Origin of the sequence: Microbacterium gallinarum, from assembly GCF_014837165.1 — a bacterium.
Taxonomy (GTDB): Bacteria; Actinomycetota; Actinomycetes; order Actinomycetales; family Microbacteriaceae; genus Microbacterium; species Microbacterium gallinarum.
Genome location: NZ_JACSPM010000001.1, coordinates 932,989 through 987,351, shown reverse-complemented (window position 1 = coordinate 987,351; position 54,363 = coordinate 932,989). Strand labels below are relative to the sequence as shown.

General features: G+C 71.5%; 59 protein-coding genes and 1 riboswitch (2 of these 60 cut by a window edge). Of the genes, 39 read left to right on the top strand and 20 right to left on the bottom strand.

Going from position 1 to position 54,363, the window contains the following annotated elements:
- Together H9622_RS04515 and H9622_RS04510 are read left to right on the top strand one after the other, a co-directional pair.
- Positions 1-210, top strand: the 3' portion of a protein-coding gene (locus H9622_RS04515) for a YciI family protein (protein WP_191764642.1). Its footprint begins 177 nt before the window's first position; only the last 210 of its 387 coding nucleotides appear in the window; its start codon lies beyond the left edge, outside the window; the stop codon is at positions 208-210.
- Between the two features lie 8 nt (positions 211-218).
- On the top strand, positions 219-1,451 hold the full coding sequence (locus tag H9622_RS04510; protein WP_318247025.1) for an RNA polymerase sigma factor: 1,233 nt from the start codon (positions 219-221) through the stop codon (positions 1,449-1,451).
- 20 nt (positions 1,452-1,471) lie between these two features.
- Here the strand turns inward: H9622_RS04510 and H9622_RS04505 are convergent, their stop codons facing one another.
- The 4 genes from H9622_RS04505 to H9622_RS04490 all read right to left on the bottom strand — a co-directional run bounded on the left by H9622_RS04505 (position 1,472) and on the right by H9622_RS04490 (position 4,270).
- Entirely contained in the window at positions 1,472-2,056 is a 585-nt protein-coding gene (locus tag H9622_RS04505) for a GNAT family N-acetyltransferase (protein ID WP_191764637.1), read from the bottom strand.
- A 72-nt stretch (positions 2,057-2,128) separates the two neighbouring features.
- Positions 2,129-2,686 carry a small multidrug efflux protein gene (locus H9622_RS04500; RefSeq protein ID WP_191764635.1) on the bottom strand — a complete coding sequence of 186 codons (558 nt, stop codon included), beginning with the start codon at positions 2,684-2,686 and terminating at the stop codon, positions 2,129-2,131.
- Positions 2,687-2,789: 103 nt separating this feature from the next.
- Positions 2,790-3,542, bottom strand: coding sequence for a helix-turn-helix domain-containing protein (locus tag H9622_RS04495; RefSeq protein WP_191764633.1), 753 nt, complete (start codon positions 3,540-3,542; stop codon positions 2,790-2,792).
- 59 nt (positions 3,543-3,601) lie between these two features.
- A complete protein-coding gene (locus H9622_RS04490) occupies positions 3,602-4,270 on the bottom strand; it encodes a VOC family protein (RefSeq protein WP_191764631.1) in 669 nt (222 codons plus the stop codon).
- A gap of 100 nt (positions 4,271-4,370) precedes the next feature.
- Between H9622_RS04490 and arr the strand changes: the two genes are divergently transcribed.
- The gene (arr, locus tag H9622_RS04485; protein ID WP_191764629.1) at positions 4,371-4,781 is read left to right on the top strand and encodes an NAD(+)--rifampin ADP-ribosyltransferase; all 411 of its coding nucleotides are present in this window, start codon (positions 4,371-4,373) and stop codon (positions 4,779-4,781) included.
- A 9-nt stretch (positions 4,782-4,790) separates the two neighbouring features.
- On the opposite strand, the gene H9622_RS04480 is transcribed toward arr, so the two are convergent.
- From H9622_RS04480 to H9622_RS04470, 3 genes are all read right to left on the bottom strand, one after another.
- Positions 4,791-4,997, bottom strand: a complete 207-nt coding sequence (locus H9622_RS04480) for a hypothetical protein (protein ID WP_191764627.1) — start codon at positions 4,995-4,997, stop codon at positions 4,791-4,793.
- Between the two features lie 61 nt (positions 4,998-5,058).
- A complete protein-coding gene (locus tag H9622_RS04475) occupies positions 5,059-5,451 on the bottom strand; it encodes a hypothetical protein (RefSeq protein WP_191764624.1) in 393 nt (130 codons plus the stop codon).
- On the bottom strand, positions 5,448-6,188 hold the full coding sequence (locus H9622_RS04470; protein WP_191764622.1) for a CDP-alcohol phosphatidyltransferase family protein: 741 nt from the start codon (positions 6,186-6,188) through the stop codon (positions 5,448-5,450). The genes H9622_RS04475 and H9622_RS04470 overlap by 4 nt, the downstream gene beginning before the upstream one ends.
- Before the next feature lie 89 nt (positions 6,189-6,277).
- On the opposite strand from H9622_RS04470, the gene H9622_RS04465 reads away from it, so the two are divergent.
- The 7 genes from H9622_RS04465 to H9622_RS04435 are packed head-to-tail and all read left to right on the top strand — an operon-like array spanning position 6,278 to position 12,759.
- Complete coding sequence (locus tag H9622_RS04465; RefSeq protein ID WP_191764620.1) at positions 6,278-7,252, top strand: zinc-dependent alcohol dehydrogenase; 975 nt, start codon at positions 6,278-6,280, stop codon at positions 7,250-7,252.
- Positions 7,249-7,644 (top strand): 6-pyruvoyl trahydropterin synthase family protein, encoded by a 396-nt coding sequence (locus H9622_RS04460; protein ID WP_191764618.1) that lies wholly within the window; start codon positions 7,249-7,251, stop codon positions 7,642-7,644. Before H9622_RS04465 ends, H9622_RS04460 begins: the two co-directional genes overlap by 4 nt.
- Entirely contained in the window at positions 7,641-8,672 is a 1,032-nt protein-coding gene (locus H9622_RS04455; protein WP_191764616.1) for a glycosyltransferase family 4 protein, read from the top strand. The genes H9622_RS04460 and H9622_RS04455 overlap by 4 nt, the downstream gene beginning before the upstream one ends.
- Complete coding sequence (locus H9622_RS04450) at positions 8,669-9,478, top strand: methyltransferase domain-containing protein (RefSeq protein WP_191764615.1); 810 nt, start codon at positions 8,669-8,671, stop codon at positions 9,476-9,478. The genes H9622_RS04455 and H9622_RS04450 overlap by 4 nt, the downstream gene beginning before the upstream one ends.
- Positions 9,475-10,437 (top strand): lysylphosphatidylglycerol synthase domain-containing protein, encoded by a 963-nt coding sequence (locus tag H9622_RS04445; protein ID WP_225221721.1) that lies wholly within the window; start codon positions 9,475-9,477, stop codon positions 10,435-10,437. Before H9622_RS04450 ends, H9622_RS04445 begins: the two co-directional genes overlap by 4 nt.
- Positions 10,434-11,129 carry a RibD family protein gene (locus tag H9622_RS04440; protein WP_191764611.1) on the top strand — a complete coding sequence of 232 codons (696 nt, stop codon included), beginning with the start codon at positions 10,434-10,436 and terminating at the stop codon, positions 11,127-11,129. The genes H9622_RS04445 and H9622_RS04440 overlap by 4 nt, the downstream gene beginning before the upstream one ends.
- A complete protein-coding gene (locus tag H9622_RS04435; protein WP_191764609.1) occupies positions 11,113-12,759 on the top strand; it encodes an alkaline phosphatase family protein in 1,647 nt (548 codons plus the stop codon). Before H9622_RS04440 ends, H9622_RS04435 begins: the two co-directional genes overlap by 17 nt.
- 19 nt (positions 12,760-12,778) lie before the next feature.
- Here the strand turns inward: H9622_RS04435 and purU are convergent, their stop codons facing one another.
- Complete coding sequence (purU, locus tag H9622_RS04430; protein WP_191764607.1) at positions 12,779-13,660, bottom strand: formyltetrahydrofolate deformylase; 882 nt, start codon at positions 13,658-13,660, stop codon at positions 12,779-12,781.
- Positions 13,661-13,789: 129 nt separating this feature from the next.
- Between purU and H9622_RS04425 the strand changes: the two genes are divergently transcribed.
- Positions 13,790-14,347 (top strand): SRPBCC family protein, encoded by a 558-nt coding sequence (locus tag H9622_RS04425; RefSeq protein WP_191764604.1) that lies wholly within the window; start codon positions 13,790-13,792, stop codon positions 14,345-14,347.
- Positions 14,348-14,384: 37 nt separating this feature from the next.
- On the opposite strand, the gene H9622_RS04420 is transcribed toward H9622_RS04425, so the two are convergent.
- Complete coding sequence (locus H9622_RS04420; protein WP_404802846.1) at positions 14,385-15,989, bottom strand: peptide MFS transporter; 1,605 nt, start codon at positions 15,987-15,989, stop codon at positions 14,385-14,387.
- Between the two features lie 74 nt (positions 15,990-16,063).
- Complete coding sequence (locus H9622_RS04415; protein ID WP_191765618.1) at positions 16,064-17,464, bottom strand: MFS transporter; 1,401 nt, start codon at positions 17,462-17,464, stop codon at positions 16,064-16,066.
- A 93-nt stretch (positions 17,465-17,557) separates the two neighbouring features.
- Between H9622_RS04415 and H9622_RS04410 the strand changes: the two genes are divergently transcribed.
- The 10 genes from H9622_RS04410 (at position 17,558) to H9622_RS04360 (ending at position 28,173) form a co-directional block, all read left to right on the top strand.
- Entirely contained in the window at positions 17,558-18,274 is a 717-nt protein-coding gene (locus H9622_RS04410) for a GNAT family N-acetyltransferase (protein ID WP_191764600.1), read from the top strand.
- Positions 18,275-18,349: 75 nt separating this feature from the next.
- On the top strand, positions 18,350-19,489 hold the full coding sequence (locus tag H9622_RS04405; RefSeq protein ID WP_225221546.1) for a cyclase family protein: 1,140 nt from the start codon (positions 18,350-18,352) through the stop codon (positions 19,487-19,489).
- 36 nt (positions 19,490-19,525) lie between these two features.
- Positions 19,526-20,659, top strand: a complete 1,134-nt coding sequence (menC, locus tag H9622_RS04395; protein WP_191764596.1) for an o-succinylbenzoate synthase — start codon at positions 19,526-19,528, stop codon at positions 20,657-20,659.
- Positions 20,656-21,561: a hypothetical protein gene (locus tag H9622_RS04390; protein ID WP_191764594.1), complete on the top strand. Its 906-nt coding sequence runs from the start codon at positions 20,656-20,658 to the stop codon at positions 21,559-21,561. The genes menC and H9622_RS04390 overlap by 4 nt, the downstream gene beginning before the upstream one ends.
- Before the next feature lie 98 nt (positions 21,562-21,659).
- On the top strand, positions 21,660-21,818 hold the full coding sequence (locus tag H9622_RS04385) for a hypothetical protein (RefSeq protein WP_191764592.1): 159 nt from the start codon (positions 21,660-21,662) through the stop codon (positions 21,816-21,818).
- A gap of 122 nt (positions 21,819-21,940) precedes the next feature.
- Positions 21,941-23,269, top strand: coding sequence for an alpha-hydroxy-acid oxidizing protein (locus tag H9622_RS04380; protein ID WP_191764589.1), 1,329 nt, complete (start codon positions 21,941-21,943; stop codon positions 23,267-23,269).
- A gap of 133 nt (positions 23,270-23,402) precedes the next feature.
- Positions 23,403-23,726: a DUF4870 domain-containing protein gene (locus tag H9622_RS04375; protein WP_191765616.1), complete on the top strand. Its 324-nt coding sequence runs from the start codon at positions 23,403-23,405 to the stop codon at positions 23,724-23,726.
- A gap of 65 nt (positions 23,727-23,791) precedes the next feature.
- A complete protein-coding gene (locus tag H9622_RS04370) occupies positions 23,792-25,666 on the top strand; it encodes a vWA domain-containing protein (RefSeq protein ID WP_191764587.1) in 1,875 nt (624 codons plus the stop codon).
- 12 nt (positions 25,667-25,678) lie between these two features.
- Positions 25,679-26,722 carry a hypothetical protein gene (locus H9622_RS04365; RefSeq protein WP_191764585.1) on the top strand — a complete coding sequence of 348 codons (1,044 nt, stop codon included), beginning with the start codon at positions 25,679-25,681 and terminating at the stop codon, positions 26,720-26,722.
- A 65-nt stretch (positions 26,723-26,787) separates the two neighbouring features.
- A complete protein-coding gene (locus tag H9622_RS04360; protein ID WP_191764583.1) occupies positions 26,788-28,173 on the top strand; it encodes a glycine--tRNA ligase in 1,386 nt (461 codons plus the stop codon).
- Positions 28,174-28,404: 231 nt separating this feature from the next.
- On the opposite strand, the gene H9622_RS04355 is transcribed toward H9622_RS04360, so the two are convergent.
- Complete coding sequence (locus H9622_RS04355) at positions 28,405-28,827, bottom strand: DUF1801 domain-containing protein (RefSeq protein WP_191764581.1); 423 nt, start codon at positions 28,825-28,827, stop codon at positions 28,405-28,407.
- A complete protein-coding gene (locus tag H9622_RS04350; protein WP_191764579.1) occupies positions 28,827-29,408 on the bottom strand; it encodes an HhH-GPD-type base excision DNA repair protein in 582 nt (193 codons plus the stop codon). Before H9622_RS04350 ends, H9622_RS04355 begins: the two co-directional genes overlap by 1 nt.
- Before the next feature lie 73 nt (positions 29,409-29,481).
- On the opposite strand from H9622_RS04350, the gene H9622_RS04345 reads away from it, so the two are divergent.
- From H9622_RS04345 to H9622_RS04315, 7 genes are all read left to right on the top strand, one after another.
- Positions 29,482-30,978 (top strand): protoporphyrinogen/coproporphyrinogen oxidase, encoded by a 1,497-nt coding sequence (locus tag H9622_RS04345; RefSeq protein WP_191764578.1) that lies wholly within the window; start codon positions 29,482-29,484, stop codon positions 30,976-30,978.
- A 100-nt stretch (positions 30,979-31,078) separates the two neighbouring features.
- Positions 31,079-31,480, top strand: a complete 402-nt coding sequence (locus H9622_RS04340; protein ID WP_191764576.1) for a hypothetical protein — start codon at positions 31,079-31,081, stop codon at positions 31,478-31,480.
- Between the two features lies 1 nt (position 31,481).
- The gene (locus tag H9622_RS04335) at positions 31,482-31,883 is read left to right on the top strand and encodes a phage holin family protein (protein ID WP_191764574.1); all 402 of its coding nucleotides are present in this window, start codon (positions 31,482-31,484) and stop codon (positions 31,881-31,883) included.
- Entirely contained in the window at positions 31,873-32,151 is a 279-nt protein-coding gene (locus H9622_RS04330) for a hypothetical protein (RefSeq protein WP_191764572.1), read from the top strand. Before H9622_RS04335 ends, H9622_RS04330 begins: the two co-directional genes overlap by 11 nt.
- A 173-nt stretch (positions 32,152-32,324) precedes the next feature.
- A complete protein-coding gene (locus tag H9622_RS04325) occupies positions 32,325-33,164 on the top strand; it encodes a uroporphyrinogen-III synthase (protein WP_191764570.1) in 840 nt (279 codons plus the stop codon).
- 7 nt (positions 33,165-33,171) lie between these two features.
- Positions 33,172-34,155: a 2-phospho-L-lactate transferase gene (gene cofD / locus H9622_RS04320; protein ID WP_191764568.1), complete on the top strand. Its 984-nt coding sequence runs from the start codon at positions 33,172-33,174 to the stop codon at positions 34,153-34,155.
- A gap of 2 nt (positions 34,156-34,157) precedes the next feature.
- Entirely contained in the window at positions 34,158-34,901 is a 744-nt protein-coding gene (locus tag H9622_RS04315; protein ID WP_191764566.1) for a sulfite exporter TauE/SafE family protein, read from the top strand.
- An 83-nt stretch (positions 34,902-34,984) separates the two neighbouring features.
- Here the strand turns inward: H9622_RS04315 and H9622_RS04310 are convergent, their stop codons facing one another.
- Positions 34,985-35,257 (bottom strand): hypothetical protein, encoded by a 273-nt coding sequence (locus H9622_RS04310; RefSeq protein ID WP_191764564.1) that lies wholly within the window; start codon positions 35,255-35,257, stop codon positions 34,985-34,987.
- Positions 35,258-35,392: 135 nt separating this feature from the next.
- Between H9622_RS04310 and H9622_RS04305 the strand changes: the two genes are divergently transcribed.
- The 4 genes from H9622_RS04305 (at position 35,393) to H9622_RS04290 (ending at position 39,250) form a co-directional block, all read left to right on the top strand.
- Positions 35,393-36,901, top strand: a complete 1,509-nt coding sequence (locus H9622_RS04305) for an HNH endonuclease signature motif containing protein (protein WP_191764562.1) — start codon at positions 35,393-35,395, stop codon at positions 36,899-36,901.
- 493 nt (positions 36,902-37,394) lie between these two features.
- On the top strand, positions 37,395-37,817 hold the full coding sequence (locus H9622_RS04300) for a hypothetical protein (protein WP_191764560.1): 423 nt from the start codon (positions 37,395-37,397) through the stop codon (positions 37,815-37,817).
- Positions 37,818-37,828: 11 nt separating this feature from the next.
- Positions 37,829-38,551 carry a hypothetical protein gene (locus H9622_RS04295; protein ID WP_191764558.1) on the top strand — a complete coding sequence of 241 codons (723 nt, stop codon included), beginning with the start codon at positions 37,829-37,831 and terminating at the stop codon, positions 38,549-38,551.
- A gap of 213 nt (positions 38,552-38,764) precedes the next feature.
- Positions 38,765-39,250, top strand: a complete 486-nt coding sequence (locus H9622_RS04290) for a GNAT family N-acetyltransferase (protein ID WP_191764556.1) — start codon at positions 38,765-38,767, stop codon at positions 39,248-39,250.
- 18 nt (positions 39,251-39,268) lie between these two features.
- Here the strand turns inward: H9622_RS04290 and cofC are convergent, their stop codons facing one another.
- The 4 genes from cofC to cofG are packed head-to-tail and all read right to left on the bottom strand — an operon-like array spanning position 39,269 to position 45,064.
- Positions 39,269-40,069 (bottom strand): 2-phospho-L-lactate guanylyltransferase, encoded by an 801-nt coding sequence (cofC, locus tag H9622_RS04285; RefSeq protein ID WP_318247024.1) that lies wholly within the window; start codon positions 40,067-40,069, stop codon positions 39,269-39,271.
- Entirely contained in the window at positions 40,066-41,079 is a 1,014-nt protein-coding gene (gene fgd, locus H9622_RS04280; RefSeq protein WP_191764554.1) for a glucose-6-phosphate dehydrogenase (coenzyme-F420), read from the bottom strand. The genes cofC and fgd overlap by 4 nt, the downstream gene beginning before the upstream one ends.
- Entirely contained in the window at positions 41,076-42,605 is a 1,530-nt protein-coding gene (locus H9622_RS04275) for a flavin-containing monooxygenase (RefSeq protein WP_191764552.1), read from the bottom strand. The genes fgd and H9622_RS04275 overlap by 4 nt, the downstream gene beginning before the upstream one ends.
- On the bottom strand, positions 42,602-45,064 hold the full coding sequence (gene cofG, locus H9622_RS04270; protein ID WP_318247023.1) for a 7,8-didemethyl-8-hydroxy-5-deazariboflavin synthase CofG: 2,463 nt from the start codon (positions 45,062-45,064) through the stop codon (positions 42,602-42,604). The genes H9622_RS04275 and cofG overlap by 4 nt, the downstream gene beginning before the upstream one ends.
- A 103-nt stretch (positions 45,065-45,167) precedes the next feature.
- Between cofG and H9622_RS04265 the strand changes: the two genes are divergently transcribed.
- A complete protein-coding gene (locus H9622_RS04265) occupies positions 45,168-45,629 on the top strand; it encodes a hypothetical protein (RefSeq protein WP_191764548.1) in 462 nt (153 codons plus the stop codon).
- 31 nt (positions 45,630-45,660) lie between these two features.
- Here the strand turns inward: H9622_RS04265 and H9622_RS04260 are convergent, their stop codons facing one another.
- A complete protein-coding gene (locus tag H9622_RS04260; protein ID WP_191764546.1) occupies positions 45,661-46,479 on the bottom strand; it encodes an ABC transporter permease subunit in 819 nt (272 codons plus the stop codon).
- The gene (locus tag H9622_RS04255; RefSeq protein ID WP_191764544.1) at positions 46,476-48,239 is read right to left on the bottom strand and encodes an ATP-binding cassette domain-containing protein; all 1,764 of its coding nucleotides are present in this window, start codon (positions 48,237-48,239) and stop codon (positions 46,476-46,478) included. Before H9622_RS04255 ends, H9622_RS04260 begins: the two co-directional genes overlap by 4 nt.
- Before the next feature lie 163 nt (positions 48,240-48,402).
- Here H9622_RS04255 and H9622_RS04250 point away from each other — a divergent pair, with 163 nt between their 5' ends.
- The 4 genes from H9622_RS04250 to H9622_RS04235 all read left to right on the top strand — a co-directional run bounded on the left by H9622_RS04250 (position 48,403) and on the right by H9622_RS04235 (position 51,839).
- Positions 48,403-49,479, top strand: coding sequence for an enoyl-CoA hydratase/isomerase family protein (locus H9622_RS04250; protein ID WP_191764542.1), 1,077 nt, complete (start codon positions 48,403-48,405; stop codon positions 49,477-49,479).
- A gap of 1 nt (position 49,480) precedes the next feature.
- Positions 49,481-50,299 carry an LssY C-terminal domain-containing protein gene (locus H9622_RS04245; protein WP_191764540.1) on the top strand — a complete coding sequence of 273 codons (819 nt, stop codon included), beginning with the start codon at positions 49,481-49,483 and terminating at the stop codon, positions 50,297-50,299.
- A complete protein-coding gene (locus H9622_RS04240) occupies positions 50,296-50,835 on the top strand; it encodes a hypothetical protein (RefSeq protein WP_191764538.1) in 540 nt (179 codons plus the stop codon). Before H9622_RS04245 ends, H9622_RS04240 begins: the two co-directional genes overlap by 4 nt.
- A gap of 77 nt (positions 50,836-50,912) precedes the next feature.
- A complete protein-coding gene (locus H9622_RS04235) occupies positions 50,913-51,839 on the top strand; it encodes a J domain-containing protein (protein WP_191764536.1) in 927 nt (308 codons plus the stop codon).
- Positions 51,840-51,866: 27 nt separating this feature from the next.
- On the opposite strand, the gene H9622_RS04230 is transcribed toward H9622_RS04235, so the two are convergent.
- The gene (locus tag H9622_RS04230; protein WP_191764534.1) at positions 51,867-53,480 is read right to left on the bottom strand and encodes a D-alanyl-D-alanine carboxypeptidase; all 1,614 of its coding nucleotides are present in this window, start codon (positions 53,478-53,480) and stop codon (positions 51,867-51,869) included.
- A 36-nt stretch (positions 53,481-53,516) separates the two neighbouring features.
- A riboswitch (TPP riboswitch) is annotated at positions 53,517-53,626 on the top strand.
- On the opposite strand from H9622_RS04230, the gene H9622_RS04225 reads away from it, so the two are divergent.
- Together H9622_RS04225 and H9622_RS04220 are read left to right on the top strand one after the other, a co-directional pair.
- A complete protein-coding gene (locus H9622_RS04225) occupies positions 53,619-54,263 on the top strand; it encodes an ECF transporter S component (RefSeq protein WP_191764532.1) in 645 nt (214 codons plus the stop codon). Its footprint overlaps the riboswitch before it by 8 nt.
- A 2-nt stretch (positions 54,264-54,265) precedes the next feature.
- On the top strand, positions 54,266-54,363 hold the beginning of the coding sequence (locus tag H9622_RS04220) for an ABC transporter ATP-binding protein (protein ID WP_404802844.1). Its footprint extends 1,369 nt past the window's final position; only the first 98 of its 1,467 coding nucleotides appear in the window; its start codon is at positions 54,266-54,268; the stop codon falls past the right edge of the window.

The window sequence follows — 54,363 nt, the reverse complement described above, 5'->3', positions numbered from 1 at the left end:
AAGGACGGCACGGCGTTCTTCACCGATGGGCCGTTCGTCGAATCGAAGGAGCACCTCGGCGGATTCACCGTCGTCGAGGTGGCCGACGATGACGCGGCGCGCTACTGGGCCGGACGCCTCGCCGTCGCGCTCGAATGGCCGCAGGAAGTGCACCGCTTCCCCTCCGGCATGACCGAGATCGTCGAACGCCACGCGTCCGACGGCGGGTGACACCGCGCGTGGTCGGCGACGCCGTCGCCCGCGCTCACGGGGAGGAGTGGGCGCGGCTGGTGGCGGGCCTCGCCCGTCGCTTCGGCGATCTTGACATCGCCGAGGACGCAGCGGCCGAGGCGTTCGTCGCCGCCGTGGAGCGATGGCCGCGCGACGGTGTGCCTCCCAACCCCGGTGCATGGCTCACCACGACCGCGACGCGGAAGGCGATCGACCGGCTGCGTCGTGAGTCCCATCGCGACGACAAGCATCGGGCGGCTCACATGCTCTCGGATGACACTCCCCCCGACCCGACTGGAGCGGTGGAGGACGACCGGCTCCGGCTGGTATTCATCTGCTGCCACCCTGCCCTCGCCCTGGAGGCGCGCGTCGCGCTGACGCTGCGCCTGCTGGGCGGGCTCACGGTGCCGCAGATCGCCCACGCCTTCCTCGTGCCCGAGACCACGATGGCCCGGCGGATCACCCGGGCGAAGGCGAAGATCAGGGCGGCCCGGGTTCCGTACCGTGTGCCGTCGCCGTCGGACCTTCGAGAGCGGCTCGACGGGGTGCTCACCGTGATCTACCTCATCTTCAACGAGGGCTACCTCGCCTCCGCCGGCGACGAGCCCGTGCGTGCCGAGCTGACCGAGGAGGCGGTCATGCTGGGCCGTCTCCTGCACGCCCTCCTCCCCGAGGAGGGCGAGGCGGCGGGCCTCCTCGCCCTGATGCTCCTCACCGACGCCCGGCGGCGCGCACGCGTGTCGCAGTCCGGCGAACTGGTGACCCTCGACGAACAGGTCCGCGGCGCGTGGAACCGGGAGCTGATCGTCGAGGGCCAGTCACTCGTGCGCACCCGCATCGCCGCAGTGGCCGCGGGCGCGGATCCGCCGGGCCGGTATCAGCTGCTCGCGGCGATCAACGCGGTGCACACGGATGCCCCGACCGCGCGCGACACCGACTGGTCGCAGGTCCTCGCCCTCTATGACCGGCTCGCCAGGGTCGACCCGTCGCCGATCGTGCGCCTCAACCGAGCGATCGCGGTGGCCGAGGTGGACGGCGCCGACGTCGCCCTCGCCGAGATCGACCGACTCGGCGGTGCGCTCGACGGGTACCACGCGTACCACGCCGCACGCGCCGACCTGCTGAGACGGATCGGGCGGAGCAGCGAGTCACGCGTCGCGTACGACCGAGCCCTCGACTTGGCCGGGAACCCCGCCGAGCGGGCCTACCTCACGCGCCGCCGCGACCAGCTCGCCAGGTGACGCGGGGTCCTGGTCGCGGGTCACCCGGAGGGCGGAACCGTGATCCGCATGACGGTCTTGCTCTTGCCGATGTGCCGCTCGAACGTGAAGCCCGCCTTCTCGAACATCGCCCGCGTGCCGTTGTGGAGGAAGGACGACGAGGTCCGCTTGCCCGGGACCAGCTCGTTCGGGAACGAGACGACCTCCCCGCCGCCTGCCTGCGAGATCAGGTGCAGCGCGCCGTCGAGGGCCTCGCGGGCGACCCCGGCGCGGCGGTGGTCGCGGTCCACGAAGAAGCACGTGATGCGCCACGGTGCCGGTCTGGTCTCGCCCGCGTCGTACTGCTTGCGGTGATAGATGCCCGGCAGCTCTTCGGGACTGCCGTACTCGCACCACGCGATCGCGTCGTCGCCGTCGAAGACCAGCGCGGCATGCGCGACGCCCTCCTCGACCAGGCGCCGCTTGAACGTCGGGCCGTCGTACTCGGCCTTGACCGTCTGGTCGGTGTCGCCGTGGAAGTACGAGCAGTAGCACCCACCCCACACCCCGTTGTGCTTCTGCGCGAGCGCCAGCCACGCGGGGTAGGTCTGGGGGGTGAGTGCCTTGATCACGTGCGAAGTCGCCACGTCATCCGCCCTTCTCTCGCGCCGGTGGGCTCAGTCTGCCGACCCCCGGCGACGCTCGCCAGGACCTCGCACTCAGATCGAGACGACGAGCTGGAGTGCGAGCCAGACCGAGATCGTGCCGACCGTCGTCCACAGGGCGATCGCGACGCCCTGCCACAGCAGCACCCAGGACCGGGACGTGCCGCCGGCGATGAGGATCGCGGCGGTGAACTGCGTGGGGATGGCGAGCGGGCCGAGGATGCTGGCTCCGGGAACGCCGAAGCGGTCGAGCCACCTCTTGAAGCGCAAGCGGCCCTTCGACTCGGGCTTGGCAGGCGGGGCCGCCATGGTGGCCACGGTCCCGCCGCCACCCACGGCGGCGACGGCGTGCGCGCTCTGGCGACTGAGGACGGCCGAACGGGCGCGTGAGCTGAGCAGCACCACGATCAGCACGCTCAGGAAGTTGCCGACTGCAGCCGCGATCGCGGCGACGATCGGGAGGATGCCGCCGACGACGCCGATGATGGCCGCACCCTCGCCTTCGATGAAGGGGACTGCGCCGGCGAGCAGGACGATGAAAGGCTGGACGAGTTCGGGCACCTGGGCCACCAGGTTCTGGAAGTTGAGGACGAGCTCCTCGATGGGGTTCACGGAACGACTCCTTGCTGAGATGGATGCCGGGGTCTGTCCCCGACGGATGCTCAGTAGAAGCCGTGTTCTCAGAACATGGTCAAACGCTGTGAGAAATGTGCGCTCAGGTGTCGTCTTCGCCCTCGTCCGCACCGTCGCGAAGCTGCGCGTGGGCGAGGATGCTGGCACGGGCGATGACGTCGCGCTGCGCAGGGTTGTACAGCTCCACCATCGCCTCGATGACGGTCTCTTTGGTGACGAGCGGACTCCTCGACAGGTGCGACTCCGGATCCGCGATCCAGGGGTAGTCGGTCATGATCTGCGCGATGATCGGCGCGAGCCGCTCGGCGAGCATCACGCGGCTCGCTTCGTCCGCGTCCGCGGGGAGCGCAGCGATCTCCGCGCCGAGAACGTCGTCATCGCCGTCGACCATCGCTCGCAGATCGGCGAGTGCGTCGTCGTCGTACAGCTTCCTGTAGATGTGGATGATCGAGCTGTCGGCCTCGGACAGTCGCGAGGCCACCGCCTCGAAGCCGGCGGGCGTATCGGCCGGCGCGCCGTCGCGCAGGATGACCGCGATGTCGGCGCGTGCCTGCTGGAGTCGTTCGATGGTCGCCGCGAGGTCCGCGTCGATCTCGCGGAGCGCATCGGGCGTGCCGTCTTCGCCCGCCGAGACGGTGCCGATCTGCGACAGCGGCACACCGAGGTCGGTCAGCCGGCGGATGCGCAGCAGCCGCACCAGGTGGCGCACCTCGTACTGCTTGTAGCCGTTGTCCTCGCGCTCGGGCACCTCGAGCAGTCCCAGCCGGTGATAGTGCCGGATGGTGTTCACCGTCGTCCCCGCCAGTTTGGCGAGCTCTCGCGTGCTCCAGGCCACGACCACTCCTCGAATGCCCCACCGTACCGGCGTCTGCCGGCGAGGGCGACCGATCAGGATCAGTCGTACGTGTCGGTCCAGGCGGCGATGTCGACGCCGTGGTTGTCGGGCGACGCGAGCGACCACCACGCGGGTGCGTGCGAGTCGTCGGCCAGCCGTCCCCCGGCTGCGAGGGCGGCGTCCACTCTGGCTTGCGCCTGGTCGGCCGGTACGAACACGTCGAAGTGCGTCCGCCCGCGGCTGGGTGTGTCGCCGGTGATCGGGTTGAACGCGAGCTGCGGTCCGCGGCGCAACGGGTCGACGGCATCCGTGTCACCGAGCTCTTCATAGCCCAGCGCGGCGGTGAAGAACCGGCGCGCGTCGACCTGCGAGTGCTGTGCGACGTAGATGCCGACCGACTGCACGCGCGACGGGTCGGCCGTCAGCGAGAGATCGGCGGCGGCCTCGGACACCGCGGCCGCGAAACCGGTCGCTGCTGCGGGAATGCCCTCGTCGCCGAACGCGACGCGCACCACCACGCCTTCGGGACGCACGTCGATGTCGGGCAGCACGCCGAATCGTTCTGCCGCGGCGACGATCGGGGCGACGAAGCGCGCCGAATGCGCCAGCGAGGTGGCGGTGAAGACGGCCTGCGGACCGGACCCGGTGACGCGCCAGTCGGTGACGCCTGGCGCCCGGTGGAACTCGGCGGCGGAGATCGACTCCGGTCGTGCGCTCGCCTCATCCATGAGAACTCCTCCCACCTCGTGCGGCCCCACGGTACTCCGAGGCACGGACGTTCCGGGAGGCCCCCTTGAACCCTTCGCCCGCGTCCCGCAGGCTGGCTCGATGACCGAACCGCTCGACGAAGGCCCGTTCTTCCACGGGACGAAGGCTGACCTGCACGTCGGCGATCTGCTGACCCCGGGCTTCCGCTCGAACTATCGGCCGGAAGTGGTGATGAACCACATCTATTTCACGGCTCTGCCGGACGGCGCCGGGCTGGCGGCGGAGCTCGCGCCCGGCGACGCGGCCCCTCGCGTGTACATCGTCGAGCCGATCGGCGAGTTCGAGAACGACCCGAACGTCACCGACAAGAAGTTCCCCGGCAACCCGACCCGGTCCTACCGGAGCAGCGCGCCGCTCCGGGTGACCGGCGAGACCGACGCCTGGACGCGGCTGACGCCCGAAGCCCTCCAGCAGTGGCACGAACGCCTCGCCGTCCTGCGCGCCGACGAGCGGGGCGAGATCATCAACTGACGCCGCGCGTCAGGGGCGATGTGCCGTCCGCTCGTTCCCGCGCTTGTAGTTGCCCGTCACCCGCGCCATCACGTGCTGCGGGTCGCCGCGCTGGACGTCGACGAGGAACTTGGCTGCCGCGGCGTTCCGCAGGGTCGTCGCGGGTCGTCCGTGGTGACGGATCTCGACGACGTCGCCACGGACGGTGAACTCGAAACCAGAGGGAGCGCCCGCCACACCCCGAGCATGCCCTATCCGTCGCCGGGTCGGGCGGTCGGCTCGCGCCGACCACCGCCCGTCACTCCCGCGGCTTGCGGAACACGGCGACCGTCGTCGCCGCGAGCACCACGATCCCGATCGACTCGACGATCACGGTCTCCGGCACCAGCATGAAGTCCCACGTCTCGGTGATGCCGAACAGCCCGACCGTCAGCGCCAGAAGCAGCGCGCCGAGCGTCGCGATCATGAACAGCAGGCTGAGCACCGTCGCGAGCTGAAGAAGCCGCCCGCGCAGTGCGACCATGGCGATCGCGAGCACGAGCGCGGCGATCGCGTTGAGCACGAACATCACGCCGAGGATGCCGCCGACGCCGTTGAAGACGAGGTACAGATGGATTCCTCCGGCGGCGAGGAGGAAGACCGCGCTCAAGATGCGGAGAGCCCACAGGCCCCGTCGGGTGCCTTCGTTCATGCGTCCACTCCATTCCTTCGATGACCCGCCTCTGCGCGGGTGGTGGCGGCCGGCCGCCGAGCGACCAGCCACAGCACGTCGCGTCCGAACGACTCGAGCAGCAGCGCGAGCGCGAGGGCGACCAGTGCGGTTCCTGCCCAGAACGGGAGGAGATCGGATGCCGCGACCGTCAGTGCCACGCCCGCGTACGCCGTGACGACCTTGCGCCAGTAGCGCGGCGGCAGAGTCGTCCGCATCCAGGGCAGCAGCCAGCCTGCGACGACGAAGGCGTACCTCAGCAGCCCGATCGCGAGCACCCACCAGCCCAGCAGCTGCGAGACGTACACGCTGAGGACCAGCAGGAGGAAGGCGTCCACCTCCATGTCGAACTGCGCCCCGAGCTCGGTCTCGCTGTGCGTGCGGCGCGCGAGCCAGCCGTCCACGGCATCCAGCACCAGCGCGATGCTCGCCACCACGATGAGCAGAGGCAGTGAGACCGGCGCCGAGAACGACGTCACGACGAGCGCGGTCACCAGGGCCACCAGGGTCGAGCGACTCGCCGTCGCCCAGTTCCCCCATCCGAAGGCCGACATCCCGCGTGTCTGCAACCCCCTGGCGAGCAGAGCGTTCGAGGCGACAAGGTAGAGGAGCCCGGCGGTCCATCCGGCTGCCGTGAGCGGGGAGACGAGCGTGACGGCGAACAGGCCGAGGACCCCCGCCGCCATCGACGAGAGCGGAGCGAGATGAACCTTCGGCATAGGGAGCTCCGTTCCTCCGTCATGGATACCACCGGTTACACGTATCGGGGGAGTGCCTCGGTTCAATCGACCCGGGCGCGAGGGTGACGATGGCGACGGCTTTCTGGGTGGAGGCGCCCGCCTCGGGGGCGCTGCGCGAGGAGCTGGTGGCTGACGCGCAGCCCGGTGAAGTGCGCGTCCGCACGCTGTACACGGGCGTCAGTCGCGGTACGGAGTCGCTGGTGTTCCGCGGTGAAGTGCCCGAGACCGAGCGGGAGCGCATGCGTGCCCCGTTCCAGCAGGGCGACTTCCCCGGGCCGGTCAAGTACGGCTATCTCAACGTCGGCACGATCGAGCAGGGTCCGGAGCATCTGCGGGGGCGGACGGTGTTCGCCCTCTACCCGCACCAGTCGTCCTACGTCGTGCCGGAGCGGTCGATCGCGGTCGTGCCAGACGGTGTCCCGCCGCGTCGCGCGGTGCTCGCGGGTGCGGTCGAGACCGCGGTGAACATCTTGTGGGATGCCGCGCCCCTGGTCGGCGATCGGCTCATGATCGTCGGCGCGGGCATGATCGGATGCGCGCTCGCGCGGGTGGCATGCGGCATCCCGGGTCTCACGGTCACGGTCGTCGACGTCGATCGCGGGAAGGCGGATGTGTGCGGGCGGCTGGGCGTGACCTACGCCCACCCCGGCGCGGCTCCGGTCGACCAGGACGTCGTGATCGACACGAGCGGTTCGGGTGACGGCCTGCAGCTGGCGATCGAGAGCGCCGCGACAGAGGGCCAGATCATCGAGGCGAGCTGGTTCGGTGATCGCTCGGTCACCCTGCAGCTCGGCGGCGACTTCCATTCCCGTCGGCTGACGATCCGCTCCAGCCAGGTCGGGATGGTCTCGCCGCGCCGGCGCGGCACGCGTTCGACCGCCGACCGCCTGGAACTCGCCCTGCGCCTGCTGCAGGACCCGGGGTTCGACCACCTGCTCACCGGCGAGTCGTCGTGGCGCGATCTTCCCGCCGTCATGGCGCGGATCGCCGCCGGCTCGTCGCCCGGGCTCTGTCACACGATCGACTGGAGGGACTCCGCATGACCTACTCGCTGACCGTCCGTGACCACATGATGATCGCCCACAGTCTGGCGGGCGAGGTGTTCGGCCCGGCCCAGCGCCTGCATGGCGCCACGTATGTCGTCGACGCGGCCTTTCGCACGGCCGAGCTCGACGCGGACGGCCTGGTGGTCGACATCGGGCGTGCGACCGACGCGCTGCGCGGCATCCTGTCGACGCTGTCGTATCGCAATCTCGACGACGAGCCCGAGTTCGCGGGGGTCAACACCACGACCGAGCGTCTGTGCAAGGTCGTGGCCGATCGGCTCGTGGCGGCCGTCCGGGCTGGCGAGCTGGGCGGAGGAACGGTCTCTGCGATCGAGGTCACGCTGCGCGAGTCGCACGTCGCCTGGGCGACGTACGAGGTGACGCTGTGACCGCAGTCCCGCCTGTCGTGTGGTTCGTCGTCCCCGACGGGGTCGACGATCCGGAGCGGGTGAGCGGCGGCAACGTCTTCGACCGGCGCGTCGAGGTGGAGTTGCGGCGGCTGGGATGGGTCGTGCGCCTGGTGAGGGTCGAGCCCGACGCGCCCGGCGACCCATTCGACGGCGTGCCGGACGATGCTCTCGTGCTGCTGGACGGGCTCGTCGCGATCAGCGCCCCGGCTGCGGTGGAGTCCGCCGCCCGTCGGCTGCGGGTCGCGGTGCTCGTGCACATGGTGGCCGACGCGTTCGAGGACGCCGACCCCCGCATGGTCGAGGGGGAGCGCGCGTCCCTGTCGCACGCGCATCGCGTGATCGCGACGAGTGAGTGGGCGCGCGACGAGCTCGTCGGGCGGTGTCTCAGCCCGGCCGATCGCATCGTGGTGGCGACTCCCGGTGCCGATGCGGCGACGCCGACGGCGGGCACCTCGGCCGGCGGCTCGCTGCTCTGCGTCGGTGTGGTCGCTCCTCACAAGGGGCAGGACACGCTGATCGAGGCGCTCGCCGGGCTCGCCGCCGATCCGACGTGGTCGTGCACGATCGCGGGTTCGGTCAGCGCCGACCGGAGCTTCGCGGCGAAGCTGGAGACGGATGCCGCGCGCGCGGGCCTGTCGGAGCGGATCACCTGGACGGGCGTCCTGCGCCCCGAGGACCTCGACGCCGCGTACGCACGCGCGGATGTGCTGATCGCCCCCTCGCGCACCGAGAGCTACGGCATCGCCGTCGGCGACGCGCTGCGGCGCGGCATCCCGGTCATCGCCTCCCGCGTCGGAGGTCTTCCGGAGGCCGCGCGGCCCGAGGATGCGGCGATCCTGGTGCCACCCGGCGATCCGACGGCGCTCGGCTTCGCGCTTCGGCGCTGGATCGAGGATCCGGGGCTGCGCGCGCGCCTGTCGGCCGCGGCGCGGCGCTCCGCCCCCGACCGCCCGTCGTGGCGCGAGACCGCGCGCACGATCGGCCAGACGCTGGCGGGGCTGACGTGAGCGTCGTCATCCCGGTGTCCGCCGACTGGCTGACGCTGCGAGAGCGAGCCGACGCGGCGTCGCGTTCCCGCGCGCTGGCGACGAGGGCGGCTCGGATGCTGCGCCCCCCGTTCACCGTGCACGACCTCGGCAGCGGCACGGGGTCGATGGTGCGCTGGCTCGCACCGCTCCTTCCGGGGCCGCAGACGTGGGTGCTGCACGACTGGAACCCCGCGCTCCTCGAGCACGCCGCACGGGCGGACGCCCACGACGCCGACGGCGGGCCGATCACGATGCGCACCCGCGTGGGCGAACTCGAGCACCTGCGCGCGGCCGACGTCGAGGGCGCGTCGCTCGTGACGGCATCCGCCCTGCTGGACGTGCTCGCCGCGGATGAGGTCGAGGCCATCGTCGACGCGTGCGTCGCCGTCGGCACGCCGGCGCTGTTCGGCCTCTCGGTGAACGGGCGGGTGGAGCTCGACCCGCTCGACCCCGGCGACCGCGTGTTCGAGGCGGCGTTCAACGACCATCAGCGCCGTGTGGTGGAGGGGCGACGCCTGCTCGGACCGGATGCCGTCCTCGTCACGGCCGACCTGTTCCGGTCGCGCGGCTGGTCGGTGAGGGTCGCCGACTCGCCGTGGACGCTGTCCAGCGCGGACGGTGCGCTCGTCGCGGAATGGCTGGACGGCTGGCTCGCCGCCGCCGTCGCGGAGCGCCCCGCACTGCAAGAGTGGGCCGACGAGTACAGCCGGAGCCGCTCCGCCCAGCTCGCCGCCGGACGACTGCGCGTCGTCGTGCACCACGAGGATCTGCTGGCGTGGCCATGACCGTGGTCACCCACCCGGAGACGAGCTCCACTGCAGCCCGAGCGGCGCGGTGGGGACCGTGGATCCGTGCCGCGATCGGCGTCGCGATCCTGGCGGCGATCGTCGCCGCAGTCGGGGCGGAGCCGTTCGTCCGGGGTCTCACGGCGGTGTCGCCCGCCGCGATCGGAGCGGCCGTCGTGCTCGCGGCAGCCGCGACCGCGGCCGCCGCGTGGCGGTGGCGCATCCTGGCCGGCCGCATGGGACTGAGGCTGGGGTGGGTCGAGTCGATCGGCGCCTACTACCGTTCGCAGTTCCTCAACACTGTGCTGCCGGGCGGGGTCGTGGGCGACGTGCACCGAGCCGTGGTGCACGGGCGCAGCGTCGATCAGGTGGCCCAGGCGGCGCGTGCAGTCGCCGCGGAACGGACGGCGGGGCAGGCGGTGCAGCTCGTGCTGGCCGTCGGGGTGCTGGCGGCGATCGGGTTCTCGGCCTACAGTCCGGCCATGACCGTGCTGCTGGTCTCGGTGGTGCTCGCGGTCGTGGCGCTCGCGATCGCCGCGGCGAATCGCCGCGCACGGTCCGCGCTGAGGCGCGAATGGGCGATCCTGCGCGGAGCCTTCGCGACGCCCGGCGCCGTCCTCGGCGTCGTGGCAGCGTCGACCGTCGTCGTGGTCGCGCATGTCGCGACCTTCCTCGTCGCCTGCGCCGCCGTGGGCATCGAGGCGCCCGCCGAACGCATCGGCGCCGCGGCCGTGGTGGCCGTGCTCGCGTCGTCCATCCCGCTGAGCATCGGCGGATGGGGGCCGAGGGAGGGCGCGGCGGCGTGGGCGTTCGGCGCCGTGGGACTCGGGGCCGCTGCCGGGCTGACGGCCGCAACCGCGTACGGCGTGCTCGCCATGATCGCCCTCGCGCCCGGCGCCGCGGTCGTCGCGGTCTCCCTCGTGCGCCGCCGCCGCCGGGCTCAGGAGGCGGTGTCATGAGCCGGCCGTACGTGACCCTGAGCTGCGCCATGTCGATCGACGGCTATCTCGACACCGAGACGCCGCAGCGCCTCGCGATGTCCAACGCCGAGGACTTCGACCGCGTCGACCAGCTGCGCGCCGCCAGCGATGCGATCATGGTCGGCGCGTCGACGGTGCGCCGCGACGACTGCCGGCTGCTGGTGCGCAGCGAGGAGCGACGTCAGCGGCGGCTGGACGCCGGGCTCACGGCCTCGCCGGTGAAGGTCACCGTCACGGCGAGCGGTGAGCTCTCGGCCGGCTCCGCGTTCTTCACCGCCGGAGATGTGGAGAAGATCGTCTACTGTCCGCGATCGGAGGGCGAGCGGATCACGCGCACGCTCGGCGGGGCCGCGACCGTTGTGGTGCTCGGCGACACGGTGGCGATGCGCGACGTGGTCGCCGACCTCGGCGATCGCGGCATCGAGAAGCTGATGGTCGAGGGCGGCGGGCGCATGCACACGCAGTTCCTCGTCGAGGAGATCGCCGACGAGTTGCAGCTCGTGATCGCGCCGTTCTTCGTGGGGGAGTCGCTCGCACCGCGGTTCGTCGGCGCGGGGAGCTTCCCGTGGACGGCGCACCGGCGCGCCCGGCTCGCCGAGGCACGGCAGATCGCCGACGTGGTGCTGCTGCGCTACGCGCTTTCGGACCGGTTCGATGGCGGCGGGGCGTGACCTCGGCGCCGGTGCGGCCGGCGGAGGGTTCCGCAGCGCCGCGCTGACGATCCTCGCGTGCGCGACGCTGCTCGTCGCCCCGCTGATCCCCGGTGCGCTCGGCGACGAAGGCCCGGGAGCGCTGCTGGCGGTGCCCGTCGAGTCGATCGCCGTCGTGGTCGTGCTGGCCGCCGTCCCGCATCGGCTCGCGCGGCGGGCCGTCGCAGGCGTCTACGCCGCCATCGTCGTGGTGGCGATCGTCGTGGCCGCTCTCGACCTCGCCTACGAATCGACGATCGATCGCCCGTTCAGCCTCGCCGAGGACGGCGGGTCGCTCGTTTCGGCGTACGGGGTCGTGTCGGACGCGATGGGTCCGGTCGGGGCGGCGTCGGTCGTCGCGCTGATCCTGGCGATCGCGACGCTCGTCGGATGGGGTCTCGCCGCCGCCGCGCTGCGGGTCGGGACGCTCGTCGCGCACCACGGTCGCCGGGGCCGGGGCGTGGTCGCCGCCGTGGCGGCGACCTGGATCGTGTGCTCTCTCGCGGGCGCCCAGCTCGTGCCGGGGGCGCCGGTGGCGGCATCCCGAACCGGTGAAGCGCTGGTCGAGTCTTCGTCCCGCGCCGTCACCAGCGTGCGCGAGCAGGAGGCGTTCGAGCGCGCGCTCGCCGCCGACTCGCTCGATCCTGCGGCGTCGGGCGACCTGCTGGCGGCGCTCGCCGGCAAAGACGTCGTGATCGCGTTCGTCGAGAGCTACGGCCGCGTCGCGGTGGAGCCGTCGGGGTTCACCGCGCCCATCGAGCGCGTGCTCCGCGAGGGCGACGCGATGCTCGCTCGACGCGGGTATGCGGCGCGCAGCGCGTTCCTGACCTCGCCCACCTTCGGCGGAGTGAGCTGGCTCGCACACGCCACGCTGCAGAGCGGCGTGTGGGTCGACACGCAGACGAAGTACGCGCGACTGATGACGGAGGACCGGATGACGCTCAGCAGCGCCTTCGGGGGTGCGGGGTGGCGCACGCTGGCGGTGGTGCCGTCGAACGACCGCGAGTGGGAGGAGGGTGAGGCGTTCTACGGGTTCGACGCGGTACTCGACGCCCGGAACCTCGGCTACCGCGGCCCATCGTTCGGGTACGCGAGGATGCCCGACCAGTACACGTGGCAGGCCTTCCACGCGCGCGCCCTCTCCGGCGACGACGGACCCGTCATGGCGGAGGTCGACCTCGTCTCGTCGCACACCCCGTGGACCCCGCTGCCGGAGATCGTGCCGTGGTCGCAGCTCGGCGACGGCCGCGTCTTCGCATCGCAGCCGGAGGAGGGCGAGTCCGCTGTCGCCGTGTGGGGCGATCCCCAGCGCGTGCGGCAGCTCTACGCGGACTCGGTCGCGTACTCGCTCGAGGCGACGTTCTCGTACCTCGCGACGTTCGATCAGTCCGATCTCGTGCTCATCGTGGTCGGCGACCACCAGCCGTCGCGCATCGTCAGCGGCGACGACGCGAACAGCGACGTTCCGGTGACGATCATCGCTCAGGATCCCGCCGTGTTCGAGCACATCGAGTCCTGGGGGTGGGACGACGGCGCGCGCCCATCAGCTACCGCGCCGGTCTGGCGCATGGACGCCTTCCGAGACCGCTTCATCGACGCCTTCAGCCCCTAGGCCGTGGCCCCGGCCCGGGTCAGAAGACGATGGTGTGGTTGCCGTGGCGGATCACGCGGTCCTGCGCGTGCCACAGCACGGCGCGCGAGAGAACCTGACGCTCGACGTCCGCACCCCGGCGGGCGAGCTCGGCCACCGAGTCGCCGTGCGTCACGCGGATGGTGTCCTGGTCGATGATCGGACCCTCGTCGAGGTCGTCGGTCACGTAGTGCGAGGTCGCGCCGATCAGCTTGACGCCGCGCTCCTTCGCCTTCTTGTACGGCTCCGCGCCGATGAAGGCGGGCAGGAACGAGTGGTGGATGTTGATCACCGGCACGCCGAGCTTGTTAAGGAAGTCCGCCGACAGGATCTGCATGTAGCGCGCGAGCACCACGAAGTCGACGTTGCCGGCGAGCAGCTTGACGATCTCGGCCTCCGACGCCGACTTGTCGGGCCCCGGCGTCGAGGGCACATGGAAGAACGGCACCCCGAACGAGCGCACGTCGTCGGCGGAGGTGGTGTGGTTCGAGATCACCATCGGGATCGTGACCGGCAGATCGCCGCGGCGGTGACGCCACAGCAGGTCGAGCAGGCAGTGGTCCTGCTTCGACGCGAGGATCGCCATGCGCTTCGGCACGGACTGGTCGGTGATCGTCCACTCGAGGTCGAAGCCCTCGCCGAGGGTGCGGGCGAGGTCGGCCTCGATGCCGGGCAGCGCGGCGGAGAGGTCGGGCCGGTGGAACACCACCCGCTGGAAGTACGCGCCGCCGGTCGGGTCGTCGGAGTACTGGTCGAACGCGACGATGTTGCCCTGGTTGCGCGTGATGAGCGCCGACACCGCGGCCACGATCCCGGGCCGGTCGCTGCCGTGGACGATGAGGCAGGCGTGGTCGGGAAGCAGATGCGGGCTGTGGGCGGCCATGCATCGATTCTGCCCTGTCGTCGCAGGGCCCGTGACGCGGGGTAGACGCCGGAACGTCGATCGTCAACCCCCTCCGGGTCGTGTGCCGGTGCGCCTAGCGTGGTCGGACCGCAGATCCAGGGAGGAACCATGGCCAAGACCAGCACGATGAGCGCCGATATCGACGTCGATGCGCCGATCCGGCCCGTGTACAACCAGTGGACGCAGTTCGAGTCGTTCCCGAGCTTCCTGCACGCCGTGAAGGAAGTCACGCAGCTCGACGACACCCGCACCCGGTGGGTCGTGAGCGTCGGCGGTGTGCGCCGTGAGTTCGAGGCGGAGATCACCGAGCAGGTGCCCGACCAGCTCATCGCGTGGGCGAGCATCGACGGGAAGACCCACACCGGACGCGTCGCCTTCCGCCCGAACGCGGATGGCGGCACGCACGTCGATCTCGAGATGATGTGGCTGCCTGAGACGTTCGTCGAGAAGGTGGGCGCCGCCCTCGACCTCGACGAGCGCCAGGCCGAGGCAGACCTCAAGCGCTTCCAGTCGTTCATGGAGGAGCGCGGCCACGAGACCGGCGGCTGGCGCGGTGAGGTGCACGACGGCGTCACCGAGCGTGATGCAGAGGCGATGAGCGGCGGCTACGGCGCCCCGGCTGCACAGCCCGCCGCCCCGTACTCCGAGGGCGACGACCGCGTCTGATCGACGGATCGGCCACTGAGCCCGTGAGGGGCGTGCGTCAGCGCACGCCCCTCATCAGTTTGAGCACCGGCTTCACGAACATGAGCAGCACGGCGCCGACCGCTATCGCGATGAGGCCCAGCGTGAGGAAGTACGGCACTTCGCCCTGCGGGTCGTTCTCGGGGTCGTAGAAGCTCGCCAGCCAGCCCGCGATCGACGTGCCGAGGGCGACCGAGAGGAAGAACAGCGCCACCATCTGGGTGTGGAAGCGCGTCGGTGCCAGCTTCGTCGTCACCGACAGCCCTACGGGCGAGAGAAGCAGCTCGGCGACGGTGAAGACGAACAGGATTCCCACGATCGCCAGCATCGGGGTCGAGTTCGGTGCCCCGCCCGTGAAGGGGAGGAACAGCAGGAACGCGATGCCCATGATGATCGATGCGAGGCCGAACTTCACGGGGGTGGACGGCTGCCGGGCGCCGAGTTTCGTCCACAGCGCGGCGAACACGCCCGACAGGATGATGATGAAGATCGGGTTGATCGACTGGATGACCGACGGCGGCAGCTCGATGCCGAAGACGGTGCGGTCCAGCTGCTTGTCGGAGTAGATCGTCAGCACCGTGAACTGCTGCTGGTACAGCGACCAGAACGCGACGCTCACGAGGAACAGCGGGATGAATCCGAACACCCGCGATCGTTCGACCGGCGAGATGGCTCGCGACGACAGGATCACGGCGAAGTACGCGACCGCGGCGATCACCGTGATCAGGATGACCACCTGCGCGAGGTTGTCGGCGCGGATCACCTGCAGGAGCACGAGAGCGACGATCACGAGCACGGCACCGACGGCGATGCCCACCCACAGCCCGTAGCGGTTGCGCGGCAGCGGGTTGGCGACGACGCTCGCGTCCTTGGGTAGGCCGCGCCGGCCGAACGAGTACTGGATGAGTCCGGCGGCCATGCCGATCGCTGCGAGCAGGAAGCCCGCGTGGAAGCCCCACGTCACCTGCGCCCAGCCGGTGAGGATCGGCCCGAAGAACGCGCCGAGGTTGATGCCGAGGTAGAACAGCGAGAAGCCGGCGTCGCGTCGTGTGTCGTCGGGCGCGTAGAGCGTGCCGACGACCGCCGTCGCATTCGCCTTCAGGCCTCCCGATCCGACCGCGACGAGGATGAGACCGACACCCAGGCCCCAGTACCCCGGGATGAGCGAGAGCGCGACGTGTCCGGCCATGATGACGATCGCGCTGTAGAACAGCACCCGCTCCGAACCGAGCAGCCGGTCGGCGACCCACGCGCCGAGGATCGTCGAGAGGTACACCGTGCCGCCGTAGGCGCCGACGATTCCCGCGGCCGTGGCCTCCGGCATCCCGAGCCCGCCCTCGGTCACGGAGTAGTACATGTACAGCAGCAGGATCCCCTGCATGCCGTAGAAGCTGAACCGCTCCCACATCTCGACGAAGAAGATGTGGACGAGCGACCACGGCTGTCCGAAGAACCGCGTGTCGTGGTCGCCTGGGCCCGCGGTGGCGGCCGCGTCGGTGCCGCTGAGCTCTGCGGCAACGGCACCGGAAGTGGTGGCGGATGCCTCGGCCCCGGCGGCCGTCGCGCCGTCCGGCGCCCCGACCGGCACCTGCTCCGGATCCCGATCGTCGCGCTCGCTCATCATCGCTCCCGTCGCCGCCCCCCGGTGGATGACGACAGGCTAGCGGCCCGCCAGCCCGCTCGACAGTGGGACCGCGGTCACTCCGGGAGAGAGGGATGCCGCTCCTGGGCCGAGCGGTGCCGCGGGATGAAGACGGCGACCACGAGCGCCACGACGGCCGCGACGCCGCCGAGCACGAACGAGAGCTGGAAGCCGGTGGCAGACGGCACCGCGGTGCCCTCGTACGGCACAGTGAAGGTCGCCAGCACCGCGCCGACGACGGCGGCCGCGGTGCTGGTGCCGAGCGAGCGGAAGAGCGCGTTGAGTCCGTTGGAGGCGCCGGTCTCGGACTGCGGCACCGACCGCATGATGAGCATCGGCATCGCCGCGTAGCCGAAGCCGATGCCGGCGCCGATGAGGACGTTCGCCACGACGAGGTGCCAGACCTCCGAGGAGAACAGCAGGGTGAACCCGTACGCGGCGATGAGCGAGATCGCGCCGAGTACGAGCAGCAGCTTCGGACCGACCGTGCGGGCCATCCGTCCGGAGAACGGCGAGAGCACCATCATCATGATGCCCGCGGGCATCACGACAAGGCTCGCGGCGAGCAGCGAAAGGCCGAAGCCGCCTGTGGCGACAGGCAGTTCGAGCATCTGCGGGTAGACGACGTTCGACGCGAAGAGCGAGAAGCCCATCGCGATCGAGGCGATGTTGGTCAGCAGCACCGGCCGCCGCGCGGCGACGCGCAGATCGAGGAGGGGTTCGGCGATGCGCAGCTCGAACCAGCCCCAGGCCAGCAGCACGGCCAGACCGCCGACGCCGAGTGCGAGCACCGGCGGCGAGAACCAGCCCCACTCGTTGCCGCGCGAGATCGCCAGCAGGATGCCGAGCAGACCGAGGCTGAGACCGGCCGCGCCGACGAAGTCGAACCGGCCGGCGGTGCGCAGCACGCTCACCGGAACGATCCACAGCACGAGCGCGAACACCACCGCGCCGAGACCGGCGGCGACCCAGAACAGCACGTGCCAGTCGCTGCGCTCGGTGATGAACGCGCTGATCGGCAGGCCGAGCGCGCCGCCGACGCCGAGCGTCGCGCTGATGAGGGCGATCGCGGTGTCGACACGCTTCTCGTGCAGCACGTCGCGCAGGATCGAGATGCCGAGGGGCACGACGCCCACGACGGCACCCTGCAGGGTGCGGCCGACGATGATGCCGACGATGCCGGGCGAGAGCGCGGCGATCACCGACCCCAGCACCAGCAGCGCGAGCAGCACGAGCACGATGCGCCGCTTGCCGTACATGTCGCCGAGCCGGCCCGAGATCGGCGTGATGATGGCCGCCGCGAGCAGGGTCGAGGTCACGACCCATGCGGTGTCCTCGCGGCTCGCGTCGAGCAGCTCGGGCAGCTTCGACTGGATCGGCACGACCAGCGTGAACATGAAGGACGAGGCGAGGCCCGCGATGGCCAGGACCGCCACGATGGCGCCCTGCGGCGGCATCCGGGTGAGTCTTCTTCTGTCGTCCTCATCCCGCGCGCGCATCCGTCCAGGCTAACGGCGCGACGAGCGCCCGGGCCGGAGTACCGTGATCGCATGGCCGACTCCGCGACCCCGCCGGGCATTGACATCCACGCCCTCGACACGATCGACGCCGTCCACACCGCGTCGAACGTGCTCGCCGAGGTGTGGGGCGGCGACCGGGGCGGGATGCCGCCGAATCTGCTGCGCGCGCTGGCCCACTCCGGCAATTACGCGGTCGGCCTGTACGACGGCGAGCGCATGGTCGGGGCATCCGTCGCCTTCTTCGCGCCCCCCGCCGCGCGCACCATGCACAGCCACATCACCGGTGTGCTGCCGGGCCTGCAGAGCCGGGGCCTCGGCAGGCTGCTCAAGCAGCACCAGCGCGAGTGGGCGCTCGCCCGCGAGGTCGGCCACATCACCTGGACCTTCGACCCGCTGGTCGCCCGCAACGCGCATTTCAACCTGCGCACGCTCGGCACGCGCGTCACCGAGTACCTCGTCAACCACTACGGCGCCATGGACGACGGCATCAACCGCGGCGACGAGACCGACCGCATCATGGTGTCGTGGGCGCTCGCCGCGCCGCCCGTGCCGACGCCGGAGGACGATCGGGTGGTGGCGTCGGTCGCGGTGCCGCACGACATCGAGTCGCTGCGGCGCAAGGATCCCGCGGCCGCCGCGGCCTGGCGCGTGCGCGTGCGCGACGAGATCATGCGGAACATCGCCGACGGCCTGCGCATCGGCGGCTTCGACGACGAGCGCGGGTATCTGTTCGTCGCGAGGCGATAGGGAGCCACCGCGGAACGGCGGGAATCGGACGGGATGCGGCAGTCCGCGGCATCCGCTCGGTTCTAGGCTCGCGACATGCACGAGTATCGCGCCCACTTCGACTTCGACATCCGCTTCGCCAACGGGGGAGCGCTCGCCGGCACCGGCTTCCGCCTCGACCTGCCGTCCCCCGACGTCTCGGAGGACGAGATCGGCCGGCTGCTGGTGCAGCATCTCGGCCTGGCGCTCGTCGACGAGGTCGAGCTGCGCGGGCTGCGCGTGGTCGAGGAGGAGCACCGCGGCAGCCGAGGCGTCGATTCCGCGGCCGCGACCGGTGTGGGCACGCGGGTCGTCGACCTCAGCCACCCGATCCGCGCTGGGCTGGTGACGTATCCGGGGCTGCCCGCGCCGACGATCGCGCCGCACCTCACCCGTGAGGACTCCCGTGCGCGGTACGCGCCGGGCACGGAGTTCGCGATGGACATCCTCACGATGATCGGCAACACCGGCACCTACCTCGACAGCCCGTTCCACCGCTACGCGAACGGGTCCGACCTCGCGGGCCTCGACCTGTCTTCGCTGGTCGGGCTGCGCGCCGAGGTCTTCCACCTCGAGGATGCGTGGTCGCCTGAGCGCCGCGGCATCCGGGCCGCCACCCTCGCCGATCGCGACGTGCGCGGTGCGGCCGTGCTGCTCCACACCGGCTGGGACCGCTGGTTCGGTCAGCCCGAGTACGGCTCGGGCGCCCCCGTTCCTCACCGGCGAGGGCGCACAGTGGCTCATCGACGCCGGCGCCGTGCTCGTCGGCATCGACTCGCTGAACATCGACGACACCGAGTCGGGCGGGGAACGCCCCGCGCACTCGCTGCTGCTCGGTGCCGGGGTGCACGTCGTCGAGCACCTCACGAACCTCGGCTCGCTTCCGCCCCGCGGAGCGCGCTTCACCGCCGCGCCGCCCGCCGTGGAGGGGTTCGGCACGTTCCCGGTGCGGGCGTTCGCCGAGATCCCCGACTGACATCGACGTATCAGCGCGCCGCCCGTGCGCTCTTCTCCTGCAGCCACGCAGAAGAGGAGACGATCATGCGCGAGCACATCGAGCTGATGATGGCGGCCTTGACGGCGAAGCTTCGCCGCGAAGACCACCGCACCCCCCGCCGTCGCCGCGGACCCCGCCGCGCACGCGGCACGTTCGTGCCGGTGGTCCCCGAGACACCCGCGCTGCGACTCGCCCACTGAGCGCGGCAGGTCGCGGGCCGGGCGTAGCCTGAGCGCATGCCCATCGCCACGCCCGCGGCATCCGTCTCCCTCGAAGGATTCGAGCTGCGCGTTCTGCACCTGCCGCTGGTATCCCCCTTCACGACGTCGTTCGGGACCGAGACCGTCCGCGAGGTGATCGTCGTCCGCGCCCTGACCGCCGGCGGCGACGGCTGGGGCGAGATCGTCACCGGCGCCGCGCCGCTCTACTCGAGCGAGTACACGCAGAGCGCCTGGGATGTCGCGCTGCGCTTCCTGGTGCCCGCCCTTCTCGATCGCGGCACGATCGCGCCCGAAGCGGTCGCCGGCGCGCTCGCGCCGTTCGTCGGACACCGCATGGTGAAGGCCGGGCTCGAGCTGGCGGTGCTCGACGCCGCGCTGCGCAGCGAGGGCCGTGCGCTCGGCGAGTACCTCGGCGCGGTGCGCGACCGCGTGCCCAGCGGCGTCTCGGTCGGCATCCAGCGCGACCCGTCGGCCCTGGTCGACGCGGTCGGCGGGTACCTCGACGAGGGCTACGCGCGCATCAAGATCAAGATCAAGCCGGGGCGCGACATCGCCGACACCGCTGCGGTGCGCGACGCCTTCGGCACCATCGCGCTGCAGGTGGACGCGAACTCCGCCTACACGCTCGCCGACGCCGACACCCTGGCCGAGCTCGACCGGTTCGACCTGCTGCTCATCGAGCAGCCGCTGCAGGAGGACGACCTCGTCGACCACGCGGTGCTGGCACGCCGGCTGCGCACGCCGGTCTGCCTCGACGAGTCGATCGTCTCGGCGAAGGCCGCCGCCGACGCGCTCGCGCTGGGCTCGGCATCCATCATCAACATCAAGGCCGGCCGCGTCGGCGGCTATCTCGAGGCGGTCGCGATCCATGATCTGTGCCGCGATGCCGGCATCCCGGTGTGGTGCGGGGGCATGCTCGAGACCGGCATCGGGCGCGCGGCGAACGCGGCGCTGTCCGCTCTCCCCGGGTTCACCCTGCCGGGCGACGTGTCGGCGTCGAACCGCTTCTACACGCGAGACATCGTCACCGAGCCGGCGGTGCTCGAAGACGGGCACGTCGGCGTGCCGACCGGGCACGGGCTCGGCGTCGAGATCGACCCGGTCGCGCTCGACGACGTCACCGTGGCGCGGGAGACGCTGACGCGATGACGCCGCGTCGGAGGGTGCGCACGGCGGCGATCGTCGCGGCCGCCCTCCTCGCGCTGGCGCTCTCCGCCTGCGCGCCGGGGGGCGAGGTGCCAGACGGCGAGGCGCCGGCGCCGAGCACCGCGCTGCCCGACGGCGTGACCGTCGAACTGCAGCAGGGACGCTCCGACGTCGCCGCACGGCAGGCGCAGGTCGTGGTGCGCAACGGCACCGACGCGACGCTGGTCGTCGGTCCCGTCGAGGTCGAGGATCCGCGGTTCGCCGCCCCGATCGTCCGCGTCGAGGAGCGCGAGAGCACGATCGGGCCCGGCCGCACCGTCGGCATCCGGGTCCAGCTGCCCGATGTGGCATGCGGACAGGACGCATCGGAGGATGCCGGGTCGACGGTGACCCTCGACTACACGCTGGGCGATGCCGCCGGGCGCGCGTCGGCCGGCATCGAGGACCCGATCGGCTTCATCGAGCCGCTCCACGTGCGCGACTGCCGCGCGGCCGCCGTCGCCGAGGCCGCCCACGTATCGTTCACAGACTTCGACCCCTCCCCGCCGGGGGAACCGGCGGCGCTCATGCTCGGCATCGCGCCGACAGGGCGATCGGCCGTGCTGATCTCGGGCATCCAGACCACGAACCTGATCACGTTCGAGGACGGAGGCGACACCGCGCCCGAGACGTTTCCGATCGGGCTGGAGGTCCGGGGGGGCGATACCGGACTGACGGAGGTGTCGCTGCCGATCGTCCCGATCCGCTGCGATCCGCACGCCGTGCAGGAGGACAAGCGGGGCACCATCTTCGACCTCGAGGTGGAGGTCGACGGCGAGCCCGGCGAGATCGAGCTCGCGGCATCCGAAGATCTCCGCGGCCAGATCCTCACGTGGGTGGCCGACTGGTGCGGGTTCGGCGCCTGAGCCGGTCATCGCGACGCTCCCCGATCCGCCGGTTTGCACTCCTCGTGAGCGTTTGTCAACCCCTCGACGCAGGCGTGGGATGCCGCGAACCTGGGGTCATGACCGGACTCGCAGTCATCCTTCTCATCGTCGGCATCGTGCTCCTCCTGCTCGGAGTGTTCATCGAAGCAGCGAAGTTCCTGCTGTGGATCGGCATCGTCATCGTGATCATCGCGATCATCGCCTGGCTGATGCGCTTCATCCGCCGCCAGACCTGACACACCCCCATCGCTCCGTCGACCCCAGCGTCGGAGCACCGGAAAGGGCGGGACTCCTACGGAGCCCGCCCTTTCGTCAGCCCGCAGGGCGGGGGCACCTGCTCGCGCATAGGCTGTGCCGCATGAGCAACGTCGCTCCCCACGACCCGGCCGCCGCGCGCGGCATCTCCCGGCGCACGCAGTCCGAGATCTACCGCGCCGGGATCAGCGGCACGAAGCCCGGCATCCCGGTCGACGCCGACCGGCTCGAGGAGTCGGCGCGCCGCGCGCTGAGCGCCGAGGCCTTCGCCTACATCGCCGGCGGCGCGGGCGCCGAGCGCACCCTGCGCGCCAACGCCGCCGCATTCGGCCGCTGGCAGGTGTGGCCGCGTCCGCTGCGCGACGTCGCCGCCCGCGACCTGTCGATCGACTTCCTCGGCCGCCGACGCCCGACGCCGCTGCTGCTCGCGCCGCTCGGTGTCATGGAGATGGCGCACGGCGACGCCGACCTCGCGGTGGCGCGGGCCGCGGCATCCCTCGGCGTTCCGTACACCCTCTCCAACCAGGCCTCGTTCCCGATGGAGGAGGTGAGGGATGCCGCGCCCGACGGCTCCCGCCTGTTCCAGCTGTACTGGTCGGCCGACGACGAGCTCAACGCCTCGCTGCTGCGCCGGGCCGAGGCATCCGGGTGCGAAGCGGTCGTCGTGACGCTCGACACGCACCTGCTCGGCTGGCGCACGCGCGATCTCGACCTCGCCTACCTCCCCTTCACGCGCGGCATGGGCATCGCGCAGTACACGAGTGATCCCGTCTTCCAGCAGCTCGTGCGCGAGCGGGTGAGGAGGGGACCGGATGCCGCTGCCCCGCCCGCGCCGCCGGTGCGCCTCACCCCGCAGACGGTGGCCGCGGGCGTGAAGATCGCGCGCAAGGGCGCGGCGCTCACCGGAGGCGGACTGCGCGAGAACCTCCGCTCGCCGCTGCCGCGCGCCGCGGTCGAGACGTTCCTCGACGTGTTCTCCACCCCCGCGCTGACGTGGGACGACCTCGCCAAGGCGCGCGAATGGACGACTCTGCCCATCCTGCTCAAGGGCATCGTGCACCCCGACGACGCGGCGCGTGCCGTCGACGTCGGAGCCGACGGCGTGTGGGTGTCGAATCACGGCGGACGCCAGATCGACCAGTCGGTCCCGACCCTCGAGGCTCTTCCCGCCGTCGTTGAGCGGATCGGCGGGCGCGTGCCGGTGATCTTCGACTCGGGTGTGCGGCAGGGATCGGACGCGTTCATCGCCCTCGCGCTCGGCGCCACGGCCGTCGCGATCGGCCGCCCGTACGCGTACGGCCTCGGCATCGCCGGTGAGGACGGCGTGCGCGAGGCCGTGCGCAACATCCTCGCCGAGCTCGACATCACGCTGGGTCTGTCGGGGCACACGTCGATCGCCGAGGTCGGCCGGGGCGCGCTGCGCGAGGTGTGAACGGCGGCCCGGACGTGCGAACTCGGGGGTCAGCCCCCGTGTACCCGCTCCGCTGCGCCCCTATGCTGAGGCGGTGACCACGCCTCCGCCGTACCAGCCCCACTCGCCGTATGCCGCGCCGCAGCCCCAGCCGATGAACCCGGCTGACGAGAAGCTCTGGGCCACCCTCATCAACCTGGGCGGCCTGTTCTTCGGCTTCCTCGCCCCGCTCATCGGCTTCCTGGTGCTCAAGGACCGCGGACCGTTCGTGCGCGCGCACTCCGCGACCGCGCTGAACTTCCAGCTGACGCTGCTCATCGCTTACGTCGTGGGCACCGTCCTGACCGTCGTGATCATCGGCATCTTCATCCTGCTCGCGGCCTACGTGCTCAACATCGTGTTCTGCATCGTCGCGGCCGTGAAGGCCAACCGGGGCGAGTGGTACAAGTACCCGATGTCGATCGGCTTCGTCTCCTGACGACCTCGCTCCACAGGCTCGCTGCGGCGCCCGCGACGGGCGAGGTTCACCCTTAGGCTGGCCCCATGCCAGCCCCACGCCGGCGGGTCCTCGCCGCCTCCTCGTCTTTCTCGCCCGAGCGCGTCCGCACGCCCGTACGACGGAGTGCCGCGGGCGCCGGGATCCTCATCGCGGCGCTGGCCCTCAGCGCCTGCTTCGGCGGAGGGGGCACCGAGGGAGGCGACTTCGGCGACGGCGACTTCGCCGACGACGGCTGCACGAGCGTCGTGGTGGCGACGTCGTCCGAGAAGGTCAACATGCTCGACGCGCTCGCCGCCGCGTTCAAGGAGTCGCCCGAGCACGAGGCGCTGGACGAGTGCGCGACCGTGCGCCCGATCAATGTGTCGTCGGGCGACGCGACGCGCTTCCTCACCTCGGGACAGGACTGGCCCGACGAGAACCCGCGTCGCTGGCCCGTCATGTGGTCGCCCGCATCGACGGTGTGGACCGAGCGGGTGGCGGCTGCGGCATCCGCGTCCCTCGTCGGCGAGCCCGCGTCCTTCACCCACACGCCCATCGTCTTCGGCGTGCCCGAGACGATGGCGAAGGCCCTCGGCTACCCCGGGTCGCCGATCGGCATCGCCGACTTCGAGCGCCTGTGCCAGGACCCCGAGGGCTGGGGCAGCGTCGGCAAAGACCTGTGGGGTTCGTTCAAGATCTCCAAGACCAACCCGAACACCTCCACGACCGGCCTCTCGGCGATCCTGATGCAGACGTACGAGGCATCCGGCAAGACCGACGGGCTCACCGCCGACGACGTCGCGGCCGCCGCGGACTTCTCGCGGGTGTTCGAGGAATGCGTGATCCACTACGGCGACACGACCGGCAAGGTGCTCACGACGCTGTACGACGAGACCCAGAACGGCGCGGGCGGCTCGGGCTACGTCTCGGCCGTCGCGCTCGAAGAGACGTCGCTGCTCAACTACAACCAGGGCAACCCCGACTCGCACACGGTGCAGCCGGGCGAGGAGCTCACGCCGCCGAAGGAGAAGCTCGTCGCGGTGTACCCGGCGGGCGGCTCGATGTGGTCCGACAACCCGATCACGGTGCTCCGCGCCGACTGGGTCACCGACGTCCAGGCCGAGGCGGGCGCCGCCTTCGCCGCGTTCCTGCAGACCGAGGCCGCGCAGGAGATCCTGCCCGACTTCGGCTTCCGCCCGCTCGACGAGACGGTGCCGCTCGGCGAGCTCTTCACCGCGGAGTACGGCGTCGACCCCGCGGGGCCGGCGATCTCGCTCCCGCGGCCCGAGGTCGATGTCGTCTCGGCGGCCATCGACCAGTGGACGCAGATCCGCAAGCCGTCGTCGGTGCTCGAGGTGATCGACATCTCGGGCTCGATGGACGAGCCGATCGGCGACGGGCGCTCGAAGCTCGACGGCGCCATCGAGGGCGCGCAGGCGACGCTCGGCCACTTCCGGTCGACCGACGAGGTCGGGGTGTGGGCGTTCACGACGGGCGTCGAATCCGCGGCGGGCGAGAACCTCGTCGTGCTGCGCGACGTCACGCCGCTCGCGTCGGACCGCGAGTCGGTCGACGCCTCCCTCGACGACCTGCGCTTCGCGAACCGCGAGGGCACGCCGCTCTACGACGCGATCGCTCAGGCGTACGACGAGATGACCAAGCGCGCGGAGCCCGGTCGCATCAACGCGATCGTCGTGCTGTCCGACGGGCAGGACACCGACTCGTCGATCTCGCTCGACTCGCTCGTCGCGAAGATCGGCAAGACGACGCGCGAGGGCGGCGACGACGCCCCCGTGCGGATCTTCCCGATCGCGTACGGCGAGGGTGCCGACACCGGCGCCCTGCAGCGGATCGCCGAGGCCACCGGCGGCCAGTGGTTCGACGCGTCGGACGCCGCGAAGATCGATCTCGTGTTCGCCTCGGTCATCAACAACTTCTAGGCGACGGCGAGCATGCACAGCGCGATGGACGGCCAGGGCTACGTCGACGACGCCGTCGATGCGCTCGCTTCCGGCAACGTGTACGTGTCGTCGGAGGTCGCCGATGCGGCATCGCTTCGCGACCAGCTCGCCCAGCAGATCGGCGACGAGTCGATCGGGGTGGCGGTCTTCTCCGACAACGCCGCGCTCGAGGCATCCGGCCCCGACATCGTCTCCGAACTGGCGGCCGCGCACCCGGGGACCGCGACGATCATCGTCGCGGTCGGCGACGACCTGTCGGCGGGCTCCCGCGTGCTCTCGCCGGGCGAGGCCATGCGGGTCGCCAACGAGGCGGAGCTGTCGGCGGCCGACGTCGACGCCGCGCTCACCGAGACGATCCAGGGGGTCATCGCCCTCGCACCCGACGCACCGTCGTCCGGCGGCGCCGACGCCGGGCCGTTCATCGGCATCGCGGTCGGCGCGGTGGTGCTGCTCGCCGCGGGTGGCGCGCTCTTCGGCGTGATGCGCTCGCGGCGTCGCCGCACGGGTGGCGCCGCGGTGCGGCATCCGCTCCCGGAGCCGGTCCGCGCGCACGTGCAGACACTGCAGATGCTCAGCGCCGAGTACGCGCACGCAGGCGCGGGCGGTGTGCCGCAGGCGGGCGAGGTCGCCGCCGACGTGGGCCGCATCGCCTCGCACACGACCGAGCTCTTCGACCGCCTCGACCGCAAGGGCGAGGAGGGGCAGCGCGCGACGGCCGCCGTCGAGTACGGCGAGACGCTGCGCAAGCTCACCGGCGCGCTCGACCGCGACTACCTGCTCGACATCCTCATCCACCCCGATCTGTGGGACGACCCGGCCGAGCGCATCGACGAGGTGCGCAGCGCGGTGGCGGCGTTCTCGGTCGAGCTGGTCGAGAACATCAAGCAGGTCAACGCCCGGCGCGGACTGCACTTCCAGGTGTCGCTCGACGGACTCATCGGCCGTCGCAAAGAGCTGCGCGAGTGGGACCGGGAGTTCGAGCGCGCCGCCGGGGACGAGCCCGGATCGTCCGGCCGGCCCGGCTCCGACGACTAGAATCGACGGATGCCGCGGCGCTCGCCGCATCCGGCATGAAACCCATCCCGACCATTGGAGCCACCATGGCCGAGCAGTCCCGCCTCGACAAAGTCATCGCCCTCGCCCGCCACCGCGGGTTCGTGTTCCAGGCGGGCGAGATCTACGGCGGATCCCGGTCGGCGTGGGACTATGGCCCCCTCGGCACGGAGCTCAAGGAGAACATCCGCCGCCAGTGGTGGCAGACGTTCGTGCGCGGCCGCGGCGACATGGTCGGCCTCGACTCGTCGATCATCCTGCCGAAGCGTGTGTGGGAGGCCTCCGGCCACGTCGCGACCTTCACCGACCCGCTGGTCGAGTGCCTGCAGTGCCACAAGCGATTCCGCGCCGACAACCTCCTCGAGGACTTCGAGGCGCGCAAGGGCCGCAAGGCGGAGAACGGGCTGGCGGATGTCCCGTGCCCGAACTGCGGCACGAAGGGCCAGTACACCGAGCCGAAGGCCTTCTCGGGCCTGGTGAAGACGTACCTCGGCGTCGTCGACGACGAGTCGGGCCTGCACTTCCTGCGCCCCGAGACCGCGCAGGGCATCTTCGTGAACTTCTCCAACGTGCTCACCGCGTCGCGCAAGAAGCCGCCGTTCGGCATCGGCCAGGTCGGCAAGGCGTTCCGCAACGAGATCACGCCCGGGAACTTCATCTTCCGCACCCGCGAGTTCGAGCAGATGGAGATCGAGTTCTTCACGCCGCCGGCCGAGGCGGGCGAGTGGTTCGAGCACTGGGTCACGGCGTGCTGGGACTGGTTCATCGACCTCGGCATCGACCCCGAGAACATGCGCCAGTTCGACGTTCCCGAAGAGGATCGCGCGCACTACTCCGCCGGCACGATCGACATCGAGTACCGCTTCGGCTTCACCGGCAAGGAGTGGGGCGAGCTCATGGGCGTCGCCAACCGCACCGACTACGACCTCGCGAGCCACAGCGAGGCGTCGGGTCAGAGCCTGACGTACTTCGACCAGGCGTCCGGCGAGAAGTACATCCCGTACGTCATCGAGCCGTCGTTCGGCCTCACGCGCGCCATGATGGCGTTCCTCGTCGACGCGTACCACGAGGAGGAGGCGCCGAACGCGAAGGGCGGCACCGACACCCGCACGGTGCTCAAGCTCGACCCGCGCCTCGCCCCGGTCAAGGTGGCGATCCTGCCGCTCTCGCGCAACGAGCAGCTCTCGCCCATCGCGCGCGAGGTGGCCGATGTGCTGCGCGGCGAGTGGAACGTCGACTTCGACGACGCCGGAGCCATCGGCCGCCGCTACCGCCGCCAGGACGAGATCGGCACGCCGTACTGCGTGACGGTCGACTTCGACTCGCTCGACGACCGTGCCGTCACCGTGCGCGACCGCGACACGATGGGTCAGGAGCGCGTGCCGCTCGACGCCCTCCACGCCTACCTCAGCGAGCGACTCCAGGGCGCCTGAGCTGTGTCACCAACGCCCCGGTCGTCCTCGGCCGGGGCGTTCCTCGTCGCACGTGGCGTCCCGAGCGACAGCGGTCGGCAAGATCAGGAGATCTGGCGTACGCAGGACGTTTCTGCGGAAATGGTCCTGTTCTCGCCGGATCTCCTGATCTCGGAGATGGATGCCTCGCCCCGGCGCGCCGTCGCCCGTTCCGCCTGTGCACATGCGCGCAGCGCGAGCGCGGCACCGCCCTCAGTCGAGGAGCGTGATCTCGACGGAGCCCGTGTCGCCGTCGAGCACGCGGCGGTAGTCCGCGGCGATCATGTCGCGCAGCACGTCGGCGTCGACCGCCTCGAGGTCCTTGATGTACAGGCACCCGACGCCGGTGTCGTGCGGCCCGAGCTTCGCGAGCTCATCGCCGTGCGCGCCGGTGTCCATGAGGTAGACCGTCGTCGCCTGCTTCCGCGGGGCGAACGCGGCGACGGGCATGTCGCCTTCGGTGCCGGTGGGATAGCGGTAGTGGCACGCGCCGAACCCGACGATCGTGCCCCACATCTCGGGCTCGCGCCCGGTGATCTCGCGCATGAGCGACACCATGGTCGCGGCATCCCGCTGCCTCTTCGCGGGCGTCACCCCCGCGATGAATGCGGCGACGCTCTCACCCGTCTTCTTCATCAGACGCCCCCTCCCCCCGACTTCGCGGCGGCCTTGGCTGCGCGTTTGTGCTCGCGCACCTTCGCGAGCGAGTCCGGCGACACGATGTCGGCGACGCTGCGGAAGCTCCCGTCCTCGCCATAGGGAGCGGATGCCTCGCGCCAGCCCGCGCCGTCGTAGCCGTACTGCTTCCCGAGCAGCGCCAGGAAGATCTTCGCCTTCTGCTCGCCGAAGCCGGGGAGCGCCTTGAGCCGCTTCAGCACGGTGGCGCCGTCGGGGTCGCCGTCGCGCCAGATCCCCGAGGCGTCGCCGCCCCAGTCCTCGTGGACCGCCGCGCACAGCGACTGCACCCGGGCAGCCATAGATCCCGGGAAGCGGTGCACCGCGGGTGTGGCCTTGAACAGCTCGGTGAACGCCTCGGGGTCGAAGGTGGCGATCGCCGCGGCATCCAGGGTTCCCGCCCGCTCCGAGATCTTCAGCGGACCCGCGAACGCGGTCTCCATCGCCACCTGCTGATCCAGCAGCATGCCGATGAGCAGTGCCAGCGGGTCGTCGGTGAGCAGGCGGTCGGCGGTCTCGTCGCCGGTGATGTGGAGGCTCATGCCGCCAGTCTCGCACTCGTGCGCGCGGTCGGCGACCCGGGGGATCGCGCGCCCGGATGGGAGGATGGAGCCCATGTCCGAGACGCCCGAGCCCTTCGACGACCTGGTCACCCATGCGCACGACACGCGCGTCGTGGTGGTGGGCGCGGGCATCGGCGGGCTCGTCGCCGCGCTCGAGTGCGCGAAGGTCGGGATGCCGGTGACCGTCCTCGAAGCAGCGGACCACGCGGGCGGCACCATCGCCGAAGCCGAGGTGGGCGGCCTTCGGGTCGATCTCGGTGCCACGTCGTGGTCCACCGCCAACGGCGCGGTCGATGCCCTCGTGGATGAACTCGGCCTCTCGTCGCTCGTGGTCGAGCCCGACGACACCACGACGTGGATCGCCGGACTCGGGCGCTCGGGATCCGGCGCCGCCCCGGTGCCCGCGGACTCGGTGCTCGGCATCCCGGCGAATCCGTGGTCCGAAGAGGTGCGGCCCTTCATCGGGCTGAACGGCGCCTGGCGTGCGTACCTCGACCGCCTGCGCCCGCCGCTCACGATCGGCAAGGAGCGCAACCTCGACCGCCTGGTGCGCACCCGCATGGGCGACGCGGTGGTCGACCGCATGGTCGCTCCGCTGAGTGCCGGCCGCTTCGGAGTCATCCCGTCGCGTGTCGATGTGGCCGCGGCGGCGCCCGGCCTGAGCTCGGCGCTGACCCGCACCGGATCGCTCGGCGGCGCCGTCGCCGACCTGCTCGTCGATCGTCCGGCCGGCCCTCGCCTGAAGAGCCTCGAGGGCGGGATGCTGCGGCTCGTCGACGCCCTCGTCGAGAAGCTGAGCGCCCTCGGCGCCCAGGTCGTCACGGGTGCCCGGGTGACCGCTGTCGAGCGCGGCGCCGACGACCGCTGGGCCGTGAGCGCCGCGGACCCGACGGGTGAGCCGATCGTGGTCGCGCCGGCGGACGTGCTCATCGTCGCCACCGGGCACGCCGACGCCCGGCGCCTGCTGTCGCCGTACGCGGGCGCTGCCCTGGATGACTCGATGACGGATGCCGCGCCTCTGCGGGAGGTCGTGACGATCGTGGTCGACGCGCCCGCGCTCGACGCGGCGCCGCGCGGGGCGGAGGTCTACGCCGTGCCGGGCACTCGCCGCGCCTCGGGGCTCGTGCACCAGACGGCCCGGTGGGCGTGGCTCTCGCAGGCTGCCGGCCCCGGTCGGCACGTGCTGAGCGTCGCGTTCGACGTCGCGAGCGACGCGGGGACGGATGGCGGGCCGCATGCCGGGCTGGATGACGCCGCCGTGGGCGAGCTCGCGCGGGGCGAGGCATCCGCTCTCCTCGGTCTGGCCCTCGACGAGGCCGCGGTGCGCGGCGTGCACCGAGCGTGCTTCGCGCTCGCGCGTCCGGCATCGACGATCGGGCACGGCGAGGCGACAGACGCGGTGCGCAGGGCGACCGCAGGTGCGCGGGGCCTCGCCGCCGTGGGGTCGTGGCTCGCCGGGAGCGGCCTCGCGCAGGTCGTCGCGGATGCCCAGGCGGAGGCCGAGCGCGTGCGTCGGATGGTGCTGTGGGGGTCCGCTCCGGCGTCGTGAGTCTGCCGCGACCGGTGTTGTCAAGGGTGGATGCCGGAATCGGCATACAGGGCTAACCTGGGATGGTTCATCAGCGCACCACCGAGCGTGAGGAGACCCCATGAGGGGCAAAGCAGGACTCGTCGTCGGACTCGCCGTCGGATACGTGCTCGGCACACGAGCCGGTCGTGAGCGCTACGAGCAGATCAAGACGCAGTGGCTGAAGGTCTGGAACCTCGATCCGGTTCAGGAGCAGGTCGGCAAGGTCAAGGAGTTCGCCAAGACCAGTGCGATGGCGCTCCCCAGCACCCTGTGGGACTCCGCCGTCAAAGTCACCAAGGCCGCCTCGGGCAAGGAGACCGTCGGGCAGAAGCTCGACGCCGCGCTCAAGGTGAGCAAGGACCAGGCCGACGACGTCGGTCGCGCCGCCAAGACCACCGCCAAGGCCGCGAAGGACGCCGTGGAGGACCTCGTCGACGAGGCCACCGACGACGCTCCCGCACCCGGTCGCGGCGGAGCGTGACGTGACCACGCCGCGTGGATTCAAGGACCGCGCCGACGACAGCCTGCTGACCCTGGTCGGCGAGATCCCGGAGCTGATCCGAAACCTGGTCGTCGCCGAGATCGAGTCGGCGAAGCAGTGGGTCGCACGCACCGCGAAGGACGGCGGATGGGGCGCGCTGTGGATGTTCGCCGCCCTGTTCGTGCTGTTCTGGTCGGTTCCGGTGTTCGGCACCTATCTGATCGCGGGCCTGTCATCGTGGTGGCCGGTGTGGCTGTCGGCCCTCGTCGTGTTCTTCGGAATGATCATCGTCGCGGCGCTGCTCGCCCTGCTGGGCGTGTTCCGGTTCCGCAAGATCGGCAAGAGCCAGAACCCCGTGCAATCCATCGCCCAGGACGTCAAGGAGGTGCGCGATGAGCTCTGACGCGCCCGTGCCGCTGCCCCGCACCGCCGTACCGCTGGGCATCACCGACCCCGTCGAGAAGGCGCGCGCCGAGCTCAAGGCGACGCTGGCTGCGATCGAGGTGAAGGCGAACGTGCCGCGGCGCCTCTCGGTGAAGATCGACGACGCGATCGATACGGCGCGCGATTTCCAGCGCCGCAGCCCCGCGCTCGCGGCGGGTGCCGTGATCCTCGCCGCCGCCTCGGTGGGCGCCGCCGTCTGGGCGTTCGTGCGTTCCTACTCGCGCTGACGCCCTCCGTCGAGTCTGTACCTCGACCCGACACCCCCCGGAGCGTAGGGGTATGCTCGGGGTGAGGCAGTGCAATGGTGCGAATGCTGCCGAGCGCGCGAACCCGATTCGTTCGCGCATCGGCTGCTCGAACGTCTGGGGCGGCCGACCGAGCGCCACGAGAGTCGACCCCCATGAACACAGCTCCGCAGCACGTACCCGCCAAGCCCCTCGCGGGCTGGCGTGTGCTCGTGCCACGAGGTGGGCCGTGGGGCGATGGAGTCGCCGCCACACTGCGCCGCCAGGGTGCCACCCCGGTGATCGCCCCCCTCATCAACTTCGCTCCCACGAATGACCAGGCCACGCTCGAGCAGTCGCTCGCCGATCTCGCCGCCGGCACGTTCGACTGGCTGACGGTCACGAGCGCGACGACCGTCGACGTGCTGTACGCGTACCGCGCGGTCGTTCCGCCGACGACCAGGATCGCGGCGGTGGGCGAGACCACGGCGGCCGCCCTGCTCGCCGTCGGGTACCGCGTCGACCTGGTCCCCGACGAGGACAACTCCGCCGCCGGCATGGCCGAGCAGCTGATCGCCCTCGAGCCACAGGCGCGCGACATCCTCACGCTCCGCAGCGAGATCGCCAAGCCGGTCCTCACGCGCATGCTCTCCGCGGCGGGGCACCGCGTGCGCAGCGTCGTCGCGTATCGCACCGTCGGGGTTCCCGTCACCGACCGCATCGCCGAGGACGTCCGCTCCGGCCGCATCAACGCGGTCCTCGTGACGAGCGGCTCGGTCGCCGAGCAGGTGCACCAGCAGTTCCCCGACCTGCCGTCGACCACGCTCATCGCCGCGATCGGCCCGCGCACCGCGAAGGATGCGCGCCGTGCCGGACTCAACGTCGACGTCATCGCCGACGCGCAGACCGTCGATGCGCTGATCGACGCGGTGGCTCGCTTCTCGCTTCCGCACGCCGCCGATGAGTTCGCGCCGAAGACCGGCGTGATCCCGCAGCTGCGGTCCGACCGGGGCTGATCCGCACGTGACCCGAGCGCCGCGCATCGTCGTGCTCGCGGGCGGCGTCGGCGGCTCGCGCTTCGTGCTCGGCGTCCGCGGCGCCCTGCGCGCCCGCGGCATCGACGACACCGCGGCCGCCCTCACGGTCGTGGTCAACACCGGTGACGACCTGTGGCTGTCGGGCGTGCGCCTGCAGCCCGACGTCGACTCGATCACCTACGCCCTCGCGGGGGTCAACGACACCGAACGCGGGTGGGGCCGCGAGGGCGACACCGAGCGGGTGAATCGCGAATTGCAGGAGTGGGATGCCGGGTGGCCCTGGTTCACCCTAGGCGACCTCGACCTCGGCACCCACCTCGCGCGCACCGGCTGGCTGCGCGAGGGTCTCACGCCCACGCAGGTGCTCGAGCGGATGTCGCACCGCTGGCCCCTCGGAGCCCGCCTGCTGCCCATGACCGACGCCGAGGTGGACACGGTCGTGGTGCTCGAAGACGGCACCCGGATGCACTTCCAGGAGTGGTGGACGCGCCATCGTGCGACGCTCGCGCCCGCGCGGTTCGAGAACCCGGGCATCGAGCACGTGCGCCCCGCGCCGGGCGTGACCGAGGCGATCGCCGGCGCCGACGTCGTGCTGATCGCGCCGTCTAACCCGGTCGTGTCGATCGGCCCGATCCTCGCGGTGCCCGGGATGCGCACGGCGCTGCGGGACTCGGGCGCGGCCATCGTCGGCGTCTCGCCGATCATCGGCGGCAAGGTCGTGCGCGGCATGGCCGACGTGTGCCTCACCGCGATCGGGGTCGAGACCTCCGCCGCGGCCGTGGCCGCGCACTACGGCGCGCGCTCGCGCGACGGGGTGCTCGACGCCTGGCTGATCGCCGAGGAGGACGATGCCCTGTCGGCCGAGGTCGCCGGCCGAGGCATCCGCTCGCTCGTCACTCCGCTGTGGATGACGGATGCTGCGCGCTCTGCCGCCCTCGCCGAAGCAGCGCTCGGCGCAGCCGGGCTCTGAGCGTGCCCGAGCTCGCCTGGTGGGCATGGCTGCTGCTCGCCGTGGCCGCCGCGATCGTCGGCCTGTCGAAGACGGCGGTGCCGGGTGCGGGCACGGTCGCCGTCGCGATCTTCGCCGCCGTGCTTCCCGCGAAGCAGTCGACGGGCACGCTCCTGCTGCTGCTGATCGTGGCCGACCTGTTCGCCGTCACGATGTACCGGCGTCACGCGAACTGGCGTGAACTGCTGCGTCTGGCTCCGGCAGTGGTCGCCGGCGTGCTGGTGGGCGTGGTGTTCCTGTGGTTCGCCGACGATGTGTGGGTCAAGCGCACGATCGGGGTGATCCTGTTCGCGGTGATCGCGATCACGCTGCTGCGGCGGCGGTTCGCATCGGGCGTCGACCTGGCACGCCCGCACCGGGTGGCGGCCGCGACCTACGGCACGCTCGGCGGGTTCACGACGATGGTCGCCAATGCGGCCGGACCGGTGATGTCGATGTACTTCCTGGCGGCGAGGTTCCCGGTGAAGGAGTTCCTCGGCACGGCTGCGTGGCTGTTCGCGATCGTGAACCTCTTCAAGGTGCCGTTCTCGATCGGCCTCGGGATCATCACGGTGCCGGGCCTGCTGCTCGACGCGATGCTCGTGCCGGTCGTGATCGCTGCGGCACTGGCCGGCCGGTGGATCGCGGACCGGCTCGATCAGAAGGGGTTCGAGCGGCTGGTGATCGTGTTCACGATCGTGGGGGCGACGTACCTGCTCGTGTCGTGAGGTGGCTTGTCGGCTCGGTGGTGCGGGTTGCTCCGATGCGCCGCCTGGTCAGTCGGCGGTTGAGTGCTCCGATGTGTCGCTGGTCAGTCGGCGGTTGAGTGCTCCGCGTGCGCGGTGAGGCCCTCCGTCGCCGGGAGGCTCGCGCTCTCGTGCATCGCGCGCACCCCAAGCTCGATCGCCCGGCTGACGAGACCCGCGAGCAGGAGGATGCCTCCGGTCACGGCAGCGGAGGTGCCGAGGAGCAGCATGAGCCCGGCGACGCTGAACGCGAAGGTGAGACCGAGCACCAGGAGCAGGGGCCCTATGACGATCGAGATATCGGCGAACGACTGCAGGCGCTTGAGCGAGGGGGTCATGGGCAGACAGTAGCAACGCGATAGGGTCACGTCGCGCCGTGAGCGGATTCGGATTGCTTCTATCTTCGACTTTCCACATGTGGAGAGGCCTGTGGAATCGAATAGAATGTCGGAGGCTGCTGCCACAATTGCGACATGAACCTCCCGGCGCCGCTGACTCTCGATGTGGAGATCGAAGCGATGCTCTGGCGCGAGCGTGAGCTGGCGGCCGAGGCGTGGGAAGAGCCCTACGACGGTCCGCTCGAGACCGGCCCGCGCATCGAGACGCGGCACACGTGGGATGTCGCGGCGACGCGCCGCGAGGAGCTCCTCTACGAGTGGGAGCGAGCGACGGAGCAGGTCGCCCGGTGGCAGGGCGTGCAGGTGCGGCTGCTCGCGGAGGCGATGGGCCTCGCCCTCGAAGACGGCGCGATGCGAGACGACGCGCCGCTGTCGGTGCGCGACTTCGCAGCTGAGCTCGCCTGCGTCGTCGGCATGGCGGACCGAACGATCGAGCAGCGCATGGACGACGCGCTCGTGATGCGCGACCGGTTTCCGCAGACGATGGCTGCGCTCGAAGCCGGGCGCCTCTCGCTGCCTCACGCCCGGGTCGTGGTCGATGCCGGCGTGCGGCTCACTGACGACGGGGCGCGGGGGCGGTTCGAGGCGCTCGTACTCGAGCGCTCCGCCGGGCTCACGACCGGGCGCCTGCGGGTCGCGGCCGCGTCGATCGCGGAAGCGCTGATGCCCACGACGATCGCCGAGCGCCATGCCGAGGCGCGAGAAGCGCGGCGAGTGACCGTGCGCGACGTGGAGGACGGCATGTCCGAGTTGTGGGCGCTGCTTCCGTCGGTGCTGGCGCACGGCATCCACGACCGCATCACGCAGATGGCGCGGTCTGTGAAGGATGCCGCGGTTGGGGTCGGTGATGCCGGCGGTACGGACGGCGGGGGTGAGCTGGGCCACGCGGTCGGCGGGGCGGATGCGGCCGGCGGGCTGGACGCGGCCGGCGGGGCGGATGCGGCCGAGGGTCTGGGCGCAGCCGCGTCCGATGGCTCAGCGGCGCACGACGCGCGCACGATGGATCAGCTGCGGGCCGACGCCCTGTGCGACCTCGCGCTCACCGGGCACCCGACGGTCCAGGCGATCGACCATGACGGCGGGGCCGGTATCGACGCCATCCGCGCGATCGTGCAAGTGACCGTGCCGTTCCAGACGCTCGTCGGCGATGAGGGACCCGCGCCGGTGCTCACCGGCCGGGCGCCGATCGACCCCGAATCGGCGCGGAGGCTGCTGGGCGCGGCGACCCTCTGGGATCGCGTGCTCACCGATCCGGTCTCGGGCGACGTGATCGCGGTCGACCGCAGGTTCCCGACCGAGGCTCAGCGTCGTCACCTCCGGGCGCGCGACGAGCACTGCCGGTTTCCCGGCTGCCGCATGCCGGTATGGCGGTCCGACATCGACCACACGATCGACCACCAGCACGGCGGTGCGACAGCGCACACGAATCTGGCTCACCTGTGCCGCCGACATCACACGCTGAAGCATCACACCCCGTGGCAGGTCGCGCAGCACGCCGGCGGCGTGCTCGAGTGGACGAGCCCGCTCGGCCGGCGCTATCTCGATCGCCCGCCGCCCTGCGTGAGATTCGTCGCCCGGGAGTGAACGATGCGATGGCAGGGCCATCGATGGGGAGAAGCGACGCAAGGACACCGACCGAGGCGTGGTCAGCGAGCGATCTGGTCGGCGAGCGAGCCGGCTGGTGAACGATGCGTAGCCAGTGAACATGCGTGCCCAGGGATCAAATGCCCGGATAGTGAGCATGGGTGGCCAGTAACCGACGCACGGCTGGCCGGGGGCACTCGTGCCGCAGATGCTCGTCGTGGGCCTGTCGACGCACCCGTGGATCCGCCGGTGGACGCGGGTGTAGGTTTCAGCCGTGGACGGCTCCACGCACCGTGCGGACGCCGACCGCGAGTTGAGCGATCTGCGCGCGAGGGCGGACGGTCCGGATCCCGACATCGACAGAGACCCGGGTGATTCCGCACGGTCGCGTGCCTTCGAGGCCGCCGGCGCCGCGCGAGTTCGGCGTCCTGCCGACGGGTGGCGATCCCTCTGGCGCGGCGTGACCAGGCAGTGGTGGAGTCCGCTCGTGTGGGTGGCGGCGGCGGTGGTCGTCGCGGCCATGGTGGTCGCGGTCTTCCCGGTCTCTGCGCCGCGGCCGGATGCGAAGCTGCAACCGACCGCCACCGAGGCCGACAGTCAGTTCCTCGCGCTGCTCGCCGAGGAGGTTCCCCAGGTCCGGTTCTCGCTGGCGACCCTCCGCGCCTACGAGAGCTACAGGGGGCTGGAGATCTGGACAGGTGCGAACGAATTCGGCTCGCCCTGTCTGATCGCCGTCGATCGAGCGAACGGCACGGTTTCCGAGATGCGCTGCGCGCCGCCGCCGGCCGAGCTCATCATGGATGTCTCGTCGATCGGCGACGACTTCGAAGGGCTACCGGGCCAGGGCATCGTCCGTTTCATCCACCGCGGCGACTCCATCGATGCCTACCTCCACCTGCTCTCCGAGGCCGGCTGATGAGTGCCTCCTTGCCTCCAGACGAGCACGAGCTTCGAGACCTTCGCGCGAGGGCGTACGGGCCGAACGCCGACATCCAGTCCGATCCCGTAGCGCTGGCCAGGCTCTCCGAGCTGGAAGCCGCACACCTGCCGAAGCCGATCGAGGACGCGACCGACGTCGTCCGAGCCGATGGTGCCGACGATGGAACTGTCGCCGATCCGACGGAACCGGCATCGGAGCGGTCCCCAGCGCCGAGTTCCGCCGAGCCCCAGTCCCCGTTTCTGCGGCTCGTCTCCACGTGGGCTGGCCGCATCTCCCTCTTGGCGGGCGCGCTGGTGGTCATCCTCGTCACGGCCTCGACCGTGTCGTGGTTCTTCGCCCCGCACCCCGATGCGAGGCTCGATCGCGACCCGATTCCCGCCGACGGCGTGGTGTTCTCGATGCTCGACTTTCTCGGCGCAGAGGTGGATGTGTCCACCCTCCAGCGCTACGAGGCTCAGTGGGGAGTCGAACCGTGGTACTTCGAGGACGAGTACGGCTTCCAGTGCTTGATGCTCGTCATCCGCCCCTCCGTGGTGGAGGGGGCGAACTGTGTGCCGCCGAACGTATCCCTCTTCGCGGATCTCACGCCCTGGCCACGGATACGGGGCGAGGACGTCGAACCGCTCCCCGATGGCAGCATCCTTCGTTTCCACTACCGAGGGGACCGCGTGGAGATGTTCGTCTACCCTGCGTCGGAGGCTGACGGTTGACCGGATGCGCCCCGGCGAATGAAGAAGCCCCGACCGTTACCACGCGGCCGGGGCGAGACGAATGAGAGTTCGCCTATCCCTGCCAGCATACCTCTCGGCACAGCGCGAAACCCGGGCCTTGCTGTGAGACGGTGACCGCCCAACGAGCGACCCGACGCGGAGACACGCTTCCGGACGCTTGCGGCACGTGCCGGATGGCGTCAGGCTCACGGAATGGCGGACGTTCGTGTGCGGCCGATGACAGAGTCCGACGTCGCGGCGGTGGCGGAGCTCAAGGAGCAGTGGGCGGCGCTGCCGGAACCCGCTGCGCCGGATCAGCGTCGACGTTTCGCCGAGACCCTTGCGAGCTGGATCGAGCGGAGGGGAGCGTCGCTCATCGCGCGGGTCGCAGACCACGAGGCTGAGCTCGTCGGCATGGCGTGGCTCGTGGCGTTCGAGCGCGTTCCGAACATCGACCAGACGGTGCGCCTGACGGGAGACATCCAGAGCGTCTACGTCGCGCCGGCCTTTCGGGGAGCGGGTGTCGGGAGTGCACTCGTCGCCTCGCTGCTCGAGGCGGCCGATACGCGAGGGATCGAACGCATCACGGTGAGCGCGAATCACGCGGCCGCACCGCTGTACGAACGGCTCGGGTTCCGTCCCGGCGAGTTCCTTTTCGAACGCAGACGCCCGTCGTCGACAGGTCTCAGCTCGCCCTAGCCGCGAGTCAGCCCTCGCTCAGCGGCCGGGCACGGAGGCGAGCAGCGCTGCCGTCCGCGGGCCGACGCCCAGACGCACCGCTGCGGCGAGCTGGTCGGCCGTATCGACGTCGCGACGGAGGGTCGAGGCATCCCGGATCCCCAGCGGTTCGCACCCCGCGGCTACGTGCCGCGCAAGGGAGTCGTCGCCGAAGGATGACGACCAGGCCGCCCCGGCTCGGGCCGTCACCAGGGTCGAGCCGGTCCCCTCGGCGTCCGCGACGACGACACGATCGACGGATCCCGCGGCCCGCAGCGCCTCGGCGAGGTCCGCGGGTCGCAGGGCCGGAAGGTCGCCGAGCAGGGCGGCGCGCGGCAGGCGTCCGTTCGGGTCGACCGCCGCCATCCCGGTGGCGACGGCCGCGTCCAGCCCGCGGGACTCGCCCTCGGGCACGAACCGCAGCGCGGGGATCACGGCGGCCTCGCGGGCGAGTGCGGCGTCGTCGGTCACGACGACCACCTGCACGACCAGCTCGCACGCCGACACGGCGGCCAGGGTGTCGAGCGCGATCGCCCGCGCGAGGCCGGAACGATCGACGCCGTCGACCGCGAGCCGCGACTTCGCGCGCGCCGACGGCTTGACCGGCACCACGACGACCCAGCGGTCAGCGTGCCGCAACTCCGCCTGGGCCGGCGAGCCGCCGGCCGTGACACCCGCCGGCGCGCCGGCTCCCTCCCCGACGGCACCGGGGTCAGGCGGAGTCACGGCACGCCCGGGCCCCGACTCGCCGCCGTCGCGCCCGGTCCCGCCCCCGAACAGCCGACGGAACCAGGGCGTCACGCGCCGTACTTCGCGCGCAGGCGCGGCAGGATCTCCTCGCCGTAGCGGCGCAGGAAGGCGGCCTGGTCATGACCGGGGTCGTGGAAGACGAGGTGACGGAAACCGAGGTCGATGTACCAGCCGATCTTCTCGACATGCTCGTCGGGGTCGTCCGACACGATGAACCGCGATGCTGCGCGCTCGATGGGCAGCTCCTCGCCGAGGCGCTGCATCTCGATCGGGTCGTCGATGCCCATCTTCTCGTCGGGGGTGAGGGCGAGCGGGGCCCAGAACCGCGTCTTCTCGCGCGCCGCGTCGAGCGTCGTGTCGAGCGAGACCTTGATCTCCATGAGCGTGTCGATGGCGCCGGGCTCACGTCCGGCCTTCGACAGGCCCTCCTCGAGTGCGGGCAGCAGCGTCTCGGTGTAGAGCTCGCGCTTCTTGCCCGAGGTGGTGATGAAGCCGTCGGCGATCCGGCCGGCGAGACGCGTCGCGGCGGGTCCTGCAGCGCCGATGTAGATCGGCACCGGCTGCGGCAGCTTGTCGTAGATGGTGATGTTCTTCGCGTGGTAGTACGTGCCGTCGAAGGTCACACGATCCTCCGACCACAGCCGGCGGATGAGGCCGATCGCCTCCTTCAGGCGCTGGAACCGCTCGGGCGGATCGGGCCACGTGATGCCGAGGTTCGCCTCGTTGAGCGCCTCTCCGGTGCCGACGCCGAGGATCACGCGCCCCGGGTACATCACGCCGAGCGTCGCGAAGTCCTGCGCCACGACCGTCGGGTTGTAGCGGAACGTCGGCGTGAGCACAGACGTGCCGATCAGCACCTTCGAGGTGCGGGCGCCGAGCGCGCCGAGCCACGGGATGGATGCCGGAGCGTGACCGCCCTCGTGCAGCCACGGCTGCAGGTGGTCGGAGATGAAGACCGAGTCGAACCCGGCCTCCTCCGCCAGCACGGCGTAGTCCAGCAGCTCGGTCGGACCGAACTGCTCGGCCGAGGCCTTGTATCCGAAGCGCAGCGGGATGGTCATGCGGAGCTCCCTTCGAGAGCGGGTTCGCGGTCGGTCGTGGGAAGGAACTCGGAGCCGTCGGCGCGGGCGAGCCGCGCACGGAAGGCGTCGACGGTACCCGGCCAGAGAAGCGTCAGCCGCCCGGAGCGCTCGTCGACGTACCAGTTGCGGCAGCCCCCGGTCATCCAGCGAGTGGATGCCGCTGCCTGTCCGATCTCGGCGGTGTAGCCGCGTTCGGCGGCGGGGTCGACGCGGAGCACCCCGCGCCCTCGGAGCTCGAGGACCCGGCAGGCGTAGGCGGCCTGCTCCTCGATCATGAGCACCGATGACGAGTGCCCGAGCGACGCGTTCGGGCCATTGAGCACGAAGAGGTTCGGGAAGCCGGCGACGACCGTCGACCCGAAAGACGTCATGCCCGCGGACCAGTGCTCGGCGAGGGTCCGGCCCCCCTCGCCGCGGACCAGCTCGGCGTACGGCTGCCGGGACGAGGCGAAGCCGGTCGCGAGCACCAGCGCGTCGACGTCGTGGCGCGTGCCGTCTGCGGCGACGAGCGTCGAGCCCTCGACAGCGGCGAGTGCCGCGGGAACGAGCGTCACCGCATCGGAGGAGACGGCGGGATAGAAGTCATCCGACAGCAGCACGCGCTTGCACCCGAACGCGTAGTCGGGCGTGAGGGCCGCGCGGAGGGCCGGATCGGTCACCTGGCGCGCGAGGTGCGCGCGTGCGACGGCCTCTGCCTCGGCTGCGGCCGCGGAGTCGCCCGAACGCGACGCGAACCGCGCCTCCCCCTCGGCGTACAGGTCGGCACGGAGGGTCTCCAGCGCGGTCGGGTCGGCGACGAAGCGTGCCCGGTCGGCGTCGGAGTAGGCGCCTCCGCCGCGGGGCACGATCCACGGTGCCGAGCGCTGGAGCAGCGTGACGTGCGAGGCTGTGCGCGCCAGGGCGGGGACGATCTGCACGGCGCTGGCCCCCGTCCCGACGACGCCGACACGAGCGCCGGCGAGCGGGGCCGAGTGATCCCACCGCGCGGAGTGGAACACCGGTCCGGGGAACTGCTCGAGGCCCGGGGTGCGCGGGATCGCCGGCTCGGTGAGCCGGCCGCACGCGATGACGAGCACGTCGGCCTCGACGATGGACGCACCGTCGGACACCTCGCGGTCTGCGCCGTCGGCGACGCCGATCGCGAGCCGCCAGACGCCGCGGTCGGCGTCCCACTCCGCCCGGTTCATCGGCGAGCGCAGGCGCAGCCGGTTGCCGAGCCCTTCGGCCGCCGCCACGTCTTGGAGGTACGAGTGGATCTCGGCGCCCCGCGCGTACGTTCCCGACCAGCCCGGATTCGGGTGGGTGGCGAAGCCGTACAGGTGCGACGGGACGTCGCAGGCCACTCCCGGATACGTGTTGTCGCGCCACGTGCCGCCGAGCGAGGCCGCCCGTTCGAGCACGACGAAGTCCTCGCGCCCGGCGCGGCGCAGTGCGATGGCCATGCCGATGCCCGCGAACCCGGCTCCGACGATCGCGACCTCGACGCGCGTGGCCGACGCGCTCATCGTGCGGCCTCGCGCGCGGGCGGTTCGCGGTAATCGGTGGTGCGGAGGCGGAACGGCCGGAACAGCCGGGCCGCGATGCCCGAGGCGACCGCCACGGGCAGCTCGAGGCCGTATTCGATGCCCGCTGCGGGCTTCACCCGGCCGTCGAGCAGGGTGCCGCCCAGGTCGTCGCCGCCGGACTGGAGGAGGACAGCGGATGCCTCGCGCCCGACGCGCGTCCACGGGATCTGCACGTGTGGGATGCTGCCCGACAGCAGCAGGCGCGACACCGCCACCATCGCCCGGTGCTCGTCGATCGGCACGCGACCTGCGACGAGCGGCACGCCGCCCGCGGGTCCGGGGAGCGGGATCGGCACGAACTCGGTGAAGCCGCGCGTCTGGTCCTGGATCGCCCGCAGCCCGCGCAGGTGCGCGATGCGCTCGGCCGCCGTCTCGACGTGGCCGTAGAAGATCACGCTCGTCGAGCGGAAGCCGGCGCGATGGGCGGCCGTGATGCCCTCGACCCACGGCTCGATCGCGAGGTCGGCGGGGGCGATGAGCGACCGCACGCGCTCGCTGAGCACCTTGACCCCGGTGCCGGGCACGGTGTCGACCCCGGCGTCACGCATCGCCGCGAGCGCGCCGTCGAGCCCGAGGCCGCCGCGGTCGGCGAGGTCGCGCACGTCCTGCGGGCGATAGGCGTGGAGGTGGATGCCCGGCACCGCCGCCTTCGCCGCGCGCACGATGTCGAGATAGCCCTGGGGATCGACGTCGTCGGGCAGGAGGCCCTGCACGCACAGTTCGGTGGCGCCCAGGTCCCAGGCGTCGGCGGTGATCGCGCCGACGTCGTCGAGGGTGAAGGTCACCGGGTCGTCGGTGGCCGCCGACCGCAGCCCTGACGACGTCAGGTTGCGGTTGACGACGAGGCTCACGGCCTCACCGACCGTGTACCGGCGCACATCGTCGGCGGTCTCGGTCAGGGCGTCGAGATCGGCGCCGGTCGCCTCGAGAAGACTGACCCACTCCGCGTCGTCGAGAGCGAGGGGATCGGATGCCGCGGTCTCGGCGAGCCGGCGGATGCTCGCGCTTCGCGCGGCCGGTGCAGCGGGTGCGGCGGGTGCGGACGGAGTGGTGGGGCGGTCCGGATTCAGGAGACGCGCCGTCGGCCCGCCGTGGGCGGACCTCTCGCCCGGCGTGTCTCCTGACGACGGCACACCCGGCGCCGCGGCCGGCGTTGCCCGAGCCAGGCCCGTCGCAGGATCGGCCAGTCGCTCCACGGCTGGCCGCAGGCCGGGGTCGATCCACATACCGGCGCCGACGACGAACTCGGGCTGTGCGGTCAGTCGCTCGCGAAGCTCGAACCCGAGCTCGGCGGTGCGCAGCGCCAGGTCGTCGAGGTGCGGCCACGGGCGCTCGGGGTTGACGTGGTCGGCGGTGAGCGGCGAGACGCCGCCCCAGTCGTCGGCGCCGGCGCGCACGAGCAGGTCGAACTCGGCGGGGTCGGAGAGGTTCGGCGGCACCTGGATCCGCATCCGCGGGCCCATCACGAGGCGCGCGACCGCGACGGCGGCGACGTACTCGAGCAGGTCGGCGTCGGGTGCGCCCTGCATCGCGGTCCGCGGCTTGGCGCGGAAGTTCTGGACGATGACCTCCTGCACGTGGCCCTGGCCGTCGAGCCGGTGGCGCTCGTTCGCGTCGCGGAGCTCGATGAGCGACTCCGCGCGATCGTGGATCGTCTCGCCGATCCCCACGAGGATGCCGGTCGTGAACGGGATGCGCTCGCGCCCGGCGGCGTCGATCACCAACAGTCGCAGGGCGGGGTCCTTGTCGGGCGACCCGAAGTGCACCTGCCCGGGCTCCTCGAAGAGGCGACGCGACGTCGTCTCGAGCATCATCCCCATCGAGGGGGCGGTGGGGCGCAGCATCCGCAGCTCTTCTGCACTCATGACGCCCGGATTGAGGTGCGCGAGCAGCCCCGTCTCGGCCGTCACCAGCCGGGCGATGTGCCCCACGTAGTCGAGCGTGGACGCGAAGCCGTGGTCGTCGAGCCACGCGCGGGCCTCCGGCCAGCGGTCTTCGGGTCGGTCGCCGAGGGTCAGCAGCACCTCTTTGCAGCCCATCGCCTGCCCCTGCCGCACGACGGCGAGCACCTGCTCGGGCGACATGAAGGCGGGCTTGTGCTTCTTGAGCAGCTGCCCCGGAGTGTCGACGAAGACGCAGTAGTGGCACCGATCGCGGCAGAGCGTGGTGAGCGGGACGAAGACCTTGCGCGAGTAGGTGATCACGCGGGGACGACCGGATGCTTCGAGCCCCGCGTCGCGCATCGCGCCGGCGAGCTCGAGCAGACGGTCGAGGTCCGGCCCGACCGCGGCGAGGAGTGCGGCCGCGTCATCGACCTCGAGGCGCCCGCCGGCACCCGCGAGATCGAGCGCACGCGCCGTCTCCGGGGGCGAGGCGAGGGAGGATGCCGCGAAGGTCACCGGTCCAGTCTCGCACCGCACGCGGACCTGCGCTCCGTCGATCGTTGCCCTCCTGTAAGCAAATGACCCTGGCCCTGGGGGTGGCCGCTGGCAGACTAGAGGCATGGTGACCCTGCTGCTCGACTCGACGCAGCTCGAAGTGGTGCTCTCCGGGGCCGAGCGCGCCATGGCATTCCGCAAGGGGAATGTCGTGATCGAGCGCTCGACCATCACCAAGGTGCAGCTCACCGACGACGCCTGGACGTGGCTGCGCGGGGTCCCGAGCCCCGGCACCCACCTGCGCGGTGTGGTCGCGATGGGCACCTGGAAATCCGCCGGTGCCGACGACTTCGCCATCATCCGCCGTCACCGCCCGAGTGTCGTGATCGACCTCGAGGGGCATCCCGAGTTCCAGCGGATCATCCTGACCACGCGCCACGGGCTGGAGCTCGTGCAGGCGCTCCGACTCGACCTCGCCGAAGAGGCGAGCGACGTCGTCGACATCGCCGCCGAGACCGGCACCATTCCGACCGTTCCGGCGCGCAAGCCGCGGGCGCGCAAGACGGCTGCGGCGCCGGCGGTCTGAACCGCGTTCCGCCCCCGGTGACGCAGACCGGTCAGCTGACGTCGCGGCGCCAGCTGGTGAGGTAGCCCAGCACGAGGAACACCACGGCGTAACCGGCCAGCACAAGGCCGCCCACCCACCACTCGAGCTGGTCGACCGACCCGCCCTGCATGCTCATCGCGAAGATGCTGGAGCCGACCAACGCATCGCTCGCCGCGCCCGGCAGGTACTGCGTGTAGTCGCCGACCTGCTCGATGAACGTGGCGGCGAGGCGCGCGATGGGCTCGATGAACTGCGTGAAGACGAGCACGCCGACGATCGCGCCGACCTGGTTGCGCACGAGGGCGCCGACCCCGATGCCGACGAGCACCCACAGCACATAGGCGAGCAGCATCCGTCCGAACTGAGCCCAGGTGTCGACCGACGCGAACGCGGTGTCGATGCCGTAGCCGGCGAGGAACCCGACCGACGGGCCGACCGCGGCGACGATCCCGATCACGCCGTACAGTAGGCCGAGCAGCACTCCGACGAAGAGCTTCGCCCACAGCACACGGCCGCGGCGGGGAGTCGCGAGGAAGGTCGGCGTGAGGGTCTTGTGGCGGAACTCGGCGGTGACCATGAGCGTCCCGATGAGCAGCGGGAACACATAGCCCACCGCCGTCGCCGAACTGTAGAGCAGCCCGGCGAGGCCGTCCTCGGGCAGCTGCGGCGCTTCACCCGGCAGGGAACCGGAGGCCGCGGCGGAGAAGACGAAGCCCAGCGCGGCGGCCGTGAAGCCCACGTAGCCGGCGAGCACGATGGCGAGCACCCACCACATCGCGGTGGAGAACTGCTTCGTGGTCTCGGAGCGGGTCGCTGCGGCGAGGCTCATCGCTGCTCGCCTCCTTCGCCCTCGGCGTGGTCATGGACGTCGGTGGGCGAGTCGCCGGTGGGCTCGGCGTCGTCCGGGGAGGGGGCTTCCGGGTCGGGCTCGGTCTCGCCTGCGGAGGGGGCTTCCGGGTCGGGCTCGGTGTGGTCTTGGACGTCCGTGGGCGAGTCGCCGGTGGGCTCGGCGTCGTCCGGGGAGGGGGCTTCCGGGTCGGGCTCGTCGTCGAACGCCGCGAAGAAGCGGTCGGCTTCGACGTCGGCGTCCGTGCGGACGTAGTCCTCCCACGAGCGATCGTCGTCCTCGGCGACGAACGGCGGCTCTTCGGCAGGCTCTTCGGCGAGCTCGTCGCCGGGCTCGCCGGCGGGTTGGCCGGCGGGTTGGTCGGTCGCGGTGTCGCCGTCGGCTGCAGGCACATCTTCCGGGAGGATGTCGATCACTCCGGTGCTCGCGACGGCGAACGACGCGGTGTGGGGCTCCGGCTCGAGGGCGGGTTCCGGTTCGGGCTCGGACTGTGGCTCGGGTTCGGCGTCGGCGCGTTGCTGCTCGGCGTCGTAGGCTGCTTCGGCCGAACCGACAGCGGCCGCACCGGCCATTGCGCCGCCGGACTCCGCGTTCAGCTCAGCAGAGACACCCGCGGTGTCGCCGGCCTCGGGTGCATCAGGCACTGCATCGGCGTCGGAGGCAACAGCCTCGGCGGCGACGGCGTCGGGGCCGGTGGGAACGGCGTCGTCGGGACCCGCGTCGGCTTCCGCCGGCGAGACCTCAGCCGCGGCATCCGGAACCGACTCCTGCACCGGCACGGCGCCGGTCGAACCCGACTCGAGGGCGGGGATCACGTCGTCCCGTCGACCGGAGGCGCTCGTGTGCACGCGCGTGCCGTTGACCAGGTCGAGGAAGACCTCTTCGAGCGCGGGGCCGCGCTTGTGCAGCGTCGAGAGCGGCACGCCTGCAGCGGCCGCGGCCAGGCCGACGGCAGCAGGCTCGATGCCGCGCACGGTGAGCCCGGACCGCAGCACCTCGAACGGCACGCCGGCGGCGCGCAGCGCCTCGGCCAGCCCCGCACGGTCTTCCGAGTCGACGACGGTGGCCCGCTCGGAGGGGTCGACGAGCTCATCCATGCCGCCCTCGAACACGAGGCGGCCCTGCGAGATGATCAGCAGCGCGTCGACGGTCTGCTGCACCTCGGTGAGGAGGTGCGACGAGACGAGCACGGTGCGGCCCTCGCGGGCGAGCTGGCGGAGGAATCCGCGGATCCATCTGATGCCCTCGGGATCGAGGCCGTTCGTCGGCTCGTCGAGCACGAGCACACCCGGGTCGCCGAGGAGCGCGTAGGCCAGTCCGAGGCGCTGCCGCATGCCCAGGGAGTAGCCCCCGACCTTGCGGCCCGCGGCATCCGCGAGTCCGACCAGGCCCAGCACCTCGTCGACGCGCGCTTTCGGGATCTTCGCCGCGTGCGCATACACCGTGAGGTGTGCGGCGCCGGTGCGGCCGGGGTGGAAGCTGGATGCCTCGAGCACGGCGCCGACGGTCTGCAGCGGGTGGGCGAGCTTGGCGTACTTCGCGCCGCCGATCGTGGCGTGACCGGCCGTGGGTCGCACGAGCCCGAGCAGCATGCGGAGCGACGTCGTCTTGCCGGCGCCATTGGGACCGAGGAAACCGGTGACCAGCCCGGGGTCGACACGTGCGGTGAAGTCCGAGACTGCGGTGACTGCGCCGAAGCGCTTGGTCACGCCGGAGAACTCCAGCACCTGTCCTTCCGGCATGCCGAACCCTCTCGTCCTCGGGAGCACTCCCCCCATCCTGTCGGAAACTGCCGGCCGCCGTGGGGAAATGTGGCGGCCGGTCGCATCGTGGCGCGGCTTCCCGGCGCCGCCCTCGCCGGCCCCCGTCTCGGCCCGCGAGGGTCGTCCGGGTAACGTTGCGACCGTGACCGATGCCCCCGAGCCCACTGTTCTCGTCCGCGCCCGCGGCGGGCTGGGACGGCTCACCCTCAACCGCCCGCGAGCGCTCAACGCCCTCGACCTCGACATGATCCACCAGCTGCACGCCGCGCTCGACGCGTGGGAGCACGACACCGAGGTCGACGTCGTGCTGCTCGACGGCGCGGGCGAGCGCGGACTGTGCGCCGGCGGCGACGTGCGGGGCCTCGCCGAGCAGGTCACGAGCGCACGCCCGGAGGACGCCGGCATCTTCTTCCGCGACGAGTACGCGCTCAACGTGCGGATCGCGGAGTACCCGAAGCCCTTCGTCGCGCTCGCCGACGGCATCACGATGGGCGGCGGCATCGGGGTGGCGGGCCATGCCGCCATCCGGATCGTGACCGAGCGCTCGCAGCTCGCGATGCCCGAGACCCGCATCGGCTTCACGCCCGACGTGGGCGGCACGTGGCTGCTCGCGCACGCGCCTGGCCGCCTCGGCGAGTACCTCGGTCTGACCGGTGCGGTGATGGATGCCTCGGACGCGCTGTACGCCGGCTTCGCCGACCACTTCGTTCCGTCCGCCCACCTCGACGGGCTGCGCGACGCACTCGAGACCCGCGCCGACCCGTCCAGCCCGACCGAGCTGGTGCTGCTCTTCGACGAGACTCCGCCGCCGTCGAAGCTCGAGCGTGCTCGGGCGTGGATCGACGACGCGTTCGCGGGAGACACCGTCGCCGACATCGTCGAGCGCCTGCGGGCGCGCCCCGAGCCCGAGGCATCCGCCACCGCCGACCTCCTCGGCGAACTCTCGCCGACCGGTCTCGCCGTGACGCTCGCGTCGGTCCGCCGCTCGCGCGACCTGCCCGGGCTGCGCGACGCACTGGAGCAGGAGTACGGCCTGGTGATGTGGTTCGCCTCGACCCAGCCCGACCTGCCGGAGGGCATCCGCGCGCAGGTCATCGATAAGGACAGGTCGCCGAAGTGGCAGCCGGCGACCATCGCCGACCTGCCCTCCGGCCTCGCATCGTCGGCGCTCACGCACCGCCCCGGCGTGCCGCTCTGGGGAAGCCCCAGCGGGGACTGACATGGCCAGGAAGCGGAGCTACTCGATTGGGATTGCGATCGACTGGTTCTTCTTCGTCTTCGCCGGGCTCGCCGCGATCTGGCTGGCGTACCTCAGCTTCACCGAGTCGTTCAAGGTCGGCTGGTGGGGCATCCTGTTCTTCGCCGCGTTCTGGGTGCTGCTGGCGTATCTCGTGCTGCCGCGGCTGCACCGCATCCTCACCACGATCTACGTGCCCGACTACTTCATCGGGCGCACGCGCACGAGTGACGGCCTGCTCGGTGATCCCGTCAACCTCGCGTTCCTCGGGACCGGGGAGCAGATCGAGATGGCGATGCGGGCGGCGGGGTGGACGAAGGCCGACCCGGTCACGCTGGCGTCGTCGTGGCGCATCATCACGTCCACCCTGAGGCGCCGCAGCTACCACGAGGCGCCGGTGAGCCCGCTCTTCCTGTTCGGCCGGCAGCAGGATTTCGCCTATCAGCAGGAGGTCGACGGCAACCCGGCCCAGCGCCACCACGTGCGGTTCTGGCGGTGCCCCGACGACTGGCTGCTGCCGGGCGGGCGACGTGTCGACTGGCTCGCCGCCGGCACCTTCGACACGAGCGTCGGACTGTCGCTGTTCACGCTGCAGGTCACGCACCGCATCGACGCCGACACCGACGTCGAGCGCGACCACATCGTCACGACGGTGACGGATGCCGATTCCCGCGTCGCCGTGGACGTGATCGCCGACTTCGCCTCGGGGTACCACGCGCGCAACGGCGGCGGCGACACCATCCGCACCGACGGAGACCTGCCGATCGTCGACGTGCGCGCCCTCGCGGAGGTGATGCCGTGACGACTCCCGACCCCTCGCCGGCGCCGATCCACCCCGACAAGCGCCCGGCGTTCGAGCCGCCCGCGCGTCTGCTGCGACCGACCGCGCGGGATCCGCACATGCGCCGGCCGGCCTCGGTGACAGCCGGCGCGGCGCTCGTCCTGCTGCGGGTCATCGCCGGTGTCGTCGTGCTGGTGAGTCTCGCGGCGGGCTGGGACGACCTCCGCACCCAGGCGGGCGCGGCCCTGGAGGGCTTCGACCCGACACCCGAGGGCTGGAACGCGGCCCTGCGGGTGGTGCTCGCGATCGGCGCCGCCGTGCTGCTGATCGACCTGCTGCTCGCGGTGCTCGTGTTCCTCGGCCGGAACTGGGCGCGGGTCATCGTGATGTGCATCTCGGTGCTGTCGATCAGCACGGTGTTCGGCGCGTGGTGGGCGCAGGGGCAGGAGATCACGCTCGAAGGCAGCTTCGTGTCGCTGGCGATCGACATCCTCCTGCTCCTCGCGCTGTCGAGTCGGAGCGCGGCGGCGTACGCGCGACGCAGGGAGCGCCCCTGAGTCGGTCCGGCGCCCACCCTGGGGCGCGTGGTCTAGCCTGAGATCCGCCGCTGCGGCGGCCGGGATCAGGAGGATGCGTGTTCGACAGCCCGCTGTCCGCGTCGGCCTACGACGTGCTGGGGGTGGACCCCACGGCCGACGAGGAGTCGCTGCGCAAGGCGTACCGCCTGCGCCTGCGCCAGACGCACCCCGACACCGGAGGCGACGCCGCGGTGTTCATCCAGGTGCAGCGCGCCTGGGAGCTCGTCGGCACGGCGGACGCGCGCGCCGCGTACGATCGCGGCCACGGGTTCGGCGACGCACCGGCCCCGGAGTGGTCGGGCTGGCGCGCGCCCGCTGCCCGCACCGACACGCGCCCGCGCGCCCGCTCGTACGGGCACCCGGGCGGCTGGCGTCGCGAGCGGTACCTGACGCTGATCCGGGAGTGGGCCGGCCGCGGCGTCACGCTCGACGACCCGTACGACCCGGCGCTCGTGCGCTCCGCGCCGCAGCACGTGCGGAGGCTGCTGGCGGACGCGCTCGCCGAGGAGGCGACCGCGCGCATCGTCGCCGAGCTGGGCATGGGCTACACGGTCTGGCATGACGTCGCGCCGTCCGGTCGGGGCGCCGACCCCGACGCCAAGATCGACCACATCGTGCTCGGGCCCAGCGGGCTCTACGGTCTCCTGTCGGAGGACTTCGGCGGCCCCGTTCGCCTGCGCCGCGGCGAGCTCATCGGCGATGGCGTCGACGGGGCGCCGATCGCCACTCTCGTCGCGCGCATGCGCGGACTCGCACGGGCCGCGGGCGTGCGGTTCAGCGGCGCGATCGTCGTGCTGCCCGATGACGACGTCCTGCAGGTCATCGACGAGATCGGCAAGGTGAAGGGCACGCCCGTCGCGATCGTCGCGCGCGGTGCGCTGTCGACGGTGCTGCGCAGGGGCATCACCGGCGTGCGGGCGATCGGCGGCAACGAGGTCTTCGACGTGCGCACGCGGCTCCAGCAGGCGGTGCGGTTCGCCTGAGCGCCGCGCGGCGGGCGACCCAGCTGGTCAGTCGGTGAGACCGAAGAGCTCGAGCGGGTGGGTGAGCCGCCACCAGGGGCTCGGGTCCTCGATGTCACCGTCGAGTCGCAGGTCGACCGTCACGGCATCGAGAGGTCCGTCCACGGTGATCGACCCGACGGTGTCGCCGTCCGCGCGAGCATCGCCGAGGGAGTAGGTGGGAGTCACGATGCCCGAGCCGCCGTTCCAGAGCACGACCGACGCGTCCTCCGCCACCACGATGCGGGCGCTGTCGCCCCACTCGGTGTCGACCGTCCCGGCGAGCGTGCCCTCGGGAACCGAGGGATCGAACGCGAGCTCCTCCTCGAGCCGGGCGAAGAGCGCGCGCGTCGCGGCGGCGCGCGTGTCGTCGTCGGGCTGGCCGAGCACCGACGCGAACATCCGCACCGGAGTGTCGCCGATCGTCACATCTTTGGCCGAGAGCAGGTTCCAGGTGTCGAGCGTGCCGGTCTTGATGCCGACCACTCCGGGATCGGCGAGCAGCGCGTTGGTGTTCTTCACGGTGCCGGCGCCGGGCAGGTCCACCGACTTCTGCGCGACGATCTCGGCGACCACGGGATTCGCCAGCGCCTTCTGCGCCAGGACGAGCAGCGCTTCGGGCGTGGCCGTGTTGCGCGAGTTGATCCCGGTCGGCTCGACGATGCGCACGCCCGGAACCCCGTGCGTCTCGAGCCATGTCATCGCGGCGTCCGCGAACACCGCGTCGGACGGGAAGAGGTGGGAGGCGAGACGATCGGCGTAGTTGTTCGCGGACCCGATGAGCATGCCCTGGAGCAGCTGGTACTCGGTGAGCGTGCCGTCCACCGGGACGTCGAGGGCCGACTCGCCACGGGCTCGATAGTCCCAGTACGCGAGCATGTCGCCGTAGCCGAAGCGGTAATCGGGTCCCTGCTCGCCGACGGCGAGGGGCATCTCGTCGAGGACGACGAGGGCGGTGACGACCTTGGTGATGCTGGCGATGGATTCACGATCGGACCCGGATGCCGCGTTCCCCGCGATGCCGCCGATCGAGACGGCCGCGCTGCCCTCGGCCGGCCAGGGCAGCTCGGTGGCGGGTGCCGGTACCGACTGCAGCTGCACCGCCGCCACGGTCGGCTCGACCGCGTGCAGCGGCCACAGCAGTGTGGTCGCGGCGTACGCGCCGGCGAGGCTCGCGATGATCGCCGCGGGAACCATCACGCCGGCCCGCAGCGGCGAGCGGCGCGGGACGTGCGCGAGCAGGTCGTTCTCGACCGGGATGTACGAGGTCGACGCCGCGGACAGGTCGGCCGGAGCCGGAGGGGATGCGACGTCCCGCTCGTCGACCCACGTGAGCGCCACCCGGCCCGAGGACGCCACCTCCGCCGCATCGGCGGGATCGGTCGTCGCCGTGCCGCCGGCTGCCGTGGATCCGAGCTCGCCCAGGGGCGTCGCGGTGGCCGGCTCGGTGGCGACACCGGCGGGAGCGGCGATCGAGCTCGCCGGCGTCGCCGCCCGGTCCACGGACGTCGGGTCGAGGGTGAGCGTGCCGTCCGCGGCATCCACCCCCTCGGGTGTGACCGCGAACGCGCCCGTCCGCACGCGCGTACGGCGCGGCGGAGCAGGGATGTCGTCGGGTGTCACCCGCTCAGAATACGTCGCCCGGCGGGCGTATACTCGTGCCACAACCACGGGAGTCCGGTGAGCCGGGCTGAGAGGAAGCGATCCACGCTTCGACCGTCGAACCTGATCCGGATCATGCCGGCGCAGGGAGGAGAAGAAATGCACGCGTCCACGTTCGAGACCACTTCGTCGCAGGGCACCTCTGCCGCCCCCCACCGACTCCGCTGGCGAGTGGTCGACATCGTCGTAGCGGCCGTCCTCGGCGTCGCCCTCGGCCTGGTGTTCTGGGGGTGGAACACCGTCGGGTACGCCTGGTTCGTCAGCATGGATGCGGTCACCCCAGGCCTCGGCGGGCTGGCGGTCGGCATCTGGCTGATCGGCGGAGTGATCGGCGGTCTCGTGATCCGCAAGCCGGGCGCTGCGCTGCTCGTCGAGGTGATCGCGGCCGTCGTGTCGATGCTGATCGGCAACGTGTGGGGCGTGTCGACGCTCCTGTCGGGCCTGGTGCAGGGACTCGGCGCCGAGCTCGTCTTCGCACTGTTCCTCTACGCCCGGTTCACCCTCCCCGTCGCGATGCTGTCGGGCGTGGGCGCTGCCGTGGGCGCGTGGGTCTTCGAGCTGTTCTACGGGAGCTCGCCGAACATCCTCAAGACGGCGGAGTTCAACACCATCTATCTGGTCGCGCTCGTCGTCTCCGGCGCCGTGCTCGCCGGCCTGCTCGGCTGGCTGGCAGTGCGCGCGCTGGCCGCCACCGGTGCCCTGAACCGTTTCGCGGCGGGCAGGGAACGCCGGCGCGAGGTCTGATCGTGCCCCCGGTGCGTCCTGGTCGCATCACCGCGGCCGGCTGGGGCTGGCGCTACGCGGGCAGGCGTGCGCCGGCGGTGCGCGACGTGTCGTTCACGAT

What these genes read in the sequence shown, in the direction of transcription:
- H9622_RS04380 (WP_191764589.1), top strand. Translation starts at nt 21,941, where the DNA reads ATGAGCAACGTCGCTCCCCACGACCCGGCCGCCGCGCGCGGCATCTCC.
- H9622_RS04385 (WP_191764592.1), top strand. Translation starts at nt 21,660, where the DNA reads ATGACCGGACTCGCAGTCATCCTTCTCATCGTCGGCATCGTGCTCCTC.
- H9622_RS04470 (WP_191764622.1), bottom strand. Translation starts at nt 6,188, where the DNA reads ATGCCGAAGGTTCATCTCGCTCCGCTCTCGTCGATGGCGGCGGGGGTC.
- arr (WP_191764629.1), top strand. Translation starts at nt 4,371, where the DNA reads ATGACCGAACCGCTCGACGAAGGCCCGTTCTTCCACGGGACGAAGGCT.
- H9622_RS04340 (WP_191764576.1), top strand. Translation starts at nt 31,079, where the DNA reads ATGAGGGGCAAAGCAGGACTCGTCGTCGGACTCGCCGTCGGATACGTG.
- H9622_RS04305 (WP_191764562.1), top strand. Translation starts at nt 35,393, where the DNA reads ATGAACCTCCCGGCGCCGCTGACTCTCGATGTGGAGATCGAAGCGATG.
- H9622_RS04390 (WP_191764594.1), top strand. Translation starts at nt 20,656, where the DNA reads ATGACGCCGCGTCGGAGGGTGCGCACGGCGGCGATCGTCGCGGCCGCC.
- H9622_RS04405 (WP_225221546.1), top strand. Translation starts at nt 18,350, where the DNA reads ATGCACGAGTATCGCGCCCACTTCGACTTCGACATCCGCTTCGCCAAC.
- H9622_RS04245 (WP_191764540.1), top strand. Translation starts at nt 49,481, where the DNA reads ATGGCCAGGAAGCGGAGCTACTCGATTGGGATTGCGATCGACTGGTTC.
- H9622_RS04265 (WP_191764548.1), top strand. Translation starts at nt 45,168, where the DNA reads ATGGTGACCCTGCTGCTCGACTCGACGCAGCTCGAAGTGGTGCTCTCC.
- H9622_RS04435 (WP_191764609.1), top strand. Translation starts at nt 11,113, where the DNA reads ATGGCGGCGGGGCGTGACCTCGGCGCCGGTGCGGCCGGCGGAGGGTTC.
- H9622_RS04350 (WP_191764579.1), bottom strand. Translation starts at nt 29,408, where the DNA reads ATGAGCCTCCACATCACCGGCGACGAGACCGCCGACCGCCTGCTCACC.
- H9622_RS04490 (WP_191764631.1), bottom strand. Translation starts at nt 4,270, where the DNA reads ATGGATGAGGCGAGCGCACGACCGGAGTCGATCTCCGCCGCCGAGTTC.
- H9622_RS04255 (WP_191764544.1), bottom strand. Translation starts at nt 48,239, where the DNA reads ATGCCGGAAGGACAGGTGCTGGAGTTCTCCGGCGTGACCAAGCGCTTC.
- H9622_RS04425 (WP_191764604.1), top strand. Translation starts at nt 13,790, where the DNA reads ATGGCCAAGACCAGCACGATGAGCGCCGATATCGACGTCGATGCGCCG.
- H9622_RS04365 (WP_191764585.1), top strand. Translation starts at nt 25,679, where the DNA reads ATGCACAGCGCGATGGACGGCCAGGGCTACGTCGACGACGCCGTCGAT.
- purU (WP_191764607.1), bottom strand. Translation starts at nt 13,660, where the DNA reads ATGGCCGCCCACAGCCCGCATCTGCTTCCCGACCACGCCTGCCTCATC.
- H9622_RS04440 (WP_191764611.1), top strand. Translation starts at nt 10,434, where the DNA reads ATGAGCCGGCCGTACGTGACCCTGAGCTGCGCCATGTCGATCGACGGC.
- H9622_RS04310 (WP_191764564.1), bottom strand. Translation starts at nt 35,257, where the DNA reads ATGACCCCCTCGCTCAAGCGCCTGCAGTCGTTCGCCGATATCTCGATC.
- H9622_RS04475 (WP_191764624.1), bottom strand. Translation starts at nt 5,451, where the DNA reads ATGAACGAAGGCACCCGACGGGGCCTGTGGGCTCTCCGCATCTTGAGC.
- H9622_RS04345 (WP_191764578.1), top strand. Translation starts at nt 29,482, where the DNA reads ATGTCCGAGACGCCCGAGCCCTTCGACGACCTGGTCACCCATGCGCAC.
- menC (WP_191764596.1), top strand. Translation starts at nt 19,526, where the DNA reads ATGCCCATCGCCACGCCCGCGGCATCCGTCTCCCTCGAAGGATTCGAG.
- H9622_RS04355 (WP_191764581.1), bottom strand. Translation starts at nt 28,827, where the DNA reads ATGAAGAAGACGGGTGAGAGCGTCGCCGCATTCATCGCGGGGGTGACG.
- H9622_RS04375 (WP_191765616.1), top strand. Translation starts at nt 23,403, where the DNA reads ATGAACCCGGCTGACGAGAAGCTCTGGGCCACCCTCATCAACCTGGGC.
- H9622_RS04260 (WP_191764546.1), bottom strand. Translation starts at nt 46,479, where the DNA reads ATGAGCCTCGCCGCAGCGACCCGCTCCGAGACCACGAAGCAGTTCTCC.
- H9622_RS04465 (WP_191764620.1), top strand. Translation starts at nt 6,278, where the DNA reads ATGGCGACGGCTTTCTGGGTGGAGGCGCCCGCCTCGGGGGCGCTGCGC.
- H9622_RS04330 (WP_191764572.1), top strand. Translation starts at nt 31,873, where the DNA reads ATGAGCTCTGACGCGCCCGTGCCGCTGCCCCGCACCGCCGTACCGCTG.
- H9622_RS04325 (WP_191764570.1), top strand. Translation starts at nt 32,325, where the DNA reads ATGAACACAGCTCCGCAGCACGTACCCGCCAAGCCCCTCGCGGGCTGG.
- H9622_RS04290 (WP_191764556.1), top strand. Translation starts at nt 38,765, where the DNA reads ATGGCGGACGTTCGTGTGCGGCCGATGACAGAGTCCGACGTCGCGGCG.
- H9622_RS04275 (WP_191764552.1), bottom strand. Translation starts at nt 42,605, where the DNA reads ATGAGCGCGTCGGCCACGCGCGTCGAGGTCGCGATCGTCGGAGCCGGG.
- H9622_RS04420 (WP_404802846.1), bottom strand. Translation starts at nt 15,989, where the DNA reads ATGATGAGCGAGCGCGACGATCGGGATCCGGAGCAGGTGCCGGTCGGG.
- H9622_RS04360 (WP_191764583.1), top strand. Translation starts at nt 26,788, where the DNA reads ATGGCCGAGCAGTCCCGCCTCGACAAAGTCATCGCCCTCGCCCGCCAC.
- fgd (WP_191764554.1), bottom strand. Translation starts at nt 41,079, where the DNA reads ATGACCATCCCGCTGCGCTTCGGATACAAGGCCTCGGCCGAGCAGTTC.
- H9622_RS04370 (WP_191764587.1), top strand. Translation starts at nt 23,792, where the DNA reads ATGCCAGCCCCACGCCGGCGGGTCCTCGCCGCCTCCTCGTCTTTCTCG.
- H9622_RS04415 (WP_191765618.1), bottom strand. Translation starts at nt 17,464, where the DNA reads ATGCCGCCGCAGGGCGCCATCGTGGCGGTCCTGGCCATCGCGGGCCTC.
- H9622_RS04410 (WP_191764600.1), top strand. Translation starts at nt 17,558, where the DNA reads ATGGCCGACTCCGCGACCCCGCCGGGCATTGACATCCACGCCCTCGAC.
- H9622_RS04460 (WP_191764618.1), top strand. Translation starts at nt 7,249, where the DNA reads ATGACCTACTCGCTGACCGTCCGTGACCACATGATGATCGCCCACAGT.
- H9622_RS04225 (WP_191764532.1), top strand. Translation starts at nt 53,619, where the DNA reads ATGCACGCGTCCACGTTCGAGACCACTTCGTCGCAGGGCACCTCTGCC.
- H9622_RS04445 (WP_225221721.1), top strand. Translation starts at nt 9,475, where the DNA reads ATGACCGTGGTCACCCACCCGGAGACGAGCTCCACTGCAGCCCGAGCG.